General features: G+C 68.1%; 56 protein-coding genes (1 of these 56 cut by a window edge). 19 read left to right on the top strand and 37 right to left on the bottom strand.

The features are described 5' to 3' along the window. Positions 1–167 carry the 5' end (the start) of a S41 family peptidase gene (locus I7X39_RS08675; RefSeq protein WP_198110679.1) on the bottom strand. It extends 1,297 nt beyond the left edge of the window, so 167 of the gene's 1,464 nt are visible here — the first part of the coding sequence; its start codon is at positions 165–167; its stop codon lies beyond the left edge, outside the window. Positions 168–336: 169 nt separating this feature from the next. On the opposite strand from I7X39_RS08675, the gene I7X39_RS08670 reads away from it, so the two are divergent. The 3 genes from I7X39_RS08670 (at position 337) to I7X39_RS08660 (ending at position 3,074) form a co-directional block, all read left to right on the top strand. Beyond that, positions 337–1,071: a glutathione S-transferase family protein gene (locus tag I7X39_RS08670; RefSeq protein WP_198110678.1), complete on the top strand. Its 735-nt coding sequence runs from the start codon at positions 337–339 to the stop codon at positions 1,069–1,071. A gap of 242 nt (positions 1,072–1,313) precedes the next feature. After that, positions 1,314–1,952, top strand: coding sequence for a class I SAM-dependent methyltransferase (locus tag I7X39_RS08665; RefSeq protein ID WP_198110676.1), 639 nt, complete (start codon positions 1,314–1,316; stop codon positions 1,950–1,952). Between the two features lie 12 nt (positions 1,953–1,964). Next, on the top strand, positions 1,965–3,074 hold the full coding sequence (locus I7X39_RS08660) for a dienelactone hydrolase family protein (RefSeq protein ID WP_198110674.1): 1,110 nt from the start codon (positions 1,965–1,967) through the stop codon (positions 3,072–3,074). A 31-nt stretch (positions 3,075–3,105) separates the two neighbouring features. On the opposite strand, the gene I7X39_RS08655 is transcribed toward I7X39_RS08660, so the two are convergent. Further along, positions 3,106–3,912: a hypothetical protein gene (locus tag I7X39_RS08655; protein WP_198110672.1), complete on the bottom strand. Its 807-nt coding sequence runs from the start codon at positions 3,910–3,912 to the stop codon at positions 3,106–3,108. Between the two features lie 285 nt (positions 3,913–4,197). Here I7X39_RS08655 and I7X39_RS08650 point away from each other — a divergent pair, with 285 nt between their 5' ends. Next, complete coding sequence (locus I7X39_RS08650) at positions 4,198–5,127, top strand: M14 family metallopeptidase (protein WP_198110671.1); 930 nt, start codon at positions 4,198–4,200, stop codon at positions 5,125–5,127. A gap of 31 nt (positions 5,128–5,158) precedes the next feature. Here I7X39_RS08650 and I7X39_RS08645 read toward each other — a convergent pair whose 3' ends face one another. Both I7X39_RS08645 and I7X39_RS08640 read right to left on the bottom strand, forming a co-directional pair. Next, complete coding sequence (locus I7X39_RS08645) at positions 5,159–6,319, bottom strand: hypothetical protein (RefSeq protein ID WP_198110669.1); 1,161 nt, start codon at positions 6,317–6,319, stop codon at positions 5,159–5,161. Between the two features lie 299 nt (positions 6,320–6,618). Next, the gene (locus I7X39_RS08640) at positions 6,619–7,215 is read right to left on the bottom strand and encodes a flavodoxin family protein (RefSeq protein WP_198110667.1); all 597 of its coding nucleotides are present in this window, start codon (positions 7,213–7,215) and stop codon (positions 6,619–6,621) included. A gap of 57 nt (positions 7,216–7,272) precedes the next feature. Between I7X39_RS08640 and I7X39_RS08635 the strand changes: the two genes are divergently transcribed. Further along, positions 7,273–8,043, top strand: a complete 771-nt coding sequence (locus I7X39_RS08635; RefSeq protein ID WP_198110665.1) for a helix-turn-helix transcriptional regulator — start codon at positions 7,273–7,275, stop codon at positions 8,041–8,043. Positions 8,044–8,094: 51 nt separating this feature from the next. Here I7X39_RS08635 and I7X39_RS08630 read toward each other — a convergent pair whose 3' ends face one another. Beyond that, on the bottom strand, positions 8,095–8,370 hold the full coding sequence (locus I7X39_RS08630; protein WP_198110663.1) for a hypothetical protein: 276 nt from the start codon (positions 8,368–8,370) through the stop codon (positions 8,095–8,097). A 276-nt stretch (positions 8,371–8,646) separates the two neighbouring features. Between I7X39_RS08630 and I7X39_RS08625 the strand changes: the two genes are divergently transcribed. Both I7X39_RS08625 and I7X39_RS08620 read left to right on the top strand, forming a co-directional pair. After that, a complete protein-coding gene (locus I7X39_RS08625) occupies positions 8,647–10,704 on the top strand; it encodes an NHL repeat-containing protein (protein WP_198110661.1) in 2,058 nt (685 codons plus the stop codon). A 64-nt stretch (positions 10,705–10,768) separates the two neighbouring features. Beyond that, a complete protein-coding gene (locus I7X39_RS08620; RefSeq protein WP_198110659.1) occupies positions 10,769–11,230 on the top strand; it encodes an STY0301 family protein in 462 nt (153 codons plus the stop codon). A gap of 13 nt (positions 11,231–11,243) precedes the next feature. Here I7X39_RS08620 and I7X39_RS08615 read toward each other — a convergent pair whose 3' ends face one another. Then, complete coding sequence (locus I7X39_RS08615; RefSeq protein ID WP_198110657.1) at positions 11,244–12,917, bottom strand: tetratricopeptide repeat protein; 1,674 nt, start codon at positions 12,915–12,917, stop codon at positions 11,244–11,246. A 329-nt stretch (positions 12,918–13,246) separates the two neighbouring features. Here I7X39_RS08615 and I7X39_RS08610 point away from each other — a divergent pair, with 329 nt between their 5' ends. Continuing rightward, positions 13,247–14,119, top strand: coding sequence for a hypothetical protein (locus tag I7X39_RS08610; RefSeq protein ID WP_198110655.1), 873 nt, complete (start codon positions 13,247–13,249; stop codon positions 14,117–14,119). 115 nt (positions 14,120–14,234) lie between these two features. On the opposite strand, the gene I7X39_RS08605 is transcribed toward I7X39_RS08610, so the two are convergent. From I7X39_RS08605 to I7X39_RS08595, 3 genes are all read right to left on the bottom strand, one after another. Continuing rightward, positions 14,235–14,966, bottom strand: a complete 732-nt coding sequence (locus I7X39_RS08605; RefSeq protein WP_198110653.1) for a hypothetical protein — start codon at positions 14,964–14,966, stop codon at positions 14,235–14,237. A gap of 48 nt (positions 14,967–15,014) precedes the next feature. Beyond that, entirely contained in the window at positions 15,015–15,326 is a 312-nt protein-coding gene (locus I7X39_RS08600) for a hypothetical protein (protein WP_198110651.1), read from the bottom strand. 111 nt (positions 15,327–15,437) lie between these two features. Further along, complete coding sequence (locus tag I7X39_RS08595) at positions 15,438–15,956, bottom strand: hypothetical protein (RefSeq protein ID WP_198110649.1); 519 nt, start codon at positions 15,954–15,956, stop codon at positions 15,438–15,440. 82 nt (positions 15,957–16,038) lie between these two features. On the opposite strand from I7X39_RS08595, the gene udk reads away from it, so the two are divergent. The 4 genes from udk (at position 16,039) to I7X39_RS08580 (ending at position 19,763) form a co-directional block, all read left to right on the top strand. Next, a complete protein-coding gene (gene udk, locus I7X39_RS08590) occupies positions 16,039–16,680 on the top strand; it encodes a uridine kinase (RefSeq protein WP_198110647.1) in 642 nt (213 codons plus the stop codon). A 207-nt stretch (positions 16,681–16,887) separates the two neighbouring features. Next, positions 16,888–19,386: a DUF4214 domain-containing protein gene (locus I7X39_RS08585; protein WP_198110644.1), complete on the top strand. Its 2,499-nt coding sequence runs from the start codon at positions 16,888–16,890 to the stop codon at positions 19,384–19,386. Then, positions 19,383–19,481 (top strand): hypothetical protein, encoded by a 99-nt coding sequence (locus tag I7X39_RS23190; RefSeq protein WP_310739900.1) that lies wholly within the window; start codon positions 19,383–19,385, stop codon positions 19,479–19,481. The genes I7X39_RS08585 and I7X39_RS23190 overlap by 4 nt, the downstream gene beginning before the upstream one ends. Continuing rightward, positions 19,482–19,763 carry a nucleoside/nucleotide kinase family protein gene (locus tag I7X39_RS08580; protein ID WP_232351837.1) on the top strand — a complete coding sequence of 94 codons (282 nt, stop codon included), beginning with the start codon at positions 19,482–19,484 and terminating at the stop codon, positions 19,761–19,763. It begins immediately after the preceding gene. Between the two features lie 26 nt (positions 19,764–19,789). On the opposite strand, the gene I7X39_RS08575 is transcribed toward I7X39_RS08580, so the two are convergent. Next, positions 19,790–20,953, bottom strand: coding sequence for a M48 family metalloprotease (locus I7X39_RS08575; RefSeq protein ID WP_198110642.1), 1,164 nt, complete (start codon positions 20,951–20,953; stop codon positions 19,790–19,792). A gap of 333 nt (positions 20,954–21,286) precedes the next feature. On the opposite strand from I7X39_RS08575, the gene I7X39_RS08570 reads away from it, so the two are divergent. Beyond that, positions 21,287–22,522: a saccharopine dehydrogenase family protein gene (locus I7X39_RS08570; protein ID WP_198110640.1), complete on the top strand. Its 1,236-nt coding sequence runs from the start codon at positions 21,287–21,289 to the stop codon at positions 22,520–22,522. A gap of 72 nt (positions 22,523–22,594) precedes the next feature. Here I7X39_RS08570 and I7X39_RS08565 read toward each other — a convergent pair whose 3' ends face one another. Together I7X39_RS08565 and I7X39_RS08560 are read right to left on the bottom strand one after the other, a co-directional pair. Then, complete coding sequence (locus I7X39_RS08565) at positions 22,595–23,536, bottom strand: hypothetical protein (protein WP_198110638.1); 942 nt, start codon at positions 23,534–23,536, stop codon at positions 22,595–22,597. Between the two features lie 180 nt (positions 23,537–23,716). Further along, positions 23,717–24,307: an NYN domain-containing protein gene (locus I7X39_RS08560; RefSeq protein ID WP_232351836.1), complete on the bottom strand. Its 591-nt coding sequence runs from the start codon at positions 24,305–24,307 to the stop codon at positions 23,717–23,719. A gap of 303 nt (positions 24,308–24,610) precedes the next feature. On the opposite strand from I7X39_RS08560, the gene I7X39_RS08555 reads away from it, so the two are divergent. Beyond that, positions 24,611–26,059 carry a hypothetical protein gene (locus I7X39_RS08555; protein WP_198110636.1) on the top strand — a complete coding sequence of 483 codons (1,449 nt, stop codon included), beginning with the start codon at positions 24,611–24,613 and terminating at the stop codon, positions 26,057–26,059. 683 nt (positions 26,060–26,742) lie between these two features. Here I7X39_RS08555 and I7X39_RS08550 read toward each other — a convergent pair. The 10 genes from I7X39_RS08550 to I7X39_RS08505 form a co-directional block, all read right to left on the bottom strand. Continuing rightward, complete coding sequence (locus I7X39_RS08550) at positions 26,743–27,351, bottom strand: ORF6N domain-containing protein (RefSeq protein WP_198110634.1); 609 nt, start codon at positions 27,349–27,351, stop codon at positions 26,743–26,745. Beyond that, entirely contained in the window at positions 27,348–27,638 is a 291-nt protein-coding gene (locus I7X39_RS23805) for an addiction module protein (RefSeq protein ID WP_198110973.1), read from the bottom strand. Before I7X39_RS23805 ends, I7X39_RS08550 begins: the two co-directional genes overlap by 4 nt. Then, positions 27,635–32,704, bottom strand: coding sequence for a DNA repair ATPase (locus I7X39_RS08540; protein ID WP_198110632.1), 5,070 nt, complete (start codon positions 32,702–32,704; stop codon positions 27,635–27,637). Before I7X39_RS08540 ends, I7X39_RS23805 begins: the two co-directional genes overlap by 4 nt. A 144-nt stretch (positions 32,705–32,848) precedes the next feature. Beyond that, positions 32,849–33,391 carry a TFIIB-type zinc ribbon-containing protein gene (locus I7X39_RS08535; RefSeq protein WP_198110630.1) on the bottom strand — a complete coding sequence of 181 codons (543 nt, stop codon included), beginning with the start codon at positions 33,389–33,391 and terminating at the stop codon, positions 32,849–32,851. Between the two features lie 9 nt (positions 33,392–33,400). After that, a complete protein-coding gene (locus I7X39_RS08530) occupies positions 33,401–35,602 on the bottom strand; it encodes a flotillin family protein (RefSeq protein WP_198110628.1) in 2,202 nt (733 codons plus the stop codon). Between the two features lie 28 nt (positions 35,603–35,630). Then, the gene (locus I7X39_RS08525; RefSeq protein ID WP_198110626.1) at positions 35,631–36,248 is read right to left on the bottom strand and encodes a ubiquinone biosynthesis protein; all 618 of its coding nucleotides are present in this window, start codon (positions 36,246–36,248) and stop codon (positions 35,631–35,633) included. Continuing rightward, the gene (locus tag I7X39_RS08520) at positions 36,248–36,613 is read right to left on the bottom strand and encodes a hypothetical protein (RefSeq protein WP_198110624.1); all 366 of its coding nucleotides are present in this window, start codon (positions 36,611–36,613) and stop codon (positions 36,248–36,250) included. The genes I7X39_RS08525 and I7X39_RS08520 overlap by 1 nt, the downstream gene beginning before the upstream one ends. Further along, entirely contained in the window at positions 36,613–37,278 is a 666-nt protein-coding gene (locus I7X39_RS08515; RefSeq protein ID WP_198110622.1) for a PspA/IM30 family protein, read from the bottom strand. The genes I7X39_RS08520 and I7X39_RS08515 overlap by 1 nt, the downstream gene beginning before the upstream one ends. Before the next feature lie 2 nt (positions 37,279–37,280). Then, a complete protein-coding gene (locus I7X39_RS08510) occupies positions 37,281–37,712 on the bottom strand; it encodes a DUF2170 family protein (RefSeq protein ID WP_310739899.1) in 432 nt (143 codons plus the stop codon). An 80-nt stretch (positions 37,713–37,792) separates the two neighbouring features. Beyond that, a complete protein-coding gene (locus I7X39_RS08505; RefSeq protein WP_198110618.1) occupies positions 37,793–38,434 on the bottom strand; it encodes a hypothetical protein in 642 nt (213 codons plus the stop codon). Between the two features lie 231 nt (positions 38,435–38,665). Here I7X39_RS08505 and I7X39_RS08500 point away from each other — a divergent pair, with 231 nt between their 5' ends. Further along, positions 38,666–39,019, top strand: a complete 354-nt coding sequence (locus I7X39_RS08500) for a hypothetical protein (protein ID WP_198110616.1) — start codon at positions 38,666–38,668, stop codon at positions 39,017–39,019. 29 nt (positions 39,020–39,048) lie between these two features. On the opposite strand, the gene I7X39_RS08495 is transcribed toward I7X39_RS08500, so the two are convergent. The 4 genes from I7X39_RS08495 to I7X39_RS08480 are packed head-to-tail and all read right to left on the bottom strand — an operon-like array spanning position 39,049 to position 42,803. Next, on the bottom strand, positions 39,049–39,900 hold the full coding sequence (locus I7X39_RS08495; RefSeq protein WP_198110614.1) for an alpha/beta fold hydrolase: 852 nt from the start codon (positions 39,898–39,900) through the stop codon (positions 39,049–39,051). Between the two features lie 26 nt (positions 39,901–39,926). Then, positions 39,927–40,925 carry a cytochrome d ubiquinol oxidase subunit II gene (locus I7X39_RS08490; protein ID WP_198110612.1) on the bottom strand — a complete coding sequence of 333 codons (999 nt, stop codon included), beginning with the start codon at positions 40,923–40,925 and terminating at the stop codon, positions 39,927–39,929. Further along, positions 40,922–42,259, bottom strand: coding sequence for a cytochrome ubiquinol oxidase subunit I (locus I7X39_RS08485; RefSeq protein ID WP_198110610.1), 1,338 nt, complete (start codon positions 42,257–42,259; stop codon positions 40,922–40,924). Before I7X39_RS08485 ends, I7X39_RS08490 begins: the two co-directional genes overlap by 4 nt. Next, a complete protein-coding gene (locus I7X39_RS08480; protein ID WP_198110608.1) occupies positions 42,252–42,803 on the bottom strand; it encodes a GbsR/MarR family transcriptional regulator in 552 nt (183 codons plus the stop codon). Before I7X39_RS08480 ends, I7X39_RS08485 begins: the two co-directional genes overlap by 8 nt. A 167-nt stretch (positions 42,804–42,970) precedes the next feature. Here I7X39_RS08480 and I7X39_RS08475 point away from each other — a divergent pair, with 167 nt between their 5' ends. Next, positions 42,971–43,543: a DUF4124 domain-containing protein gene (locus I7X39_RS08475; RefSeq protein ID WP_198110606.1), complete on the top strand. Its 573-nt coding sequence runs from the start codon at positions 42,971–42,973 to the stop codon at positions 43,541–43,543. 13 nt (positions 43,544–43,556) lie between these two features. On the opposite strand, the gene I7X39_RS08470 is transcribed toward I7X39_RS08475, so the two are convergent. The 5 genes from I7X39_RS08470 to I7X39_RS08450 form a co-directional block, all read right to left on the bottom strand. Continuing rightward, entirely contained in the window at positions 43,557–44,036 is a 480-nt protein-coding gene (locus tag I7X39_RS08470; RefSeq protein WP_198110604.1) for a VOC family protein, read from the bottom strand. 30 nt (positions 44,037–44,066) lie between these two features. Continuing rightward, entirely contained in the window at positions 44,067–44,522 is a 456-nt protein-coding gene (locus I7X39_RS08465; RefSeq protein ID WP_198110602.1) for a GNAT family N-acetyltransferase, read from the bottom strand. 106 nt (positions 44,523–44,628) lie between these two features. Beyond that, a complete protein-coding gene (locus tag I7X39_RS08460) occupies positions 44,629–45,417 on the bottom strand; it encodes a YwqG family protein (protein ID WP_198110600.1) in 789 nt (262 codons plus the stop codon). 184 nt (positions 45,418–45,601) lie between these two features. Then, positions 45,602–46,012 carry a DoxX family protein gene (locus tag I7X39_RS08455; RefSeq protein ID WP_198110598.1) on the bottom strand — a complete coding sequence of 137 codons (411 nt, stop codon included), beginning with the start codon at positions 46,010–46,012 and terminating at the stop codon, positions 45,602–45,604. A gap of 59 nt (positions 46,013–46,071) precedes the next feature. Continuing rightward, positions 46,072–46,446 (bottom strand): phosphopantetheine adenylyltransferase, encoded by a 375-nt coding sequence (locus I7X39_RS08450; protein WP_198110596.1) that lies wholly within the window; start codon positions 46,444–46,446, stop codon positions 46,072–46,074. Between the two features lie 120 nt (positions 46,447–46,566). Here I7X39_RS08450 and I7X39_RS08445 point away from each other — a divergent pair, with 120 nt between their 5' ends. Together I7X39_RS08445 and I7X39_RS08440 are read left to right on the top strand one after the other, a co-directional pair. Next, positions 46,567–48,078, top strand: a complete 1,512-nt coding sequence (locus I7X39_RS08445; protein ID WP_198110594.1) for a caspase family protein — start codon at positions 46,567–46,569, stop codon at positions 48,076–48,078. A 55-nt stretch (positions 48,079–48,133) separates the two neighbouring features. Next, positions 48,134–48,409 carry a DUF2164 domain-containing protein gene (locus I7X39_RS08440; protein WP_198110592.1) on the top strand — a complete coding sequence of 92 codons (276 nt, stop codon included), beginning with the start codon at positions 48,134–48,136 and terminating at the stop codon, positions 48,407–48,409. A 336-nt stretch (positions 48,410–48,745) separates the two neighbouring features. Here the strand turns inward: I7X39_RS08440 and I7X39_RS08435 are convergent, their stop codons facing one another. Genes I7X39_RS08435 through I7X39_RS08415 form a run of 5 tightly spaced genes read right to left on the bottom strand, consistent with a single transcriptional unit; the run spans position 48,746 to position 52,783 of the window. Then, entirely contained in the window at positions 48,746–49,270 is a 525-nt protein-coding gene (locus I7X39_RS08435; RefSeq protein ID WP_198110590.1) for a GNAT family N-acetyltransferase, read from the bottom strand. Continuing rightward, positions 49,267–50,253, bottom strand: coding sequence for an alpha-ketoacid dehydrogenase subunit beta (locus I7X39_RS08430; RefSeq protein WP_198110588.1), 987 nt, complete (start codon positions 50,251–50,253; stop codon positions 49,267–49,269). Before I7X39_RS08430 ends, I7X39_RS08435 begins: the two co-directional genes overlap by 4 nt. A gap of 10 nt (positions 50,254–50,263) precedes the next feature. Then, positions 50,264–51,244, bottom strand: coding sequence for a thiamine pyrophosphate-dependent dehydrogenase E1 component subunit alpha (locus I7X39_RS08425; protein ID WP_198110586.1), 981 nt, complete (start codon positions 51,242–51,244; stop codon positions 50,264–50,266). Between the two features lie 11 nt (positions 51,245–51,255). Further along, entirely contained in the window at positions 51,256–52,077 is an 822-nt protein-coding gene (locus I7X39_RS08420; protein ID WP_198110584.1) for a M13 family metallopeptidase, read from the bottom strand. Positions 52,078–52,087: 10 nt separating this feature from the next. Continuing rightward, a complete protein-coding gene (locus I7X39_RS08415) occupies positions 52,088–52,783 on the bottom strand; it encodes a hemerythrin domain-containing protein (protein WP_198110582.1) in 696 nt (231 codons plus the stop codon). Positions 52,784–52,974: 191 nt separating this feature from the next. On the opposite strand from I7X39_RS08415, the gene I7X39_RS08410 reads away from it, so the two are divergent. Beyond that, positions 52,975–53,856, top strand: a complete 882-nt coding sequence (locus tag I7X39_RS08410; protein ID WP_198110573.1) for a c-type cytochrome — start codon at positions 52,975–52,977, stop codon at positions 53,854–53,856. 169 nt (positions 53,857–54,025) lie between these two features. Here the strand turns inward: I7X39_RS08410 and I7X39_RS08405 are convergent. Next, positions 54,026–54,388: integrase core domain-containing protein (locus I7X39_RS08405; protein WP_198110571.1), on the bottom strand; the 363-nt coding region annotated here is incomplete at its 5' end.

Genomic DNA, 54,388 nt, shown 5'->3' with positions numbered 1-54,388 from the left:
AGGATGTGCGCATGCCCGAGCACCGCTCCGGCATGCCGCTCGGCAATCGCCTGGGCCGCGAAATCCAGATCGATGCGCGCCTGTTCGCGCCAGTCGGGCTCGGCGGCCGTGGCGTGGAGGGCAAGCCCGAGCAGGGCCAGGGTGGCGAGGGGTTTGGCAAGCAGCATGGCGGAAAGGGGTCGGAAGCCGAGCCGGCATCGTCGGCGCAAACGCCCGGACGGGCCCTGGACTTGCGATGAAGTGCAGGGAGCAGGGATTGAAGGGCGCCCGATTCGGGACACTGCGCCCCGGCTCGCAGCACGCGCGTCCACCAGAACACATCCAACGGGAGCTCTCTTGATCGTCTACAAATTCGGCTACCCCGCCGGCCACGGCACGCCCGACATCAGCCCCTTCGTCATCAAGCTCGAAACCTGGCTGCGCCTGTCCGGCATCCCCTACGAGGGCCGCACCGGCGACCGCAGCGTGATGCCCAAGGCCAAGCTGCCGGTGGCGCAGATCGACGGGCGCCTGATCCCGGATTCCACTGCCATCGTGGCGCACCTGCAGGCCCATGATGCCCGCGCCCTGCGCGACGAGCACCTCAGCCCCGCCCAGCAGGCGCAAAGCCTGGCCGTCCAGGCCCTTTTGGAAGACCGCCTGTACTGGGTCGGGCTCTACCTGCGCTGGTGCGTGCCGGCGAATGTCGAGCGCTACAAGCCGCTGCTGATCGACTACGCGCTGCGCGCCGTGCCGGACTGGCAGCGCCCGCTCGTCAAGGCCCTGGCCACGCCGATCGTCAGCGGCCTGGCCAAGCGCATGCGTCAGCAGGCCTGGCAGCAGGGCATCGGGCGGCACGGTCCGGACGAGGTGGTGGCCCAGGGCCTGCAGGGCTGGCAGGCGCTGAGCACCCTGCTGGGCGATCAGCCCTATCTGTTCGGCGACCAGCCCAGCTGCGTGGACGCCACCTTGTTCGCCTGGATCCACACGCTCGCGCGCCACCCCTTCCAGAGCCCGGTGCAGGACTATGTGCAGGCCCAGCCGAACCTGATGGGCTTCCACGACCGCATCTGGGCCCGGCACTGGGCTTGAAGAGTGGCAGGCGCTCACGCCCTCGACCCGCTCACGCCCAGAACTCCCGCAGGCCGATGGCGCAGCATCTCGGCGGAGTTGGTCACGCACGCCGCCAGCGCACCAGCCAGTCGGTCGGAGCCCTTGATGGCGTTCTGCGGGGCGGTGCTCAAGATGCGGAGCGTTGTGCCCCGACCTCGATAATTTCACTGGAGCCGGGCCGCATCATCAGGGTCCTGCACTTCCCCGGAGCGCTCTCATCCATGATCGGTCGCCTTGTGCGCCGGCTGGCTGGCCCCTTTGAGCCAGCCCTGGCATCTGCCTACCGCGGCTTCTTCTTCAACATTGAAGCGTTTGCGGACCGTATCGCGGCCCTGGGTCGTCCTCAGCAAGTGGTTGAGATCGGATGCGGCGAGGGCGCTTTGGCCTGCGCGCTCCTTCCCAGGCTTCCTGCGGCACGCTATGTCGGGATCGACATTTCGCCGCGCGTGGGCCGCCTCTTTCAGGGCTCAACGGAGCGCGCGCAGTTCATCCATGGCGACGCCACACAGTTGCTTTCGCATCTCAGAGCACGAGCCGACCTGGTGCTGGTGTGCGACGTGATGCACCATGCCGACGAGGCGGCACGCGAAGCTCTATGGAGCGTCGCAGCCCAGTTGGTGGAACCACTTCAAGGACGGCTGGTGTTGAAGGAGTGGGTGCGCAACCGCACACCGATCTACCACCTCGGCTACCTCAGCGATCGCTACATCACCGGTGACCGGGTTCGGTACCAGACCCGTGACCACTGGCTGCGTGAGGCCACCCAGCGCGGCTGGGGCTTGCGTGACGAATGGAGCTTGAAGCCCTGGACAGCGAACCATGCCCTGGTGCTGGCACCCCCTTCGGCACAGGCCGTCTGAGCCTCGATCCCCATGCGCCACCTCGTTCTCTGCCTGGCCCTATCCAGCCTGGCCGCCCACGGCGCGGAGCCGCTGCTCGCGCATCCGCCCGGTCCTTACCCGGTCGGCTTTCGTGTCATCCAGCAGGCCCAGGGTCGCCAGCCGGCGCAGGTCTTGCAGTGGTACCCGGCCGGTGCGCCGGGCTCGACGCTGCGCTATGCCGATTACCTGGCCACCCGCCTCACCGCCCTGCGGCAGGATCGCTCTCCCGACGAATTGCAGGCCCTGCGCGGCCAGCAGGCGAGCCGGCTCGGCCAGCGCCTGGGCAGCGCCACGGCGCAGGCGCTGCTGGAGGCACCGATGCGCGCCACCCTGCACGCAGCGCCCGCGGGCGCGGCATTTCCCGTCATCGTCTACGCACCCGGCGTGGGCGGGCCGGCAGACGAGAACGCCGAGCTGCTCGAAGACCTGGCCAGCCACGGCTATGTGGTGCTGTCCAGCATCGGCATGGGGGCCGACGGCAAGGACGTAGAGGAAAGCCTGGCCGGCGTCGAACCCCAGGTGGCGGACATCCGCGCCTTGATCCGCCTGGCCGAATCGGACCCACAGGCCGACGCGCGGCGCCTGGCCCTGCTGGGCTGGAGCTGGGGCGGCATGACGCAGCTGTTCGCGGCGACGCAGGAGGCCCGGGTGCAGGCCCTCGTCAGCCTGGACGGCACCCGCGAGCCCGAGCTCACGCGACAGATCGACGTGACACGGCTGATCGCCCCTTGGCTCTATGTCTCGCGCACGCCGGACACGATTTCCGAGATCAACCGCCGCGGCATCGACACCCGCTTCAGCCTGCTCAACGAGGCCCGGCACAGCCCCGTCACCCAGCTCATCGTCTACCCCATGCGGCACGAGGACTTCGTCTCGCGGCGCCTGCGCGAGGCGCCGCCGACCGCCTACGACGAGTACAGCCAGGCCGAGGTGCGGCAGGCCTTCGGCATGGTGGCGCTGTACGTACGTCACTTCCTCGACGCGCACCTCAAGCAGGCCCCCGAGAGCCGCGCCTTCCTGGCGCGCAAGCCGGTGGAGAACGGCGCGGTGCCGCACACCTTGCGGCTGGACGCCAGCGGCAGCCTCGCGCCACGACCCTGAGGTCGCACAAGCTGGCCTCAACGCCCGGCCGCTACTTGCAGTGCACGCCTGCGGTTGCCGTCACCTGCCTCCCTTCCAGGTCGACTTGCGCCATCACCTGGATGTAGCGCCCCGTGCCAATCACGATGGGCCGCTCGCATCGCTGAGCCGCATCCAGGCCCGTCACTGTGGAGGCCACTAAGGCCCAGGCTTGGCCGTCGAATCGGACGCGTGTGCCTGCGGGCCAGTGCACCTCCCCCACGGCCTGTCCGGCCAGGATGCAGTGGCTCAGTCCATAGCTCGATTGGATGAACTGCAGCCCAACCTGTTCCTCGGTGCCGCACAGCCAGCCGTCGATGAGTTGCGCTCGGCTCAGCTGAACCTGCAAACGGCTCTCGCTGGCCGTGCTGGCCAGCCTCAAGCCGAGAATCTTCAGGCCACTGAAGTCCCGCTCCGTCTGAGCCCAAGCCCCCACCAGGCGCCGCCCATACGAGCCGTCATGGGCGTACTCCAGGCGGCTGCCCGCCGGGAACTCAAGATCCAGCAGCGTCTGCGGCGCGGTCGACCGCTCCACGACCTCAGGCGCGCGCGGCCGCTGCTCAAAGGCTGCGAACGCCCCTGCGCCCAGCAGCGCCCAGGCCGGCATCGTCCACACCAGCACCGCCACAAGCACCCGCAGCGCGGTGCCACGGCCCCTTAGGGAGCGGTAGACGAGCCAAGGCACGAGCGTCCAGGCCAGCAGGCCCAGCAGACCAATGGCGACCAGGGTGTAAATGAAGCCGTCGCCGATGTTGCCCATGTCCGCCCAGGCCTGGCCGGGGAGCAGCAGGCCGGTTGCCAGACCGAGCCAGCGGGTCAACGGGTGACATCGCGGGCCGGCGGGCTGCGCAGCCCGCGGCTCCAGGTGGTCCGTTTGGATTGCCACTCGCATCGCCTAGCCGCCTGAGTCCGCTGCTGCTGCCGACATGGCCAAGCCAAACTGGCACATGCCCCACGCGAGCCTGAAGCCTTGTCGTCCCACTGTGTTCTCCCTGATACGAAGGTGCGACCTTATCGAGCTTCAGACCGCCCGCGTGAGCAGCTGTTTCAACCCGACGGCGTGCGCAGGAAGAATGCAGGCCCGCCCAAGGCTCCAGCACCCTCCATGCATCCCACCACCCCCTATCCCATCGGCACCCCCGGCCGGCCCTGGGGCGCCGCCGAACGCGCCGCCTGGCTGGCGCGCCAGACCGTGCAGCGAAGCTACGCCGACGAGGTGCTGGCGCCGCTGCAGGCGCAAGGCCCCGCAGGCGCTGAATGCGTTCAGTACGGCGAGCTGGACTACACGGCGCTGGGCGCTGGGCGCTACCCGCTGATGGCGGTGCGCAGCCGAGATTGGCGCGCCGGGCGGCCTACGGTGCTGGTGACCGGCGGCGTGCACGGCTACGAGACCAGCGGCGTGCAGGGTGCGCTGCTGTGGCTGCGGCGCGATTTCGAGCGCTACGCCAAGGATGTCAATGTGCTGATGCTGCCCGCCATCAGCCCCTGGGCCTACGAGACCATCAACCGCTGGAACCCGCTGGCGCTGGACCCGAACCGCCTGTTCCGGCCCGACAGCCCCGCGCTGGAAGCGCGCCTGGCCTGGGCCTGCGTGGCCGCACAGGCGCCGCAGGTAGACCTGCATGTGGACCTGCACGAGACCACCGACAGCGACAACAGCGAGTTCGGCCCGGCCCGCGCGGCGCGCGATGGCAAGGCCTCTGAATGGCATGAGGTGCCCGACGGCTTCTACCTGGTGGCCGACAGCGCCCGCCCCGAACCGGACTTTCAGCGCGCGCTGATCGAGGCGGTGGCGCGCGTCACCCCCATCGCCGCAGCCGACCCGCAGGGTTGCCTCATCGGCACGCCGGTGCAGCAGCCCGGCGTCATCCACTACGACATGGGCCCGCTGGGCCTGTGCGGCGGCATGACGGCCGCGCGCCTGCACACCACCACCGAGGTCTACCCCGACAGCCCGCGCACCACACCGGCGCAGTGCAACGAGGCCCAGGCCGTCACCGTCAGCCGCGCGATCGACTACCTGCTGGGCGCCTGAGCGGGTCCGAAGGGCATGGGGCGCCCTCTGGCTAAAGCGCCTGCCCGTTGAGCGTGCCGCTCTTGAGCTCTTGCGTCACGGTGCCGTCCGCATCGGTGGACACCGTGCGCACCGGGATGCCCTTGCCCACCAGCAGCCAACTCAACGTGCTTTCGCCGGGGCTGGTGGGGTCGCTCTGGCGGTAGCGACAGGTGTCATAGCGGCGCCCCTGCACGGTAACCATCTCGCGACCCTCATACACATGGGTTTCGTTCTCGGTCTCGGTGTCCGTGGTGGTCGGCAGGGGCATCCCTGAAATGACCGTCGTGGTGGTCAATTCAGAGACCAGGCGACGAGTGAGTGACTGGCCGACGCTGAGCGTGGCCTCGCTGTTCAGGTAGGCCGGCTGGTACACCTGGCGCGCGTTCACCGTGTAAAGGCCTTGAGCGGAGCGGCTCTCGATGGCGGTCTCCCCGCCCAGCAACAGCATCAGCTCATTCGCTGCAGCCTGGGCGTAGTGCTTGCTGCGATAGCGGGTGGTGCTGGTCTGGCCGCCCTGCGTGATCGTGAACTCGGTATTCATCGCCGTCTGCACCGCGCTCTGGCCCGCAAAGGTCGCGTTCTGCTCGACCAGGGACTCCACCTTCATCTCGCCCGTGGCCTCACCGTCCTTGCCGGTGCCCGCATGGCTGTAGACAAGGCTGTAGTGGCTGCCCAAAGCCAGGGCCTGGGATGCCGGCCTGAAGCACTCATTCAGCGGCCCGAGTGGGTCATTGGAATAGCAGCTGCCAGGGTAGAGCGTGCAGTTGTCGGCCTGGATCTGGGCCGTGTAGTCGGACAGCCGACCGAACCCCTGCAGGGCACCGTTGGTGAAGGCCCCAAGGCCATAGACACGACCGTCTTCGGTGAGGCCCAGATAGGTACCGCCGGGATAGGCGCGCACGGTGTAGGCAACGCCCTCATGGATCAGGCTGAAGTTCTGCGACCCCTTGGGGAACAGGTTGGGGTACTTGTATTCGGCCCAGTCGAACAACTCTTTGGCGCCGATGGAGCTCAAAGAGCGCGACGCCGTGGACGCCTCGGAGCGAGCCTGCGCCGCATGCATGCGAGTCACGAATGCGGATGCAACCGGGATATCAGTGGAATTCCCGCCGCCGCAGGCGCTGAGGCCCAAGACCAGTGTCAGGAGAGAGGAGGGGAAGAGGAATCGCATCAAGACTTCAAGCAAAAAGGAAAGCGCCGATCAGACGGCGCCGCGGCACCTTAGCACCACGCCCTCTGGGGAGACTGGTGTCCGCAGCCGCCCTGACGCCTTTGAATACTCCAAGTCTGCTGTCCAAGTGAGCGCGCTGACCAGTTGGATCCAGTGCAACGGACTGCGTACGCGCCGCGGGACCTGGCGATTCGGCGTGGCGCGAATGCTCCGATCGTCGCGAACGCCAAGCTCGGTTGCATACGGCAAGGTGGTTTTGCGCCCGCAAATCCCGCAACAAGCCACGGTGCCTGGACACACTACTCGGGCGGCTGAAAAAGCCGTGCCGCCGCCGCCAGCTGGGCGGGCCGCGCCAATGCATCGCCCGGGCGGTTGCCGTAGGCCACCAGCGCGCCATGGAAGCGCATGCCCATGTAGCTCGCGCCCAGGCGCAGAGTCTGGAGCAGGGGCTCGGCCAGCGCCGGGTCGTCGTCGCTCAGGCAGGTGATGACGGACAGGGTCTTGCCCGCCATGCGGGCACGGAATTCCGCCCCCGGCACGCGTAGCCAGGCGCTCCAGTAATCCAGGTAGCGCTTGGCATCGGCCGGCAGGCTGTACCAGTAGACCGGCACCACGAACACCAGGTGGTCGGCCGCCAGGGTGTGCGCCAGCAGCTCGGCCTCGGGCCCGCGCGGCGGCGCGAACACCGCACCGGGTTCGTGGCGGCGGTCCTCGAAGGGCGGCAGGGGGTGCTCACGCAGCGACAACCACTGCACGGGGGTGGCTGCGGGCAGGTGCGCGGCCGCGTGGCGTGCCAGCCGTTCGGCATTGCCACCCTGGCGGGCACTACCCAGGATGAAGAGATGGCGCGGCGCTGCAGGGGTGATGGGGGTCCAGACAGGCGGCTCGGAGTTCATGAGGCCTATTCTTCAAAGCCCCGCCCCACCGCGCTATCAAATTCCTGCTCGCCCTCCATGCCCCCCAACCGCGCCGCCCACCCCACCCGGCCCCGCGTCAGCGAGTGGCACTGCCCCGGGCAGCAAAGCGGCTGGCAGGAGGAGCAGCCGGCGCTGGCCTTGATCGAGCTGCCCAGCACGGGCATGGATCTACGTCGCCTGCGCGGGCAGGAGCTGGTGGCCCGCGCCGGCACCGCGCTGCTGCACGGCGCGCACGAGGTGTACGGCTACGCCTCGCCCACCGCGCGCCCGCGCCGCGCCACCACGATCGGGCTGGACGACGCCTTGCTGGACGAACTCGGCCCCTCGTTCCGGCCGGGTGCCGTGCACACCTCGGCGCGCAGCGCGCTGCTGCAGTGGCGGCTGCGCCAGGCCCCGACTGACACCTTGGACCGCGACGAGCTGGCGCTGATGCTGGTGGAGAGCGTGCTGGGCGACGCCGGCCCCGCGCGGCCCGCGGGCCCGCCCCCCAGCCCCGCCTGGCAGCGCCTGGCCCGCGCCCTGGACGAACGCCTGGCCACAGGCTTCGGCGAGGCCTTGAGCCTGGAGCGCCTGGCGCAGGACTGCGGCGCCTCGCCCTTCCACGCCAGCCGCGTGTACCGGCGCGTCACCGGCAGCAGCCTGCACCGCCAGCTCAACCGCCTGCGCCTGCGCGAGGCGCTGTTCCGCCTGCCGGATCTGCGCGGCCGGCTGACAGAACTGGCCCTGGACCTGGGCTTCTCGTCACACAGCCATTTCAGCAGCGCGTTCCGGGCGGAGTACGGGCGGACGCCTTCAGCGCTGGGCTGAGGCGGCGGCGGATCTGACACTGCACGAGCGCCACCCGGGCGCCAGCCCCCTTCATTGATTGGCAATGATCTTGGCCATCGCCGCGTAGGTCTCGCACTCCGGCACGCCGCGCGCGCGGTTGCCCTTCACCAGCTTCTCCACGCGCTCGATCAGTTCGCGCGCGCCCTGCTTCTCCTTGTCGGTCTTGAGCGGCGTGGCCTTCATGGTGTCCAGCATGCCGTCGATCAGGCTGCGGCATTGCGCCTCGGTGGGGCCCTTGGACTGGGCGCCGGCCGAAGCGGCCAGCACGCTCAGGCAGAGGCCGGCGACGAAGTACTTTCCTTGCATGGGAGACCCTCTTGGAAGTGGTGCGGCCATGATTCACGAGGCGGCGCCTCAGCGGGGCGCCGGTGCGCCGGTGGGCGATCCAAAAAACATCCAATTCGAGGTCTTGCGGGCTGGGCGTCCATGCCCACCCCATCACTTCCGACATGGACAGCCCCGCCAGGCCCCCCGCACCCAGGGGTCTCTGGTCCTTCTTGAGCCCCGCAATGGCCCGTTTGGCCGATGCCGGCGGCACGCCGGATTCCTAGAGTGCCAGGCATCGTCACCAAGGACTTTGCAATGCACTCCCGACTGGGCCGCTGGGCCACCACCACGCTGCTGGCCGCCACCATGGCGGCCACCCTGAGCGCCTGCGGCGGCGGCGACGAGCACGCCGAACTCAGCCTGGCGGCCGCCGCGCCCACCGCCCAGGCCGCCGCCAGCGCCCTGGCCACCGCCGGTGGCACCCGCCGCCAAGCGCTGGCCGCCAGCGCCACCGAAGCCCCGCCCAGCCTCGTGCTCCACGACCCGCTGGCCGCTGCCAATCAGCTGATGGACTTCGCCGTCGCCAACTTCCCGCAGTACTTCGCGGGGCCGGCTGCCACCAACTGGTTATCGCCCTTCGCCTTCCGCCATTACCCCAGCACGGGCGTCTACCTGGGCGTCGTGCTCCAAGACGGCCCCTACGTGCGCAATGGCGTCTACGTGATGGGCGGTGCCTTCGGCAACAACCCGGTGCATGTGGGCGCGGTGAGCGACTTCATCAGCCCCAATGCCGCCGGCGCCCGCAGCACCCCCGCGGTCGACAAGCTGCAGCTGGTGCAGGGCAGCAGCACCAAGCTGCGCGTCAACGTCGAACGCCTGAACGGCTTCAGCGGCCCGGTGCAGCTGTCGCTGTCCGGCCTGCCGGAGGGCGTCAGCGCGGCGCCGGTCACCGTGGCGGCGGGCGCAAGCGAGGTTGAGCTCACCCTGGTCGCGCAGGCCTCAGCCGCGCACACCCTGCCCACGGCCATCCAGCTGACGGCCCGCGCGAGCTTCGGCGGACCGGTCACCGCCGGCACGAGCCCGGCAGCAGGCGCGCTCGAGGCCGCAGCCAGCGCCCCGCTCACCCTCACCGTGCGCGGCGTGGCCGGCGCGGTGGACACCTCCTTCGGCGGCGGCACGCAGATCACCCCAGTGGCCAGCAGCGAGGACTACGCGCATGCCGTGGCCGTGCAGGCGGACGGCAAGATCCTCACCGCCGGCACCACCGCCATCAGCGCCGGCACCGTGGTCGCCCTCACCCGCCATCTGCGCGACGGCGGCCTCGACCCCAGCTTCGGCAACGGCGGCAAGGTCATCACTCAGGTCGGCGCGCGCGGCGACAGCGCGCGTGCGGTGGCCGTGCAGGCCGACGGCAAGATCGTCGTCGCCGGCTGGACGGACGCCACCGGCATCGACGCCAACTTCCTGGTGCTGCGCTACCGCCCTGACGGCACGCTCGACCCGAGCTTTGCCGACGGCGGCCGCTTCATCTTGCCCATCGGCACCGGCAATGGCACCGACCGCGCCTACGCCGTCGCCATTCAGGCGGACGGCAAGATCGTCGCCGCCGGGACCACGCTCACCAGCACCAGCACCACCGGCCAGGATTTCGCGCTCATCCGTCTGAACGCCGACGGCACGCTCGACGCCGGCTTCGGCAACGGCGGCAAGGTGGTCACGCCCATGACGGCCAACAGCGGCGGCGACCTCGTCTACGCCCTGGCCCTGCCGGTGATTGATGGCCAGCAGCGCATCCTGGCCGTGGGCGGCGAGGGCGACTTCCAGGCCGCGCGCTACCTGCCCAACGGCACGCTGGACGCCAGCTTCGGCAACGGCGGCAAGGTGGTCGGCCTGTTCGGCCGCAACATCGGCGCGGCGCGCTCGGTGGCGCTGCTGCCCGGCGGGCAGATGGTGCTGGCCGGCGGCATCTATAACGACTTCGCCGCCGCCCAGCTCACTCCCGCCGGCACGCTCGACGCCAGCTTCGGCCAGGGCGGCCTCGTCACCGTGCCGGTGAACCCGGCCAACTGGGACAACGCCACCGCCGTGGCGCGCCAGGCCGACGGCAAGCTGCTGCTGGGTGGCTGGAGCTACCGCGACAACAGCTCCGCCGGCGACTTCGTGGCCGTGCGCCTGCTGCCCAGCGGCGCGCTCGACACCTCCTTCGGCGAAGCCGGCATCGCCCTGCGCCCCGTGGCCGCCGGCACCCGCGCCGACAACGCCCGCGGCATGGTGCTGCAGAGCGACGAGCGCGTGCCCACGGTGCGCGCCATCCTGGGCGGCGAGGTGAGCAGCAGCAACAACGACTTCGGGCTGCTGCGCCTGTGGTTGTGAGCTGGCAGACCCTGGCTGGCTAGAGTGCCCGCACCTGCACTCGCACCCTCACTTCATGCCTGACATGGCCCGCCCCGACCCCTGCATCACCCCGACCCGCGACGGCCGGCGGCCCTCTGGGGTCAGGGCGAGCCTCAGCCCGCTTTGGAGCGGGGCGGTCACCCTGTTGGCCCTGGCCGCACCGCTGCTGGCGCGGGCCGACCCAAGCCCCTGGGTATCCGTCTGCCCCAGCCAGCCTGCAAGCGCCCTGCGCCAGGTGACCGTGTTCGACGGCCCACCGGAAGAGCTGGCCTCGCTGGTGCCCGAACCCGATGCGCAGGGCCGCGACAGCTGGCCGTTGGCCTACGTCTACCAGGCCGGCCGCCAGGTCTGGGTGCACTGCCAGTACCAGGACCAGACACGGCGCGTGCTGCAACTGCCCGAGCCCGTGCGGCACTGCCACTTCCTGCCCAAGCGGCGCGGCCAGGCCGAGGCCCAGCTGCGCTGCACGCCGGCGGTGGCGGTGGTGGAGCGCAAGGCCGGCTGAGCCCTGGTGGGCCTCAGGCCGCGCCGGGCTTGCGCATGCGTTCCAGCACCTGCAGGTACTGCTGCGCCTCGGCCACCACGGCGTGCTCGGGGAAGCGCGCGAGCAGCCCTTGCAGCAGGCGTGCGGCACGGTCGTGGTCGCGCCCGTGCTCGCTCATCAGGCGAGCGCCCAGAAAGTAGACGCGCGGCGCTTCGGGGTGCTGGGGCCAGCGCTTGTCGAAGCCTTTGAGCAGCTGCGTGGCGCTGCTTGCGTCGCCCTTCGCGAGGGCGGCCTCGGCGGCGGCTGCCGTGCCCACCCCGTCGGGCAGCTCGACCGACGGATCGAGCTTGCGCAAATCTTGCAGGGCCGCCAGCAGGTCCTTGCCGCGTTCCGCCCGCGCCAAGGCGCGCAGCAGTTGCGGCCCATGGGCCAGGATGGCCTCGCGCTGCCCCTGGCGCTGCAGCAGCGCGTGCAGGCGCAGGTTCAGCGGCGCGTCCAAGCGGTCGTAGCGCATTTCGTCGCGCACCACATCAATCGCAGCGTCGATCTTTCCGTCGGCCAGCAGCTCGTGCACGCGGCGTTCGAAGGGGTCGGTCGGCTGCTGGGCACGCAGCGCGCGTTCGGTGCTGCCGGCGCGGGCAATGGCTTCCACGCCACCGGCGCGCTGCTGGGTCTCGAAGTCAAACTCCACTTCGTGGCCCAGCGCCTCGTGATGGCGGTACAGCGCATAGCCCATCAGCGCGCACAGCACCCAGAACAGATAGGTGGCCAGCGTCAGCTCGATGGGAAAGGCCACCGCTGTCGGCCAGCCGGTGCCCATCACCAGCACCGCGTGGCGCACGCCGGCAATCAACAGGAACAGGCCCCAGAGCGTGAAGTACTCGGCCCCCATGGCGCCCACGAAGCGGGCGACGTTCAGCGGGTTCAGGCTTTGAAAGAACGCATCCTCGGTGGCGATGACCAGCGCCGCCGCCGGCAGCAGCAGGCTCGTGAGCGCGGCCACCAGCCAGTACCAGGCCGGTAGCAGCGAAAACCAGGCCGCGGCAAAGGTCTGGGGGCGGGCGGCCTGCACCATCTCCTCCCGGCTGGGCAGGGCATGCGCCGTGAACTCGCTTTCCAGATCGGCAGGGCCCAGCTCCACTGCCGACTCGCCTTCGGCGCCGTCTTCTCCCTCTGCCGGCGCGGCCGCCAGCTGCCGCGCGCGTTGACGCTCGCGTTCAGCCACCGCGGCCGCACGTGCCGCGGCCAGTGCCTCGTGCTCGCGGCGCAAGACCTGCAGGGACTCGGCGTTCTGCGCCTCGTAGATGCGCACCAGCGCGTCCTGCGTCTTGGTGTCATTGGCGATACGACGATCGAGCACCAGATTGCCCAGCAGGCCGCCGAGCACGATGAACAGCGTCAGCACCAGCGCCAACTTGCCCGGGCGGCGGTCGCTGCCGCCCCAGACCGAGAAGTTCGGTGATTCCCCCTCGAACCGCCCCCGCGACAGCAGCTCCAGCATGTTGAAGCCGTAGCGCAGGCCCAGAAAGATCAGGATGCCCTTGAACACCAGCCCAAAGGCGCCCAGCACCAGGCTGGCCAGAACGGCGGCGAGGGCCAGACTGCCCAGGAACACCAAGGGGCCGAAGCGCAACGGCAGGCGCAGACAGAACGGCAGCATCTGCCAGACCGTTGCGGGCTGTGGCGAGGCCGCAGCGACCCTGGCCATGGATGGGTGGGACATGGGGCTCCTTCCTGATGGGGCAAGTGCACTCGCCCTCTGATCGCGATGCGTTCGATGGGATGCGGCGCCGCGAGGCCCGCAACTCCGGCTACTTCGGCCATTCCGCGGCCCATCCGGATTCCACTCTGGAGTCAAGCGGGCCGGGGCGCGACTCTATCGGGGGCTGGCCGGCAGCCGCCTGCTCCGCTGCCCAGGGCCGACCCGCAGCCGTGCGACCTTATGCCGCCTTCCCGCCCCTGCGCGCGCTGCCAACCCCTGGCCCACGCGCAAGCAGAACTAAGCTGGCAGCCCTCGCCCAGCCTGCCGCCTGCGTCATGGACTTGCCCTTCTCGCTGCCCACCCTGTCTCTGCTCCTGCTGCTGCCGGTCCTGGCCCTGCTGCTGCGCAGCGCCTGGGTGCTGAGCCGGCGCTTCGACAGCCGCCTGCTGCGCGTGCAGCCGCAGCCGCTTTGGCAAGGCGCCGCCACCCAGGCCGACCCCGCCCTGCTCGCCGCGCTGCAGCACTGGTGCCAGGAAGGCGCCGGCCCGGCCAACCGCCCCTGGTGGCGCCCTTGGGGAGCGACGGCCTTGCAGCGGCCGCTGGCCGTGGGCCTCTGGCTGGACCCGGAAGCCCGCCATGCCGCCACGCTGGAGGCCGCCTGCCGCAGCCTGGACGGCGCGCCGCGGCTGCAAGCGCTCAGTGGCGCAGCCGGTCTGGGGCTGCGCCTGCGCGTCAAGCTGAACGACCTGTGCTGGTGGCGCAGCCACCAGGCCGACGACCCCTGGGACTGCGGTTACCTCAACTACAGCTCCGAGCACCGCGCCCTGCTGCGCGCGTTCCAGCCGCGCCGTGCCACGCTGATCGTGTTCGACCCGCTGCTGTCCGTCGCCCTACCCGAGCTCGTGGCCGTGCTGCTGGAACAGGCCCCGCGCACCCAGGCGCTGCGCCTGCTGGTGCAGGGCCCGATGGAATGGGAAGCCCCGCTGGTGCGCGCCTGCCAGGCCGCCGGCCTACCCTTGCAGGTGTTCTGGCCCGGTCCCACCGACTCGCAACCCGAGACCTTCACCGACCCGGCGCAGCTGCTGGACGACGACGCCGACTACGAGGCCCGCGCGCGCGGCTTTGCGCCGACCGTGCCGGCAGGGTTCGACGAGACCGCGCCCGGCTCGGGCCCGGGGTTTGCGCCGACGCAGCCGGCGGAGCTCTGAGTGGCCCCAGCAGTGCGGAGAATTCAAGTAGCGCCCAGGCCATGAGCCTGTGAGGCTCAGAGGCTGAGCTTGACGAAGCGCGTCAGCGAAATCTCGGCCCGGTGTTCCAGCGGGTTCAACGCTTCGTTCCACAAGGCCGCAGCGGCCGCCAGGTCCATTCGGCCTGAGCATTCCGAATCAGCTTGACGGACCAGCGCTCCAGCGGCTGCTGAGCGCAGGCCGCCCGCGCCTGCAACTCGCCTTTTGCCGACCAGCTGACGCCATCCAGGTAGTAGCGTGCGCGCAAGGGCTCCTGGGGGTCGGGCACGTAGCTGGCACCGGCCCAGGCTTCACGGCCATCGCGGTGGTAGACCTTCCAGACCTCGGCGTCCATGCCGTTGTGCTGCTCCACCGCGAAGTAGGCGCGGCCATCGGGGGCGAAGAGGACGCGCTCACCCCCTGGCGTCACGGCCGCCGTCTCTTCATCGATCAGCAGCCCATGGGAATGTTCATCCTCTTCCAACCCGAGCAGGATGAAGCCTCCACGCCGATCAAGGAATCGGTAGCGGGTGCCTGCCAAAGGTTCGTCGTATGGCGGCCGGTCGTCGAAAACCAATGCCTTGCGGGGCAGGCTGATCCGCAAGCGCGTGGGACTGACACGCTCAATCCGGCCTTGCCCAAGCTGCCGGATGGTGCTCACCTCGTCATGGTGTGCGCCCTGCAGCTCCAGGCCTTGGGCGGACGCACTCGCGGTCCAAGCCAAGGCCCCCCACAGCGCGAGGGTCAGACTCAAGTTCTTTGAGCTCGCCCCAGCCTGCTGCGCGTTCGATGGGCTCAGGCACCTGTAGCTGCAGGGCTTCGAACTCACCACTTGTGTCCTTCGCCGAACGCCCTCGAACCCAGCGTGCGGGGCGCCTCAGCCCGGCGCGCGCGTGAACAGCTTGGCGGCGCGGCCCTTGAGTTCCAGCAGCTCGCTGGCGGTGATGGAGTAGCGGCCACTGACGGCATCGGCCTCGACGCGGAACTCCACCTCGCGCGTGCCGTTGCTCAGGATGCCCACGGTGAACTCGTAGTCCTCTTGCGCAGCGGGCACGCCCTGGGTGGCCACGTCGTAGTCCTCGTAGCGCACGTTGCGGATCTCGCCGCAGGCCAGGTCCAGCTCGCCGGTGGCGCGCACCTCGCCGTCGCTGAGTTCGTCAATGATTTGGATGGGGAGCTTCAGGTCCATGGCCGTACGTCGATTGCTTGAAGGGAAAGGGGGCCAAGACTTGGCGGGCGCGCATTGTCGGGGCAGCGCCGTCTGGGAGCGCCTGCGCCCCCAGCGGGGCACGGCTGCGGATCAGGACCCAGCGCCGGCCGCGGCCGGGGGCGCTGCCGGCACGCGATCCAGGCGATGGTGCTCGCGCATCTCGATGGCCGTCTTCAGCAGGCCGATCATGCCCAGGCCGAAGGCCACCAGGCCCAAGGCCAGCTGGCTCACCACCGTGTCTTTGGCGAGCGAGGCCCCCACCAGGCCCAGCGCGATCGGCACGAAGGCCTCCAGGGCCAGGACCCAGAGCAGCACCCGGCCCTTGGCCGGATCCATCCAGACGCGTCGCGAGATCTTGTTCTGCGTCTTGCTCGGGTCCTGCAACGACGAAAGGCCGATGGCCACGCCGCCGTAGAGCAGCACCAGGTTCAGCAGATCGAACACCGGCCCCCAGCCCGCGGTGCGGAAGGCGGTCAGCGCGATCACGGCTTGAACCATGTAGACCGTCGTCACCAGCAGGGCGGGGTACTGCGCATAGCTCAGCCACTGGAACACTTGCCGCGCCTCGATACCGCGGACAGCAGACGACGGGATTTCAGCTGGGTTCATGACGGCGTGATCGGGTGGAGGGCGGCGGCAGTGTGCCAGCCGGCAAAATTCGCCGGCTTCCCCCACCCCGCGCCGGACCCCCATGCCCAAGAACCCCCACAAACCTTTCGTCATCGGTGTCGCCGGGGGCAGCGGCAGCGGCAAGTCCACGGTGACTCGCCAGGTGCTGGCCGCCATCGGGCCGGAGAAAGTGGCGGTGGTGATGCAGGACGACTACTACCGCGACCAATCCCACATGCCGCCGGAAGACCGGCGCAAGCAGAACTACGACCACCCGGATGCCTTCGACTGGCCGCTGATGGCCCAGCATCTGGCCGCACTGCGCAAGGGCGAGGCCATCGAGATGCCCGTGTACGACTTCGCGGCCGACAACCGCTCGCACGAGACCATCACCGTCAAGCCGGCGCCCATCATCGTGGTCGAGGGCCTGTTCGCGCTGTACGACACCAAGCTGCGCAACATGATGTCGCTGAAGATCTACGTGGACACGGCCTCGGACGTGCGCTTCATCCGCCGGCTGCAGCGCGACATTTCCGAGCGCGGCCGCAGCACCGAATCGGTGGTGAATCAGTACCTGGAAACCGTGCGCCCGATGCACAAGCAGTTCATTGAACCGACCAAGCGCAACGCCGACGTGATCCTGCCGCACGGCGCCAACGGCCCGGCGGTGGACATCATCACCACCAAGGTGATGAGTTTGTTGCGGGAGATGGGGCAGGGCTGAGCCTGCCGCGCTTGACGCTCTGACATCGGGGCGGCTCAGGGCTGGGGACAGATTCCCCTATGGAAGTCAGTCTTCGGCAGGACAGTCGCCGAAGTCCGCCCCAAGCTATGGGCCTGACACCAGCGCTTCCCACGCCCAGCGGGCATGGCGCATCGCACTCGGCCCCCCTCACGTAGCATCCGCCGCCTTTTCGGGGAGGGACAACTCATGAGCACCGTTCAGGGCCAGATGGATGGCGATGGAGACGCCGACGCCTTCAGCGTCTTTCTGCAGGCAGGCCAGCGCTACCGTTTCACTGTCAAGACGCCTTCAGGAGCCTCGAGCTTTGGCAGCGAACTCAAGCTTCAAAGCGGCGAAGGCAAGGTCCTTTTTTCCACTGCCAGCTCCGTTTCTCAAGGCGCGGAGCTCGTGGGTTCGCCTGAAACTACGGGCTGGTATCAGCTTGTCCTGACCGGTCACTCGGGCTTGAACCATTCGGTTCAGTACGAGATTGAGGCCGCACCGTTGCCGGTCGATGACCATTCCGATCGCGTCACTCGGACCGAGAAGCTGCTGGTGGGCCAAACACTTCCCGGCCAACTGGAGACACGCGGCGACGTGGACAGCTTCTCTCTGGACTTGAACTCTGGCCAGCGTTATCAGTTCCAGCTGGATCTGACGGGTGCTTCAAACGCCGCGTCGGGAATTGTTGTCAAACTCTACCGAGGTTTTGACGAGAGGGATGCGACCCTTATCAATGAGTGGCAGTCCAATAGCGATGGCCTGATAGATTTTGATTTCTCCACACCGTCGGGCAGCTCCTACTTTGTGACCGTTGGGGCAACACCGTCAGGCAAGGCAGCCACTCAAGAATATTCCGCAACAAACTATCGTCTTGGCCTTACTCAGTACAGCTTTGCTGCCGAAGACGATTACCCGAATTTCCCACTTGCACCGAGCGATCTCAGATTAGTGCAATCACTGCAAGCCCAGTTCCCAATAGCACCACTCGATCTAAGCAATCCTCAGGATGTGGATTGGGTTCCGGTCTATTTGGTTGCCGGCACCCCGATCAACATTACTGTGCTGAAGAAGGGCTTGCCATCGGAATCCAAGGTCAGCATCCATGATGCCCAAGGGATCGAATTTGTCCGGGGCGTTGGCGAAGTGCTATTCATCCCTCCGACAACCGGTAGTTATTGGCTTCGAGCGGCCCCCGAGGCAAACAGCTCTGCATTGCCATCGGACTATGAGGCGCGTCTGAGGTCGCCCTATCCTGAAAGCGATCAGAACAACGGCCCGCAGAATGCCTTGTTCATGCCGGTTGGGCGCTTGGAACAATCAACTCTATACGGCGCCGGCGATACTGATTGGTACCGGTTCTCGGTCTCGACAATATATGAGCGTTCCTTATTCCGGGTGGAAGTGGGTAGCGGCTCGCGCCCCTTGCTTCAGCTTCTCAAAGACCGGGGCACATTTGAAGGATTCAGCGAAGGCTCGATTGACAGCTGGTTCCAGCAAGATCCGGACAACCCCAAGGCCTACATTTTTAGCTTTACCCCAAGTACCAGTGGTCTTCAGCATCTAATCATTGGCGCCAACGACCATCCCGTGGATCGTAGCTCGCGCGGCTACACCATTCAGCGCATTCGGATTGAACAGGATGATCACGGAGAAACTTCGAACAGCTCAACACCAGTCAATCTGAATCAGGTACTCCAGCACGAATTGACGCTGGGTGATATTGACCTATTTCGACTGAATCTCGAAGCAGGCAAGCGGTACCAGATTGAACACAAAGGCGGCCGCGACGGAGTTGCCGACAGTCTGCACCTGTTGGACGACAAGTTGCACCCCACGGGTTTTGAGATGCCACCTACGGGCGTGCTGGAGGTTGAGCCAGGCCGGAGCGGAAGTTATTACCTCAAGAGCATGGGCTTGGGCACCTACACACTGAGCGTCACCGAAATCCGCCCTGATGATCACCCTGGGGGAGGTTCCCAGCTTGCCTCGCTAGGCCCCCTGCCAGGTCTGAACTTCCAGGGACTCTTGGTCAGGGGCGGCCCGGGCGCCGACATCTTGCGGGGTGGGGCCGAAGCCGACTGGCTATTCGGTGGTGATGGCGCCGACCGCATTGAGGGCGGGCCGGGCGCCGATGTCATTGATGGCGGGAATGGAATAGACCGAGCCCTGTATTCCTACAGCCTTGCGCAGCATCGAGTGCAAATCTCGGCGCAGCAGGTGGTCGTCGAAGGATCTGGCGCCGAAAGCCAGGGAGATCTCTTGCAGCAGGTTGAGCGCTTGGTGTTCAGCCAGGGTCCGGCGCTGGCACTTGATTTGGAAGGTCATGCCGGTCAAGTGGCCCGGCTGATCGGTGCGCTGTTTGGCAAAGCCACCTTGACCGATGCGTCACTGGTTGGCCTTGGCTTGCGATACCTCGATGGCGGCATGGCCTTTGGAGAGTTGGTCGCAGCGGCCGTGGCTTCGGACTTGTTTGCCGAGCGCGCCGGATCGCACGGACACGCTGATTTCGTCCGGACGGTCTACCAGAACGTGGTCGGGCAAGCCCCATCGGAAGCGACCCTGGCTGAGTTCGTCGGTCAACTGGATCGCGGGGAGACCAGTCAGGCGGTACTGGCTCGAATGGCCTGTGAACTTCCAATGACCGCGCAGCAAATCGACCTCGTGGGCTTGGCGGGCAGCGGACTGCCCTATTTGGAAGGGTGAACTCCGCACGCCGGCTATACGTGGACACGGCCTCGGACATGCGCTTCATCCGCCGCCTGCAGCACGACATTTCCGAGCGCGGCCGCAGCACATAGGTGGTCAATCAGTACCTGGAAACCGTGTGCCCGATGCACAAGCAGTTCATCGAACCGACCGAGCGCAACGCCGACGTGATCCTGCCGCACGGCGCCAACGGCCCGGCGGTGGACATCATCACCCCCCAGGTGATGCGCTTGTTGCGGGAGGTGGGACTGAGTTTCACGCGCCCGGCGCCAAGGGGCCCTCGCGAGGGCCGGATTGAAGTCTTGCTATTGAAGTCAGGGAGTAAGACCCGACCCAGAAGCGGCAGGGTGGTTGCGTGCTTCTGGCAATCCTGAGCGGCGTGGGGCACGATCGGCGCGCGTCAAGGATTCGACTGCGCCTTGATGCGGGTCTGTTCGTTGCCCAGGTGATCGAGGAAGGCCCGAAACGCTGCTTCGGAAATGCCTTGCGGCTTCAGCGTCCAGCGACCTTCCGCCTGGCGATTCGCGTGCAGCGATCGCACGGCTTCCAGCCTCTGTTCAGCCACGGGCCGCAAGTTGGCGTAGGTCGGACGGAACATGCCACCTGGCTCCGCCGCTTGAACCCGCGCCAGAAACTCGAGGTATTCCTGGGGCCCCAGCCCGAAGGGCTCCAGCAGCATCACCGTCAGACGATCGGCCTCGATCAAGCTCTCCAGCGTCGGCGCGCCGAGTCCCAGCTCGCGATTCCATTGCGAGTTGCCGCCCAACAAGGGCCAAGCTCCTGATTTCCAGTTGGTTGGCTTGTTGGGATCCGTCAGGGCCAGCAGCACCTGAGCCGCCTCGTGGGCCAGCACCATCGTGAGTTCGTCTGCGCTCAGTTGCTCCAGAAGAGGATGGGTGACCAGAATGAGATCAGACCGAGCAGCCGCATAGGCGGTCTCGCTGTTCACCACGCCAAAGCGCATCGCGCAGATCGGAATCGGCTCAATGTCGAGCTTCAGGGTCTGGCCTTGACGAATCAGCTGGAGGGTTCGTGAGGGTTGGCTCCGAGCCCATTCATTGGCTCGACGCAAACGTTCCTGGGTGTCGGCATGGAACTCGCCTTCCAAGGGCCGACGGATCAAGAGTTCGGCTTCGGACGCGTCGGCGGCCAAGATGCGGTCACCCGCCTTCAGACCACCGGGCAGCTTGAACGAACCGCTTCGCTGGTCCACCAACACAATCAACTCGCCTGGCTTGGCTTCGAAGTGCCGATTCAGGATCTCAGCCAGAGCCCGGTCCGTGGAGAACGCCCAGCGTTCAGGCTTTCGCACCAAGATGAGTTGCTGGACCCAATCCCATTGCGGCTCTGCGCTGCACAGCGGTGCCGCGATACGGCGAAGCTCAAAGATGCGCGACACCGCCACGATCGTGTTGTCGTTGCGCGCCCGCTGTCTTGCCGTGGCAGTCCCCGCATCTCCAGCCGTGGCGGCAAAGCCTGGCTGAATCAAGGCCATACCGATCAGCAGCCCGCACCAGTGCTTGATGACGGCCTGGGGCGTGCATCGCGGCGCATGCAATTTCATGAACATTGGTGCTACCAAGGGAGGTGAGGTGGGGCGCTGGCGGAGCAGGCGAGCCTATCGCAGGGCCATGCCCCCCCAATGGCTTGCTGAAGGGCAATGATCGGCAGCGCAGGAGTCACCCACCCCAGGCCGGGCGCCAAATAGGCAATGACCTGCCCGGCCAAGCCTGTGGCAGCGAGAGCCCGCGCGTGACGCTCTTGCCATTGAAAGCAAAAGGCAAGATCTGCCACTGAAGCCTCTGGCGCAAGGCTGAACCTCAGCCGCCCACCGCTGCGGCGCCTTCCACGCGGCGGGCTCCCGCGCCACCCGCCCCTCAGCCAAGCAGGACACCCCATGAACCCCGACTTCGACCTGATCGTCTTCGGCGCCACCGGATTCACCGGCCGCCTGGTGGCCGAATACCTGCAGGCCCGCGGCGCCACCCGCTGGGCCATCGCGGGCCGCAACGCCGCCAAGCTGGCCGCCGTGCGCGACGAGCTGGGCCTGCCCAAGGACCTGCCCCTGCTCCAGGCCGATGCCGGCGATGCGGCCGCGCTGCGGGCCCTGGTGGCGCGCACGCGGGTCGTCATCAGCACCGTCGGTCCGTATCAGCTGCATGGCGAGCCCTTGGTCACCGCCTGCGCCGAGGCCGGCACCGACTACGTGGACCTCTGCGGCGAGCCGCTGTGGATGGCCCGGATGATCGACAAGCTCACGCCGCTGGCGCAGCAAAGCGGCGCGCGCATCGTGTTCTCGTGCGGCTTCGACTCCATCCCCTTCGACCTCGGCGTGGTCTATCTGCAGGCCCAGGCGCAGGAGCGCTTGGGCGCCCCCTTGCGCGAGGTGCGCGCCCGCATGGCGCGCATGAAGGGCGCGGCCTCAGGCGGCACGCTGGCCAGCATGATGGAGACCTTCGAGGCCATCCGCCGCGAACCCGCGCTGGGCCAGACGATGAGCGACCCCTTTGCCCTGACGCCCGGGTTCAAGGGCCCCACGCAGCCCGATGACCAGGGCGCCGCCCTGGACGATTGGGCGGACCTCTGGGCCGGGCCCTTCGTGATGGCCGCCATCAACACCAAGAACGTGCACCGCAGCAACGCCCTGCGCGGCCACCCCTGGGGCCGGGACTTCGTGTACAGCGAAAAGATGCTCACCGGCCGCCCCGGCACGCCCGACAAGGGCGCCAAGAAGGCCCAGGCGCTGGCCCGCATGACCCGCTGGCAGAACCGCGTGCTGGGCTTCGGCCCCGCGCGCGCCCTGCTGCGCCGCTTCGTGCTGACGCAACCGGGCGACGGCCCCAACAAGGCCGCCCGCGAGGCCGGCCACTACGAGGTGTGGTTCAGCGGCAAGAGCGCCTCCGGCGAGCTGCTGCGGGCCATCGTCAAAGGCGACCGCGACCCCGGCTACGGCTCCACCTGCAAGCTCATCAGCGAAGCCGCGCTGTGCCTGGTGGAGGACATCCCCCGCAGCGCCACGCCCGGTGGCGTCTGGACCCCCGGCAGCGCCATGGGCCTGGCGCTGGTGCGGCGGCTGCATGAGCGGGCGGGGCTGACGTTTGAGATGGCCGCGCAGAGCCGACGAAACCCCTGAGCCGATAGGCGGGGAGAGGTGAAGGGCAATGACCTGCCCTTGCCGGGCATTCAGCCCGGCCTGCGCCGCTGCTCAGTCCGCCGGCACCGAAGCCACCAGAGCCGACGCCAGCGCTTCCACGCTGCGGCCCTGCTGGCGGCCCTGGAACCACAAGGACTCCAGACGCTGCGGCAGCCCCGGCCAGGCCCGTGCAAACACGCCCTGCAGCTCCCCATAGGGCACATAGCCTGGCAGCCCCGCCTGGGCCAACGCCTCACGCACCACCGCGCCCACGATGAAGAACTGCACGCCGTGCCATTGGTTCTTCACGTCGTGCCCGCCCTGATCCCGAAAAGCGGCATTGACCGCCTCAAACACCCGATCCGCCGGCCCCGTGTGCGTTGCCTCGTGATACAGCACCTCCAAGGCGTGCAGGCCTGCATGCGCGGGTAGCCCGGTCGCAATGACGGCATGGGCGGGCGCCTGGGTGGTGTAGGCCCCTTCGAACGTCCCGGTGCGGACCACCAGATCCACCCGGATCGGCTCGGCCGGAAATCCCTGCCCCAGTTGGAATTCAAGCCCGCTCGCGATGGCGGCACCATGGCGCCGCTGCAGCGCTTCCAGGCCCGCCTGCCAGCGCGCATTCCGCGCCCGGTCCAGCGGCCAGGATTCCTCGGCATAGAGCGATGCGGCAAGGCCCAAGGCCTGCTCAAGCTCTTTGGGCAGGCCCAAGCCCTGCGGCGTGCGAACCGCATCCGGCGCGCGTCGAAGGCTCTGTTTGATGGCGTCCATCTGCTCGTCAAACAGCGGGTGGCGCTGCAGGTACTCGCGCCGGTACAGCGCCAAGGCCGGCTCCCACGCCTGACGTTCGGCCTCGGTCAGCTGCGCGGGCCTGCGTGCGCCGCTGTAGAGCCGGTGGTGCAGGTTCAGCAGAAAGTGGTTGTGGAACTCAAAGCGTGGTGCGTCAGCCGCCACACTGGTACTCAGGCCGGCCAGCAGCCAGGGCCCCAGGCTGCGGAACAAAAATTCCCTCATCTCACTCCAGTCGCTTGGCCCGCACGGGCCTGGTGCTCGCGGTCCAACATGGACATCACGATAAGCGAGTCTGCCGTTAGCCCCATCCAGCGTGACCCACCTGGCGGGAGCGTGGCAAGAGGGCCTTCAACTTGAACCCCTTCAAGCGAGGGACCTGCCCCGGCATCCTCAGAAGCTGGGCTATGGGGCCTTGCCTGTGGCCCCGCCGCCCTCGGCATCAGAAGATGACGCTGACGCAGCCGCCTCTGCCCCCACCAGGCTCTCGTAGTACCTGAACTCGTGGCAGCTTCGGGCCCAGTGCCTGTTGGTGTTCGGCCGCGTGCCCACACCAATCAGCCGGCGCCCGGCGGCCTTGATCTTCTGGGCGAGCGGCATGAAGTCGCTGTCGCCGCCAATGACGATGACGGTGCCGATATGCGCGAAGCGGGCGAGGTCCTCGGTGGCGTCCAGGCACAGCCGGATGTCGGCGCCATTCTTGGTAGCCGCACCCGGCGGGAAGAGCTGGATCAGCTCGATGGCGTTTTGCAGCAAAGCATCGCGATAGCGGCTGAAGTACTGCCAGTTGCCGAACGCCCGGTTGATGGCGATGGGGCCGAAGGCGCTGGCCAGATCGACCAGCGCCTGCACATCGACCAGCGGCTCCTGCGGCCTGAAGCGGATGTCGGGGTTGGCGTAAGCGCCCTCGCCCTGCTTGGCCTCCAAGAGGCCGGCGTGCAGGTTCTCGAAGTCCCAGTAGAGGGCGACCGAGCGGCCGGTGTCGTCGTGGATCAAGCGGGGCTCCCAGCCTGGTGTTTGAACCATGCTACGGCGTTCGGGCTGGCAAGCATTAATCGGGGCACGGAGGCCCACTGGGGCCTTTGGTTCGAAGGGGTTCGATTTAAGGCCTTTCCCCGAAGCCGCGAAAGGCAACGCCCCGAAGCGAGCAGATGGCCCTTCGTCCTCCTCATTAATGAGGAGTTAGCGCAAACCCTATGGTGCTGCCCATCTTCCCGGTGAACAGTTGCCGAGAGTCGACTAGCACACTGAGCAAAACATAGGCCTCAACTGAGTTGAATTACTAAACCGGAGAACTGCATGCGCTCTTATTCAGCAACAATTGGGTGTTTCACCTTTATGTTCATTCTGGGCTCTGGCAATGCCGCAGCCGCTCCGCTTTTCAGCAAGGGCACTGCAGTTGCCGGCGTAATTGCGTATCAGGACGACACTGACAAGAATCAGTTCCACTACCAGCCTGGTCGCATTGACCTTGCCCTCGGTGTAAATCTCAAGGCGTTTAAGGCCCAGTATTGGGGAATCGGCCCGACTCATTGGGCACAAGATTCATCAGGTGCAATTTACTCAATTGTTGGCGCCATTGTCTCTGGCTCGGCCAATATTGACATAACGGCAAAACAAAGAACAGAGCTCACTGCAGAAATCAAAAAGGCATATGGGGTAGCCAACCCAAAACTACTTCCACTTTCGCTGAAGAACGTTACCGTTACTCCTGTACTTGATAGCGAGACGTTGTCGCTTGGCAAGAAGGATGTTACGGTCGTGTTTCCATCAATAATCAATTTCACATCTGATTTTGCCTACTCCATTGGCACCGGGAATTCGCTTTTCGCACAAGTGGTCGGAGCTCGACAGTCTTCCAATTTCGACATTCAACCCAATCCCACTTTTGCCGTAAATTTTGTAGGTGAGACGGAATTTGTCGGCGACCCATGGACCGCAAAGATATCATGTGACCTATCGCAGGTTTGGTCCCAAATTCGCTCGAAATTTAGCGCCTCTGCGTCGCTTGGCTGGTTCAAGGTCGGCTCACTCAACTATTCAAAGGTTCAGCAGGAATTGGAAAAATCCAAGGCCTGCACTTTTGATATGAAGGAAGGGTCGCTTGACAACGAAAAATATGGCCGTCAAGTGTTTGATATGGTCAAAAAAATATATGAGGCCGTCAACAAACTAGCGGTCGAAGGGGATGGATTCTTTCGATTTGAACCGAATCCGGACGCCGGCGATCCCGGCGGCGGTGGAGCCAGCGCTACATGGCCTTGGAGTGTTAGTGTGAATGCAGGATACAGCAGTGCACACTTCAAGCAAACAATTGAGTACAAAGACACGGTTTCCTATACGGGGCGCTTCAATTACCGGATTCCGGCCTCGATGGTGCTTGCTGTTAGCTGCAATAGTGCTACCAAATCAATGTTCTCTGATTTGAGCAATGCCAGCGAAGCGTGCATTACTCAGCAAAAGATCGACACCTTTAATGCGCGCATGGCCTGCGAGGCAAAAGCCAAACAGCCCAAGCTTCTGAAGTTGGAAGAAAAGCTTGCTCTCGGTGAAATTAATACAGCGCAGTACGATCGACTCTTGGCACTCTACAATCGAACGTCATTCTGCGAAACATTTAGCCCAGCGGCTGCGGAAATGGGCAAGGTTCTACCTGCATTTTCAGGCGAGCGGTTTGCCCGCATTCAAAGTCTGACCGACGCTGAATTGAATCGCCTTGAGGCAGAGGCACTGGGAATTCGTAAATAAACGCCACTCACCATGAGGCAATGCTAGGGACATGAGCGGCCTGCAACGAACCAAGCATGCACTGTCGGTGGGCGTTCTATTTTTGCTCGTTGGCTGCTGCGCATTGCAGGCTAATCGAATTCAGCCAATTCGAGACCGCAATAGCACATATGTATTAGTCGGAATTGGCACAGTTCCTAAGTGTTGCATATTGCCACAGAGACAAGACTTGTCTTGGACGATTCGGGCAGGCGAAACAGTTCCAATTTGGCTGAGGTCTGTATATTTCGACGACGTGCGTAAGGCCAATCCTGGCGGCGAAGTCATGCTGGATATTGTGGATTCATTTGGAGCAATTGATCACGGAGCCATAGTAGCGCCGTCAGTCGTTGCCATCGGAACCGACGGATTCTCTACCGTATCTGTTTCTGTGAAGGCCAATAGTATTGGTGTATTTCGAGTTCGCGCGACGTACGCGGACAGACAATCAATAGCGACTTCGTTGAGCGCTTTCATTGTTGTCTCAAATTAATTCCCCCGGGGCGCACCAGGGACGGGGTCTTTCAATTTGCACTCACCGATGAAAGATGCAAGAACCCGAGGCGCGTCCCAGAGGCGTCCTAAAGGCCGCATACCGGGGGCACGGATACCCGGGGGCAGGCCTTCAATCAGCAGGGGTTCCGACACATGGCCCGGCCGCCCGCTCATAGCCGCCCCTTGGCCTTGCCCCGATTCGACTCGTCGGGTTGCACGAACCCGATAGGCCGCTTGGGCGGCGTAGGGGGCTCCACGGGCGTCATCAATTGCCGCAAGGTATCGAACACCTGCTTCAACTGCGCCCGGGTATTGCGCCCCAGCAGTTCGTGGTCCAGCGCCAGCGAAGCCGTCTTGTCCTCCAGTTCACTCAGGCGCTGGGCCAGGTCGGCATGGGTGGCCGCCAAGGCACGTACGCGCACGAAGGTGCGCATGATCTCGATGTTGACCGCGATCGCGCGCGGGCTGTTCAGCACCGAGGACAACATGGCGACGTCTTGCTCCGTGAAGGCGAGAGGCGGGGTGCGCCGACCGCCATGGCGCACAGCGGGAAGAGCGGCACTTGAGATCACAGTCTGTGATCTCAAGTCGGCAAACTCCTCGGCGCTGAGGGTGAACATGAAGTCCTCGGGAAAGCGCGCAAGGTTTCTCTTGACGGCTTGCACAAGTGCCCGGGTTTCGACGCCGTAGAGCTGAGCAAGGTCGGCGTCGAGCAGGACCCGCTGGCCGCGCAGGGTCAGGATGCGGCTCTGGATCAGGGGCTGCAGCGCTTGGCTCATCGCGAAGCCGCCTCGGTCGTGGAAAGCCCCAGTGCGACGCGGACCGCCTCCCAAGGCACAACTCGAGTGGGCTCTCTTTCATGGGCCGCGAGTCGCCGCTGCAGCTCGGCCCGCTGCCCGCACTGAGCAGCGGTGCAGGCCGCCGCTGCTGCTGCTGGGCCTCCTTGGCAATGACCCGTCCAATGTTTGAAGCCGGCACTTCTCGCTCCTCCCTGGTGCCTGCCCTTTCGTTGAGGGCATGACGCTCCGCGTTGTAGCGCAGGGGGCGCCTTCTGCCATCGGCTCAGACCCCATCCTCCAGAGGATCGCCCTCCACCCCACGCGCCAACCGCTCCACCTGCTCATGCAGCGACTGATCCAGCTCCAGCCGCTTCTCGGTCGCCGAGACCAAGGGCATCAGGATCTTGCGGTAGGTGATGGAGAGCTGCAGCAGAGCCTCGGCCATCTTCATGCCCTCGGTCATGGGCGGGTTCAGGTGCAGGTCCTTGACCGCGCCGGCCACGTCGAGCAAGGACGCGGCGATGCGCGTGTGGCCGTCCTGCCCGGCGCCGCCTAGCTTGCGGCGCTTGACGTATTCCTCGCAGATGGCAGCCCAGCGCGTGCGCTCCTCGTCGGTGGGGGAGCCGAGCAGGTGGGCGAGCTTGAGCAGGTTTTCTTCGGCCCCGCTGGTGAGCGTTTGGGCCTCGCCGCGGTAGTGGTCGCGCAGCAGCGCATCCAGCTCCTCGTCGCGCATCAGGGCGGTGATCTTGGCCGTCAGCTTGCCCATATTGCGGTAGCTGCCCTGCAGCTTGAAGGGCGGCTCGCTGCGGTAGGCGTCGGCCTGGGCGGCGCTCTCGATGTAGGCGAGGTTGACCTTGAGCAGCAGGTCGCGCGCCTTGAAGAGGCGCTGCATCAGCTCGCGCAGCTCGTCCAGTTCGGCCGCGCTGTAGGGGTGGGCGAAGTCGGTGGCGGGCACCTCCTGGCCTTGCGCCAGGCGCACCAACTTGTGCACGTCGGCGGGGTCGCGGCTGGCCAGGGGTTGCAGGGCCGGGTTGGCGGTGAGCGCGTTCTCGATGTAGCTGAGCGCGAACAGCTGCTCGCGGCCTGACAGCACGTCGCCAAGGTTGTAGATGTCGGCCCGGTTGGCCAGCATGTCGGGGATCTTGAAGACCTCGCCGCTCTCGGTATACGGGTTGCCGGCCATGACGATGGCGAAGCGTTTGCCGCGCAGGTCGTACGAGCGCGGCTGGCCGTTCCACACGCCTTCCATGCGGCGCGTGCCGTCGGCCAGGGCGATGAACTTCTGCAGGAACTCGGGGTGGGTGTGCTGGATGTCGTCCAGGTACAGCATCACGTTGTTGCCCATGGCCAGGCCGAGGTTGAGCTTTTCCAGCTCCTGGCGCGCGGCGCTGTGCGTGGCCGCACTCGGGTCGACGGATGTGATGTCGTGGCCGAGCGCCGGGCAGTTGATGCGCACGAAGATCAGGCCGAGGCGTTCGGCCAGGTACTCCATCAAGGTGGTCTTGCCGTAGCCGGGCGGCGAGATGAGCAGCAGCAGGCCCATGCGGTCGGTGCGGGCGCCTTCGCCGGCGGTGCCGAGCTGCTTGGCCAGGTTGTCGCCCACCAGGGGCAGGTAGACCTCGTCGATCAGGCGGTTGCGCACGAAGCTGGAGAGCGGCTTGGCCTGGAACTGCTCCAGGCGCAGGCGCTGCTTTTCCTGTTGAACGAGTTCCAGCCGGCGCGCCTGCAAGGCCTGGAAGGCCGGCAGCACCACGGCTTGGTGGTGGGCAAAGCGGCGCCAGAACTCGTTCAGGTTCAGCAGCAGCTGGCCTTGCTGAATGCGCGGGTGTTCGCTGAGCAGGCCGCTCACCGCATGCTCCAGCTCCACGCCCAGGCGTTCGCGCGGCAGCTTGGGGATGGCCAGGCTGCTCGCGGCATCGTCCAGCCACTGCAGCAGCTGCGGGTGCTGGGCCTGGGCGAAGGCCTGCAGCCAGGCCCGCGCCTGCTGCCAGCGCTCGGTCGGGCTGGCGGCTTCCAGGTCGTGGCGCAAGGGGCCGGCCTGGCCGCTGCGCTCCAGCGCGCGCCAGAGTTGGTCCACCAATTCGCCGGCGCCATTGGCCAGCGGCCAGGCGGGGTGTGCGGCAGCGAGCTGGCGCGCCAGGTAGGCGGCGGCGCGGGGGGCGTGTTCGGCCTGGTCGGGCGCGAAGGCGGCGAGCTGCGGGGCCAGCTCGGCTTCCAGCTGGGCTTGCGGCTCGGCGGCCTTGAAGAGGGCGCGCATCTGCGCGGCGGCGCGGGCGCGGCGTTGCAGCGCGGCCTGGGCCGGCTCGTCAAGCGCGCCGGCCCAGAAGCGCATGGCCAGGGCGCGGGCGGCGGGCTCGAAGGCGAGCAGGCCGGCGCTGTCCTGCATCACCAGCAGGGGGCCGAGCAGACGCGCCGCGTCTTCGTCGTGCACGCCCTTCTGGTAGCCCTCCTGGTAGCGCGGGGCGGCGAAGCGGCGGACGGCTTCGAGCAGGGCCGCGTGGCCGTCCGGGCCGGCGAGGGCGTGCCCCAAGAGCTCCGGCAGGGCATCGCCTTCCTCACCGGCCAGCGCGGCCTGCAGCACGCAGCCGGCCAGGTATTCGGCACGGCTCAGCTCGGCGGTTTCGCTCACCAGGGCCTGCTGCCAGTAGGGGGCCAGGGCGTTCAGGCGCTCGTCCTGCACGGGGGCGAAATAGTCGGTGCCGGTGAGGTGGAAGCTCAGCGCTTCGTTGCGCGGCACCAGGGTCAGTTCCAGCGCCTGGTGGTTGACGCTGAAGGCATGGCGGCCGAGCTTGAGCGCCTTGCCGCCGTCGCTGGCCAGGTCCTTCTGGTCGCGCACCACGCGCAGGGCGTTGTCGCGTGCGGTCTTGAGGCGGGTGTCCAGCTCATCGGCGGCCACGGCGGCGCCCAAGTCGCGCAGGTCCTTGATGAGGCTGCGCAGCTTGCCCACCAGGGGGTCGGCGGCGAACAGGCTGTGCACGGCCGCCAGATCGGCCAGATTGGCCAGGCGGCGCGGCAGGCCGTCGAGGATGCGACCGGCCGCGTCGGTGATGGCCTGGGCGCGACGCTGGCGCGCGTCCACCAGGGTTTGGCGGCGCGCGGCAAAGGCCTCGACCACAGCCTCGCGCTTGGTGGTGATGTCGAGCAGGAACTCGTCGTGCTCGGCAAAGCGGCCTTCCAGCTCTTCCAGCTGGGCCAGCAGCCGGGTCAGGGCCTCGTCGCAGGCCTCGGGCGTGTCGGCAAAGGACACCGCGTTGTCCACCGCCTGGCCGAACAGCTTGAACTGGGCGCCAAACTCGGCCGTGGCCTCGGCCGCGCCCATGCTTTTGCGGCGCTGGCGCGCTTCGGCGCGCAGGCGGTTGATGTCGGCGTAGAGGGCCGAGATGCGGTCGAGGATCTGGGTGCGCGTCACCGCGTCGCCGCCCGGCAGGCTGCCGAGCTGCTCGGTCAGCAGGTCCAGGCCGGCAGCCTGTTCGTCCAGGGTGGCGAGCAGGGCGGCGATCTGCGTGGTGGTGCTGGCCTGGGGCAGTTCGGCGGCCAGGTTGGTGAGCGCCGCGCGCTGGCTGTCGAAGGCCTTGTCGCCGGCCAGGAAGGCGAGGGCCTTTTCGCCCACGCGCTGCTGTTCGGTGGCCAGGGCCTCGTCCCAGGCCTGCACGCGTGCCAGATCGGCGTAGCGCAGCTCCTTCAGCAGTTGCAGCTGGCCGCGGCGTTCCCGCAGGCGCGCCAGCGCCTGGATGAAGTCGTCCGGCTGCTTCCACAGGGTGCTGGCGATGACCGTGAGCAGTTCGCGCTGCTGGCCTTCGGCCTGGGCAAAGGCCTTGGCGGTGTCCTGGCGGATGGCCTCGACCTTCTCGAATTCGGTGAGGGTGGCGCGGGCGCCGTCCTGGATGGCCTTGAGCGCCTGCAGCAGGCCGCCGGCTTCCGTCTCATCCAGCCAGAAATAGGCATCGACGACGCGGCCGCATTGGCGCAGCAGGTCTTCGTAGGCGGTGCGGGTGGGCGGCTGGTCGGCCAGCGCGCGGGCGATGCCATTCAGCTCGGCAATGCCGCGCACCAGCTCGGCGTTGCCGATGCGGCCGAAGAAGCCCTCGGCCTTCGGTTGCGCCAGCGCATGCTCTTCGCTGAAGAAGGGCGTTTGCCACAGCTGCATGGGGTGCACGCGCGTGGGCTCGGCGCCTTCGGTCAGGAAGACGAGCACGCGGCCATCGGGGAAGCGTGCATAACCGTTGGCCAGCAGGGGCGTGGCCAGGGCCTTGTTGATGAGGTTGTAGGTGAAGAGCGCGTAATGCCCGCTTGTCGGTTCGTAGAAGACGAACAGCACGTCCTCGCCATTGGGCGAGCGCACCATGCGCTTGAAGCGCAGGCCGGCGGTGATGGCCTCGGGTAGGTCGAAGCGCTTGGTCTCGCCGTTCTGCAGGTAGCAGCCGCCGGGGAAGAGGATGCCGTGGTCCTCGGGCAGCTGCACGCAGGAAGAGCCGATGGCGTCGATGCGCTCGACCGCGCGGGTGCGCGTGTTGAACACCAGGTAGCGCGTGACCGTCTCGCGGTAGGGCTTGATGCGCAGCAGGATCAAGGCGCCGAGCCGGGCGTAGGCGATCTCGGCATCGGCCAGGCTCTGGTTCCTGTCTTCCACCGGCTCGCTGTAGATGCCCAGCCCGCTCTCGGTGTTGTTCTCCACCTTGACGGTGAGGTCGCCGCCGGTGGTCTCGACGAACACGGTGTCGAGGATGTTGACGTGCGGGTGGCGGCCGGCCACCTGGTGCTCGCGCGCGGTGGGCGTCCATTCGAAGTCGTGCGTGGGCGGCAGCTGCATGTCGCGCTCGCCGCGGTTGTCGATGTACTTCAGGCTGCCATCGCGCTCGATCTGCCAGCGGAACACGCGCAGGTCGTGCAGCTGCTGGCCGATCTGGAAGGCGGCGAGCAGCTTGTCCGCGGTGACGCGCAGCTGGATCAGCGTGGCGTTCTTGTAATAGGCGTAGAGCTCGCGGAAGTCCTGCGTGAAGCGGGCTTCGTCCAGGAAGCTGCCGGCCAGCGGCAGGGCTTCGAGCTCATCGCCCGCGCCCAGCCGATAGAGCGCGAACACATCGGCGACCGAGGTTTCCTTGCGCAGGCCGATGAAGACGTTGAAGCCGAACAGCAGCTGCTCGCCAATGCGCACGAGGTCGCGCGCATGGCAGTTGTTCTCGGTGCGGGCGCGGGTGCGCAGCAGCAGGGCCAGCTCGCTGCGGCCGAAGGCCTGCAGGCGCGCGTCGTTCAGCGCGCAGGTTTGCGCGGCCAGCGCCTCGCCTTGGGTGGCGAGGCGTTTTTTGAGCAGCTCGAAGCTGGCGCTGTCGGCGGCATCGGGCATGGTGGTCATGTGGAATTCCGGTGGCAACTCAATGCGACAACAGCAGCAGCGCCAGATTGATCAAGGGGCCACCGCGGAACCGGCTTTGCCGGGCCGCCAGTGGCGCCCCCTTGAGGGGGAAGCGCCAAAGGCGCTTCGGGGGTGGGTCACGTCCTACCAGCCATTGCGGAGGAGGTTCAAGAGTTCATCGCGGTCGGAACGGCCGTCGAGCCAGACGCGCATGCGCTGCAGCTCGCGCAGGGTGTCTAGCCCCAGCCGCTCGGCCAGTTCGGCCTCGCGGCGTTCGCGCAGCTCGTCCTCCTGGGCCAGGCGCTGGCCGGCGTCGGAGAGCAGGGCCTGCAGGTGCAGCGCGTGGCCGGCGGCGGCCAGGGCGTCCCATTCGCCGCGGTCCAGCCAGACGAGCTGGCAGGCGGCGCAACGGTCGATGCGGAAGCCCTGCTCGGTGCCCGAGCGCAGGCGCTGCATCAGGCGGGTGCAGTTGGGGCAGCGGCGCACGCCCTGGCCGTCGTGCAAGGCGGTCTCGGCCGTGACGGTGAGCGGCACGGCCACGGCCTGCTCGGCCCAGCGGCGGTAGTCCTGCAGGTCCAGCAGCGCGCCGCCGGATTCCTTGCACAGCCAGGCCAGCAGGCCGGGCGCCAGCTCACCGCGCTGCAGCGTCTGTTGCGGCGCGCAGGGGCTCATCAGGGGCGTGTACATGGCCGGTCCTCAGTTCTTCAAGCCGTTGAGCAGCGTGGCCAGCGCGGCCTTCTGCGGCTCCGTCCCATCCTTGGCCACCTTGGCCAGCAGATTGGCCACGGTCAGGTTCTGCAGTTCGCCGCTCGCACCGCCGAGCGCGCCCACCAGGCCCTTCAAGTCGCCCACCAGATCGCGCTCGCCGGTCAGGTGGTCCTTCAGGCCCACCTGCAGGGTGCGGCTGTTCTGGATCACGCCGTCGATGCCCTTGCCGATGGAGAGCGCGCGCACGAAGCGGTCGAAATAGTCGCCCTCGCCGCCGACGATGTCGATGTTCGCCTTCGAGAGCGCGCCACCCAGCACCTCGGCCTGCTCGCGGGCGATCGAGGTCTGGGCGTCGATGCCCTTCATGGTTTCGGTGTGCTGCTTCTCCAGCGCCATGCGGAACTCTTCGTGCTGGCGGGTGTCCGGGCTCATGGCCTTCATGGCGTCGAACTTCTCGCGCAGGCCCTTGGCCTCGGCCTGGAAGCGCAGCTCGATGTTGCGGGCCTCGGCTTCGCCCACCTTGATCAGCGCGTCCGATTCGGCGGCGCGCACATGCACGTCGGCGAGGCCGAGCTTTTCCTTGCCCTCGGCCTCGGCGAGCAGCTTGGCCTGCACGGCTTGCGCCTCGGCCAGGCCGAGCTTGCCCTTGCCCTCGGCTTCGGCCGTCATCTTGGCCTGCACCACCTGCGCCTCGGCCTGGCCGGCCTTGAGCGTGGCCTCGGCCTCGGCGGTGCGCACCTGCACTTCCGACAGACCGATCTTCTGCTTGCCCGCGGCCTCGGCCTCCATCTGCGCCAGCTTGGCCTCGGCACCCACCTTGGCCACCTTGGCCTGGGCAAAGCCGGGCGCGGCGGTGATGGCCTCCAGGCCCTCGGCCTCGCGCTTCTTGGCCTCGGCTTCGCGCTCGGCCACCTTCAGCTTGGCATCGGCGAGCGTCAGTTCCTCGGCGGCCTTGTGGCGGGCGCGGCGCTCCTGCGCTTCGGCGGCCTTCACCTCCAGCAGCAGCTTCTCTTCGGCCTGGCCTTCGGCCATCACCACGGTGGCCTTCTTGTTGCGCTCGGCCTCGGCCACGGTGCGCAGTTCCTTGATGGCCTCTTCCTGCTCGGCCACGGTGCGCTCCACCACGATGCGCTCGCGCACCACGTCGGCAATCGCCTTCTTCTGCACCTCCACCGCGCGGTCCTTGTCGATGCGCTGCAGGGTCACTTCCTTCTCGCGGTCCACCACCTCCAGCTCGCGGGCGCGGGTGACCTTCTCTTCTTCGATGGCCACCGCACGCTTGCGGTTGTTCTCGGCCACCTCTTTCTCGCGCAGCACGTTCTCCTGCTGCACGGCGAGCTGCTGTTCGGCCTGCAGGCGGGCCAGTTCGGCCTTGGTGCGCTCCTCGGCCTGGATCTTCTGCGTCTCGGCTTCCTCGCGCGCCTTCACGCTGGCGATCTCGCGGCTCTGCTTGGCCTGGGCATCGGCGGCCTGGCGCTCCAGCTCCAGCATGGTCTCCTGGGTCTCGACGTCCTTCTTCTTGATCTGCATCTCGCCGTTGCGGCGCAGCTCGTTGGTGCGCACGTGCTCCACGGCGGTGAGCTCGGTGATCTTCTTGATGCCCTGGGCGTCGAGGATGTTGTTGCTGTCGAGCTTCTGGATGGGCGTCTGCTCCAGGTAGTCGATGGCGGCGTCTTCGAGCACGTAGCCGCTCAGGTCGTCACCGATCTGGCGCAGGATCTCGTCGCGGAAGCGGTCGCGCGCCTGGTAGAGGTCGACGAAGTCGAGCGCCTTGCCGGCCGTCTTCAGGGCCTCGGAGAACTTGGCGGAGAACAGCTCTTCCAGGGTTTCCTGGCTGCTGGCGCGCGCGCAGCCGATCGCCTGCGCGACCTTGAGCACGTCGTCGGCCGTCTTGTTCACGCGCACGAAGAACTTGACCTTGATGTCGGCGCGGATGTTGTCCTTGCAGATCAGGCCCTCGTTCCCGCTGCGGTCGATCTCGATGGTCTTGAGCGAGATGTCCATCAGCTCGGCGCGGTGAATGATCGGGTAGACCATGCGCCCGGTGAAGGTGACCTCGGGCTCGGCGCGCAGGGTGTTGACGATCAGCGCATAGCCCTGGTCGATCTTCAGATAGAACTTGGCGAACAGCGCCACCATGCCGAGCAGCAGGACGGCGAGGATGACGACAGCAACGATCAGGGGCTCCATGGCTCTCCTCCGGGGGTGATTGGGGTTCTTAGACGGGTTCGATGCGATAGCGGCCGCGGGCCGCGTCGTATTCGGCGATGCGGGCGGTGGAGCCCCGCTTGAAATCGTTCGGGCTGGCAGCCCACACGCGCACGTTCAGGCTGGCGCCCGCCTGCTTGATCTCGGCCTGGCCGAGCTTTTCGTCCACGCTGCCGGTGAGCACCGTGCAGGGCTGGCCCACCAGGTCGGCGTTCAGCTGGGCCTGGTGCGTCTTGAAGAGCGGGCGCAGCGGGCGGATGAGCCGGCTGGTGAGCAGCACGCCCCAGGCCAGCGCAAGCAGCAGCACGCCGGTGCCGGCGCCGATCTGCATCAGCAGCCCCGGCTCGGTGGGCAGCACCCACATGGCGGCCAGGCAGCAGAAGGTCCAGGCCAGCAGCACCACCAGGCTGGCGGCGATGGAGAAGGGCACGCCACCCAGGCCCAGGCCCACCAGCAGCGCGGCCGCGCCGCTGAGTTCGCCGGCGTCCACATCGGCCTGCCATTCCAGGCCATCGGTTTCAAAGTCCGCCAGGCCCACCAGGGCCAGCAGCCAGTACACCAGCACCACGGCCAGCAGGGCGCTCAGCAAACCCGTCGGGTAGCTCAGCGCAGCGTCGATGAATCCCATCAGCTCTTCCCCTTCTGGCGCAGCGCGGCCTTGCGCGGCAGCGCCGGGTGTTGTTCGGCAAAGGTGATCAGCTCGGCCGTCACCTGCTCCTTGATGGCGAGGCGGTCCTCCGGGTCCAGACCATAGCGCTCGGCCAGCAGCGCGTAATCCTCGCTTCCGAGGGTGACGGTCAGGCGCGGGCGCTTGGGGCGCTCGGCCGTGGGCAGCTGCAGCAGGCGGCGGATCTGGTCCGAGGGCGAGACCTCGTTCAGAAAGGCCGCGGTGCGCACCGCGTCCATCACGCTGAGCTCGACATCAAAGGCGACCTGCACGGCTTTCAAGGCCTCGTCCGTGCTTTTCCAGCGGGCGGGTTTGCGGATGGCCATCAGCGCAGGTCCTGACTGCGCGCGCGCAGGCGCTCGAGCAGGCGGCGGCGCGGCTCGGTGGCGGGGTCGGGCATCAGGCCGGCCTCCACCAGCTGGCGCTCCAGCGCGTCTTCGCCAGCCATCTGGGCGGCGGCGGCGCTGCGGTCGGCCTCGGCCTGGCGGCGCTCGCGCAGGCGGCGCAGCGCCGCACCGTCGGCCAGCTGATCGGCCACCGTGCGGGTGGTGCGCGCCACCGCGGCGCGCGTCTCGGCCATCTGCAGCTCGCGCTCGAACTCGCGCAGGCGCGCCTCGGCGGCCTGGATCTGCGTGCGCAGCTGCTGGGCCTGGGTGCCCAGCAGCTCCAGCTGCTGCAGGCGAGCCTGGGCATCGGCCTGCTGGGCCAGGATGCGGTCGGCCAGCGCCTCGGCCAGGTCCTCGCGCCCCTGGGCCAAGGCCTTGGTGGCCAGATCTTCCAGGCGCGCCGTTTCCTGCGCACCCTGCTCCTGCTCGCGGCCCAGGCGCAGCTGCTGCGTCAGCAGCGTCTCCAGGTGCTGGCGCGCGTCGCGCAGATCGGCCTGGGCGGACTGCAGGCGCTGCGCGTCCAGCTCGGGGCCGAGCAGGGTCTCGCCCAGTTCCTGCACGCTGGCGCGCAGGCTGGTCAGCATGTGGCGGATGGCGTTGGGCATGGTCACTCCTCGATCAGGAACTCGGCCAGCGCATCCAGCGCGTCGAGTGCGTTGTCACTCAGCACGGCCAGCTCCTTGGCCACGTCCTGCACCGCGGCCTCGCGGCGCAGCGCGCCGATCAGCACATAGCGCTCACCGACGCGGCCGAAGTCCGACAGCGGCACCGACGGGTTCAGGTCCAGCAGGGTCTCCAGCAGCTCGGTGCGGCGCTCGGGCCGCACCTGGGCTTCGTCCCAGAGGTAGCAGATGCAGAGGATCTGGTGCTCGGAGCCGGTGAGGAAGATCGGCAGCTCCTCGCGCCCTTCGATGCTGACCTGCAGCACCGTCACCGCGCCGGGAATCGGCTGCAGCTGCACAGCCAGGCCGCCAAGCTGCTCGCTCAGCAGCCCGTCCAGGCCCTTCAGCACATCCATCAAAGGGGTTGCCAGGCTCACCGTGTTCTCCAGACATAACATGTCGGCGCACGATAGCGGCTTGACATTTCATGTCAAGTCGTTCTTTGTGAGGAGCTGTATCAGCGGCAGCTGGCGTAGGGCGCGCGCTCGCCCGGCAGGCGGTCGCAGACCTTCAGCGGCGCCAGCTGTTGGAAGCGCGCGGCCCATTGCTCCATGGCCAGCACCGGTGCCTGCTCCAGCGCCGCCGCGCGCTCGGTCCACTGCAACGTGAAGTACAGCTCGGCGCGCTTGATGCTGACCACCAGCACCTGCTCGCCGCGGCGCTGCGCCCCTTCGCCCAGCGCACCGCAGCCCAGCACGGCGGCATGCAGGGGGTGGCCCTCGGGCAAGGCGGCGTCGGCCAGGGTGCGGGTGGCGAAGCTGCGCGGGCAAGCCTGCTGGTAGGCCGCCGCCAGGCCGCGCACCAGCGCCCCGGGCGAGGCCTCCAGGCCGTCGGGGCTGCCGCGGTGCACCAGCACGGTCAGCATCTGCGTCCAGTTGCCGCGGTCCTCACCCTCGGGCAGGGCCTCGCGCAGGTAGAGCCCGCCCTGCTGCTGCTCGCCCAGCAACACAAAGCCGGCGGGCTGCTGGAACACGAGCAGCTGGCCGTGCAGCGGGATGACGGTGCGGCTGCCGGGCTCCGCCCACGAGGGCGCGCTGCTGCCGGCGCAGGCCAGCAGAGCCAGCAAAGCCAGTGGGCGAAACCGAAGCGCCAGGGACATGGGGCGTTGCATGCAGTTGGGGGCGGGCTGCAGTGTGACGCGAACGGGTGACCCGCCCCAGGCCCCGCGCCGAGACGGGGCGCAGCGGCCCAATTCAAGGCAGCACGGCAGGCTTGTGGCACCGAAGCGGGGCCAAAACGCGGCCCGTGCACGCAGCCCGGCCTGGCACGCCGCTTGCGCTATCCGGATAGCCGGGGCGACGGGCCCCGGGCACACAAAGGAGTTCACACCATGAAGACCTTGACCCTGGCGCAGCCCCTGACCGTGGTGGCCCTGGTTCTGAATCTGGCCCACGCACCCGCCCAGGCGGCGGTGGCGGAAGGCACACCGCCGGCCACCGCCGCCGCCGTGCGCGCGCTGTGGGACGCCGAAGGCGAGTACGAGCTGCAGGACGGGCGTTCGCTCTCCCTGCATGTGCGCGGCCAGCGCGTCAGCGTGGCCGTCGGCTTCCAGCCCGAGGAGCGCTGGCAGCTCGTCAGCCCCGAGCTGATCGTCAGCCCCGATGGCCTGCAGCGCCTGCACCTGCACCGCAATGCGGCGGGCCGCGTGGAGCGGGTGAGCCTGGAGCAGCGGCGCGCGCGCTGAGCGGCGCGTCCTCTCGCCCTATCGCCTTCTCAGTCCGCGCGCGCCGGCAGGCGCTGCAGCAGCGTCTGGATCTCCTCGATCACCAGCCAGGGGTCCTGCTCGTCGAACAGGTGCGAGGCGTAGTGCATGCGGCGCTGGCGCGTGTCACTCGACTCCTGCGCGAGCCGGGCCTGCGCCACGTCCCAGCTGGCGTTGTAGGCGTCGACGTCGGCGTAGCTGAAGCGCGCCTGGCGCAGCTGGGTGTGCGGGATGCCGCGGCTCAGCACCGTGATCGGCAGCGGCAGCGGGCGGCGGCGCGCCTGCAGGCTCTGCACCGCCTCGGCGAAGTCTTCGTGCGCGTGCACGTCGCGCTCCCAGCGAATGATGTTCTGCATCAGCTGCCAGCCCGCCGGGCTGAGGGCCTGCTGCAGGCCCGACCACCAGGATTCATGCACGGCGTCCACGAACACGATGCCGCGCACCTGCTCGGGGTGGTCGAGCGCGAAGGAGCGCGCCACCAGGCCGCCGAAGGAATGGGCCACCAGCACCATGGGCCCCCAGTTCAGCGCCTGGGCCAGGCCGGCCAGTTCATCGCTCAGGGCCTGCAGCGGGCGCGCCGCCGGCAGGGGGCTGCTCTGGCCCACGCCGGCGCGGTCGTACAGGCACAGGCGCACGCCCTCGACGGGGAAGTGGCGGTAGGTGTTGCGGAAGGTGGCGCGCACGTCCAGGCCCATGCCGGCCACCAGCACCACGGTTTGCGGGCCGCTGCCGCGGCATTCCCAGGACAGTTCGTGCGCGCCGACGCGCTGGCGCGCCTCGGTGCGCGCCGGCTCGACGGCCTGGGCCAAGGGGGCGAGGGCGAGGGTGAGCAGCAGGCCGAAGGTCGGGTGGAGAAGCTTCATGGGTCAGGTCCTTGGGAAGGGGGGGCTCAGCCGTAGTGCAGTTCGGTCGCCTTGCCCCAGAACACCCGGTAGGCGAACACCGTGTAGCCCACGATGGCCGGCACGGTGATGGCGCAACCGATGCCGATGACGATCAGCGAATCGACATGGCTGGCGGCTTGCCAGAGCGTGAGTCGGTCCATCACCACATAGGGGTAGAGGCTGTAGGCCAGGCCCAGGCTGGCCAGCACGAAGAGCAGCACGCTGAGCGCGAAGGGCAGCCAGCACAGGCGGCCCAGCACGCGGTCGCTCTTCAGCACCGCGCGCTGCGCGCCCAGTGCCAGCAGGGTGCACAGCGGGATCGGCAGCAGGGCGATGAACTCGGGCAGCGCGAACCAGCGCTCGCGCACGGTGGCGCTGACGATGGGCGTGGCGATGGAGATCAGCCCGATGCCCAGCAGCACCGGCCACCAGGCCTGGCGCGCCCACAGGCGTGCGCGCTGCTGCAGCGGCCCTTCGGTCTTCATCAGCAGCCAGCTCGCGCCCAGCATCACGTAGGCGGCGGGCAGGGCCAGGCCGATGAGCAGCGCGAAGCCCTGCGCCGCCCCGCCTTCGGCAAAGCCGGTGATGTAGCGCCCGAGCATCCAACCCTGGGCCGCGGCGGCCAGGCCCGAGCCGGCGACGAAGGCGGCGTTCCACCAGCCCTTGTGGTGCGCCTCGGCCTTGCTGCGGAAGTCGAAGGCGACACCGCGCAACGTGAGGCCGATCAGCATGACGGCCACCGGCAGGTACAGCGCCGTGAGCACCAGGCCATGGGCCTTGGGGAAAGCGATCAGCAAGACCCCCACGCCCAGCACCAGCCAGGTCTCGTTGGCGTCCCAAAAGGGGCCGATGGAGGCCACCATCAGGTCCTTGTCGGCCTCGCTGCCGGCGCGCGGCAGCAGCAGGCCCACACCCAGGTCGTAGCCATCGAGCACCACATAGGCCAGCATGGCCAGGCCCATCAGGGCCAGGAAGACTGGCGGCAGCCAGTGCGCGGCGTTCATGCGTTCACTCCCAGCAGTTTTTCGACCGGCGTGCGCGCGAGGTGGCGCATCACCCGGAAGTAGGCATAGAGCAGGCCGGCATACATCAGCAGATAGGCCGTGAGGGTGAGGCCGATGTGGCTGCTGGGTGTGCTGGAGGCCAGGTCCGCGGTGCGCAGCAGGCCGTACACGAGGAAGGGCTGGCGGCCGATCTCGGTGACGTACCAGCCGGCCAGCGTGGCGAGCCAGCCGGAGACGGACATCCAAGCCAGGCCGTGCAGCAGCGCGCGCGGCAGCCCTTCCGGGCGCCAGCCGGCGCGGCGCAGCAGGAACACGCCGAGCCAGCTGCTCGCCAGCATCAGGAGGCCCGTGCCCACCATCAGGCGAAAGCCCCAGAACACCGGTGCCACCGGCGGGTGCGCGTTCGGGAACTCGTTCAGGCCTTTGATCTCGCCCTCGGCCTCATGCGTGAGGATCAGGCTGGCCAGCTTGGGCACGCCGATCTCGAAGCGGTTGCGGCGCTCGGCCTCATCGGGCCAGGCAAACAGCAGCATCGGCGCGCCACGCTCGGTTTCCCACACGCCCTCCATCGCGGCGATCTTGGCCGGCTGGTGCTTGAGCGTGTTCAGGCCGTGCAGATCGCCCACGAAGATCTGCAGCGGGATCAAGAGCGCACCCAGCGTCAGCCCGGTGCGCAGCACCTTGGCGGTGCTGGGGTTCGCGTGGCCGCGCAGCTGCTGCCAGGCCGAGACGCCGGCGAGCAGGAAGGCGCCGGTGAGCCCCGAGGCCAGCAGCATGTGCGTGAACCGGTACGGAAAGCTCGGGTTGAAGACCACCGCGGCCCAGCTCTCGACGAAGAACTCGCCGCCCTCAATGCGAAAGCCCGTGGGCGTCTGCATCCAGCTGTTCAGGCTCAGGATCCAGAAGGCCGAGAAGCTGGTGCCCAGGGCCACCAGCAGGGTGGCGAGCAGGTGCACGCGCTCCGATACGCGGCCATGGCCGAACAGCATCACGCCCAGGAAGCTGGCTTCGAGGAAAAAGGCCGTCAGCACCTCGTAGCCCAAGAGCGGCCCGGCGATGTTGCCGACCTTCTCCATGAAGCCCGGCCAGTTGGTGCCGAACTGGAAGCTCATGGTGATGCCGCTGACCACGCCGAGCGCGAAGCTGAGCGCGAAGACCTTGGTCCAGAGCCGGTAGGCGGCCAGCCAGGCGCTGTCTTGCGTGCGCAGCCAGCGCCAGCGGAAGAACAGCAGCACCCAGGCCAGGGCGATGGTCAGCGTGGGGAACAGGATGTGGAAGCTGATGTTGGCGGCGAACTGGGCGCGCGCCAGCAGGAGCGCGGTCGGATCAGGCATCACTGCGCTCCCGCACCTTGATGGCACCCGTCGCTTCGAGCAGCTTCTGCACCTTGGCGCCCATCTTCATCAGCTTGGCCAGGGTGTCGGGCTCCAGGCGCTGCACGTCGTCGAACCAAGTCGTCATCAGCTCGATCAGGTCGTGCATGCCGCGCATGCGCTCCTGCGCGATGCGGTCGGATTCGCTGGCGGGCTCTTCGAGCAGGGCGTTGCGCAGCATCGAGAGCGTGGGCTCGATCTCGCGCCGGCGGCGTTCCTCGGCCAGGGTGCGGAAGACCTCCCAGGCGTCGCTGGGGGCCTCGAAGTACTCGCGCCGGTCGCCCGGCAGGTGGCGCAGCTTCACCAGGCGCCAGGCCTGCAACTCTTTGAGGCCCATGCTGACGTTGCTGCGGCTGAACTCCAGCGCCGCGGCGATGTCGTCGGCATTCAGTGGCTCGGGGCTGACGAAGATCAGCGCATAGATCTGCCCCACCGTGCGGTTGATGCCCCAGCGGCTGCCCATCTCGCCGAAATGGCCCACGAAGGCACGTACCAAGGGAGTCATCACATTGCCCGTCACGAGTGTTTGATGGGCGTCAGCGTATCTGCAATTTTCAGGAATTACTGAAAATTCAACATTTACCCCCTGGCTCGCATGGGGCTTTGCCCGGTCATCCCAATCGGGCCCGCGGCGTTGCCGGCTTCCCAACCAGAACCGAACAGGGAGCCGTCATGCGCCACCCCACCCTGCTTGCGCTGCTGCTGCTGGCCAGCGCCTGCGCCCAGGCCCAGTACCAATGCCGGCAGCCCGATGGCGCCACGCGCTTCCAGCAAACGCCCTGTGCCTCCGGCGAGGCCGAGACGGCGCTGAAGCTGCCGGCCCGCAGCGCCGCGCCCCCGCCCGGCACCGAGGCCCGCCGGGCCCAGCTCGACGAGCTGGACCGCCGCGTGGCGGTGCGCAAAGCCATCGAGGCGGGCCAGCCCCTGGTCAGCATGAGCCTGGCCGAGCTGGACCTGGCGCTGGGCCGCGCCGAGGAGGTGCAGTCCGGTCAGCAGGTCGGGGGGCACTACGAGCACCGCTTCTACAGCCGCAACGGCCGCCAGTACGCCGTCACCACGCAGAACGGCGTGGTCACCGCGGTGCAAGAACGCGCCCTGCCGCCCACCGAACGCGCCAAGCCTTGCGCCAGCGCGCGCGAGATCCGCGACCTGGAAATCGAGATCAGCAAGATCGCCAACCGCGACAACGCGCGCCTGCAAGCCGATCTGCAGCGCCGCCTGGCGGAGGCGCGCGCCTGCCGCTGACTGAGAGAGACCGTCAGCCGCGCCGTGCGGCCTCGATGGCGGCGATGTCGATCTTGCCCATCGTCATCATGGCCTCGAAGCAGCGCTTGGCTACCGCGGGGTCGGGGTCGGCCAGGGCGTCCATCAGCGCGCGCGGCGTGATCTGCCAGGACAGGCCCCAGCGGTCCTGGCACCAGCCGCAGGCGCTGGGCGCACCGCCGTGGTCAATGATGGCGTGCCAGAGCCGGTCGGTCTCGGCCTGGTCGGCGGTGGAGACCTGGAACGAGAAGGCCATGCCATGCGGCACGCCCGGCCCGCCGTTCATGCCGATGCAGGGGATGCCCATCAACCTGAACTCGACCAGCAGCACGTCGCCGGCCTGGCCGGCCGGGTAGTCGCCCGGCGCGCGCAGGATGCGGCCCACGGCGCTGTCGGGAAAGGTCGCGGCATAGAAGCGCGCGGCCTCCTCAGCGTCGCCGTCGTACCAAAGGCAGATGGTGTTCTTGCTCGGCATCGCGGTCTCCTCGGCGGGGTGGGTGGGGGCTCAGCCCAGGCGGCGGTTGTAAGCCCAAAACACCTCGTCGCGCACCCAGCCGAGCGACTCGTAGAGCGACTGCGCGACCTGGTTGGTCTTGGCTGTCGTCAGGTCCATGCGGCGCTTGCCGTCCTGCACGGCGCGCGCCTCGGCCGCCAGCAGCAGGGCGCGGCCCACGCCGCCGCCGCGCGCCGCGGGGCCCACGAACAGGTCGTACAGCACATAGATGGGCGCCGCCTCCACCGAGCAGAAGCTGGGGTAGAGCTGGCAGAAGCCCAAGCCCTGCCCTTGCGCGTCCTCCGCCAGCAGGATCACCGACTCCTGGCGCTGCAGGCGCTCGGCGATGAAGCGCGTCGCCAGGGCCGCATCGGGCACCTGCTCGTAGAACTGGCGGTAGGCGTCGAACAGGGGGGCGATCTGGTCGAGGTCGGCCAGGGTGGCGGGGCGGATCTGAAAGGGGGTCACGGCGGATCGGCGAATCGGCGGGCGCGGAACGGGGGCGCATTGAACCGCAGGCTGTTGGCGTTCTCGCTCACGGCGCGGCCGTGCGCGGCAGGTCCTGACGGTGGCTTCAGGAACATTGCAGAACGAGCCAGGGGTTCTGGAAGTTGCCGGCAGCGGCCTCGTCGGCTCGAACCCAAAAGAAGAGCGTGCCGCAGTCTCCCCACATCACGCCGGAGTCGTCATCGGTGTCGAGCTGAAGAAGCAGGCGCCAGTCCTTTGCACCGTCTTCAAGAAGCTTGGCGCGTGGATCGGTGTAGCCCGTGCTGTCTCCGCAATACAAGCCATGGCTGACCAGCTGGCATTCCAGCTCCATGCAGTCGCCCTGCACAGGTGCTGGAAAACCCGCCACCTGATGTTTCGGCAAGCCCTGATAGGGCGAGTCCAGCTGGTCCCAGTACTGATGGTGCTCGTCCCGAGCGAGTTGGAGTGCCTCGACCTGCGGGCGCTCGGTCGAAGGGAAGACCGCGATCTTTCGAAACTGAACATTCATCCGCGGGAAGGTCTCGTCATCGCCGTCATCCGCCGAGGGTGCGAGCGCTTGCTGCAGATCAGCGACATGCAGCACTGCGCAACTGCCCTGGTCCTTGGGATCGAAACCCCAGGGCTGTTCCTCTACGTCGTAAAAGAAGAGCAGCGCCCCGGTAGACGGCAGCCAGTCGATCGGGTGCACGCGTTGAAGTTCAGGCAGGGAAAGGCGGGCCAGAAACCCGAGTTTCCGACCCTTCCACTCAGGCCAACTCAAGCTCGCAGGCAAGCGCGGCGATCCACCAAGATGGGACTTCGAAGGCTCGCCTGCGGCGACCAGATGGAGGGCCGGGATGGCCAATGAGTCAGTGAGTGCGTTGATGCTTCGCATGAGGTGACATGTTCACTTGAGCCTGCTGTCTTCACGTCCTTAGCCTGCCGCCAGACACCAGCCCGTTCGGCGGAGCAATGCGAAGCCGGCGAAGTTGGCCCTCTTCTCGGATGGCTGTGGTGATGGCAGGTCTCAATGGCTGCCGTGGGCGAGCCTCATTCAATCACTGCCTCGTTGCGGATGCTCATTGCCGGCCAGCCGATAACCCTGGCAGCCTGGCCCACGCGGTCGCCAGCAATCCGACGATCAGCAGCACCGAGTACTCGGCGCCATTGCGCCCGGCGCCGACGACGAACCAGCCGAAGGGCGCATGCACCATCGCGATGCCCACCGCATAGACCAGGGCGAACAGCAGGCACAGCGGCATCACCGCCCAGCGTCCCCAGGCCAGCAGCGGCGCGCCCAGCACTTCCAGCGCGGTGATGCCGATGGCCACGGCCGCGCCGAGCGGGATGCCCTGGCTGTCCAGCCAGGCACCGAAGGGCGCATAGCCGCCGCTCCAGGCCCGGTAGGCGCCGTGGATGAAGATCAGCAGGGCCAGGGTCAGGCGCAGAGCCGTCAGGGCCTGGGCTTCTCGAACGCGTTGCTCGGGCATGGCGCCTCCCGGATGAAGAAGGCGCGCAGGCTAGGGGCTGGCGGCCCCCCTGCCGTCCGTCATTGCGGGTTGACCCGGCCCAGCAGCGGCGCCAACAGCAGCAGGGCCAGCGCGCCGGCGTCGATCCAGAGCACACGCTGCAAAGCCGTGTTGGCGCCGCCCACGGCCAGGGTCAACAGGATGAAGCCGGCCATGCTCAGGCCGGCCATCAGCAGGGCCGGCCCCTGCCAGGCGGGGCGGAAGGCGGCCGCGCACAGGAAGGCACCGAGCAGCCCGAACAGCAACGCGCGATGGCGCAGCAGGATCTGCAGATTGGGCTCCTCGGCCGGCAGGCCGTAGAGGCGCTGCAGGGCCTCGGGGCCGAGCAGGCCGGCCAGGGGCAGCAGGTGGATCAGGCCGGCGAGCAGCAGGGCGGCGGGGACGAGGTGACGCATGGCGCGCATGCTCGCGGCCGGGCCGCGGCGCGGCAATGACCTGACGGGTCATGAAGGCCGACTTCAGGCTGGTACTTGACCCGGTGGTGGATGCGCGCACGCGCGCTGCACACTGGGCCGATGAACCATTCCCTGCTTTCGCGTCGGCAATGGCTGGCGTTGGCCGCCGTGCCCCCGCTGAGCGCAGCGGCCGCCGCCGCGGAGCCCAGACTGGCCCTGGTCCTCAGCCTGCAGGCCTATGCGCAGGAACTTGGGCCCCTGGAGGCCACGCATCGGGACGCCGAGCTGGTGGGGCAGGCCCTGCAGGAGCTGAACTTCAAGGTGCTTGCGCACCAGGATCTCTCGCTGCGGCAGCTGGAGGCGGTGACGGCATCCTGGCTCGATGCGCTGAAGGCCGCCGGCCCGGCGGCCGTCGGCTTCCTCTACTTTTCGGGCCACTGCTGGGCCGATGCGCGCGCCAAAAGAAACTACCTGGTGGCCAACGAGACGCTGCCGCAGGCGCGCGAGATCCTGCGCAAGGAGGGCCTCGGTCCGGCCCATCTGCACAGCATCCAGGCCGCCCTGCCGCGCGTCGGCCTGCCGCTGCGCCGGGTCACCCATGCCTTGAACGCCCTGCGCAACCAGGCGAACTTCGTCGTCATCGACTCGCATCTGGACGCGCCCGAGCCGGAGCTGCTCGCCGGCCCCGCAGGCACACGGGAGATCGCAACCAATGCCATGCTGGTGGCGCGCGGGCGCCCGGGTGTGCCGGCCCATGACGACAACGCCTTTTCCAGCGCCCTCGCGGATGCCCTGCGCAGCCCGGGGCTGGAGGCCCAGGCCGTCTTCAAGCAGGTGCAGATGCGCGTGGCCGAAAGCACCAAGGGGCGCCAGCTGCCCTGGATCGAGGATCGCCTGGTGCGTCCGTACGCGTTCCGGCCCGGGCGCGCCGAGCCGGCGGTGGGCAGCACCGGGCGGCGCGTGGCCCTGGTGATCGGCAATGCGCACTACCGCCATGCGGGCCTGCTGTTCAACCCCGGGAACGATGCCCGGGCCATTGCCAAGGCGCTGCGCGGCATGGGGTTTGCCGCTGTGCATGAGCACATGAACCTGGAGCGTCAGGCATTTCGGACCGCGCTAAGCCAGTTCCAGGCCCAGGCCAGTGAGGCCGAGCTGGCCTTGATCTATTACGCCGGGCATGGGCTGGAGAGTGCGGGGCGGAACTTTCTCGTCCCCATCGATGCCCAGGTGCTCAGCGACGAGCAGCTGGAGGAAGAGACCATCCCCGTCGCGCAGGTGCTGGACCATCTGGCGGGCGTCAAGCAGGCACGCATCCTGATCCTGGACGCCTGCCGGGAGAACCCGTTTCCGGGCGCTCAAGGCAGCCGGTCTTCCGCAGGGCTGGCCGAGATGGAGGCACGCCCGGGCACCCTGATCGCGCTGGCGGCCGACCCCGGCCAACCCAGCTACGACGGTGAGGGCGAGCACAGCCCCTATGCCGAAGCGCTGCTGAAGCACCTGGGTGAACGGCAGCTCGATGCACGCCTGATGTTCGGGCGCGTGTACGAAAGCCTCAACGCGCGCATGCAGGGCAGGCAGGAGGCCTGGATCCAGGCCAAGCTCAGTGGCCGGCCGGTCTACCTGAACCCGTGAACGGCTGAACCCACGCGCGCACGGGGCAGCCGGCCCAGCCGGCATCATGCGCACCATGCCCATCGAACTGCCCAAAGAACTGCGCGACCAGGCGGTGCGCTCGATCGAGCGCTACTTCCAGGAGGAGCGCGAGGAACGCATCGGCAATCTGGCCGCGGCGTCGCTGCTGAACTTCTTTCTGCAGGAGATTGGCCCGACGGTCTACAACCGCGCGGTGGCCGATGTGCAGGAGCGCCTGCAGGCCCGCGTGGCGGAGCTGGACCTGGAGGTGCATGAGGAGGAGTTCGGGTACTGGCGCCAGGCGGGGGTGGCGCGGTCGCCGCGGCGGTAAGCGGCCGGCTGTTGGCTGTTGGCTGTTGGCTGTTGAGGCTGCTGCCCCTATGCGCTGCCGAGAAGCGCAGCTTGGCTGGGCCGCGTGCACCAGCACGCGTTCCCATCTGACTCGGCCCAACTGTCTGAGCGGAGTGAGCGAAGCGAACGCAGCGAGTTTTGGGCCGGCCCAGCCAAGCGAGCATCGCAGGGGACCCCGGCCATCGGCCGGGGCTGCGCATCGGGGTCGCCTTTCTCTTGGTTCCTTTTCTTTGGCGAAGCAAAGAAAAGGAACTCGGGTGCAGGGGTGAAGCCCCTGCGGGCTGCAACGAGTCGCGCCCCTTCTCAAACAGGCAGATCAGCCCACCCACTCCGCATAAACGCAGTACGGCCCGTCCTCGCCCACCTCCCGCTCGCGCAACCGCAACCCCGCCCGCTCCAGCAAGGCGATGCAAGCCACGTTCCCCAGATCCACGCTCGCCCGCACCCGCCAGCCCAACCCCTGCGCCTGCTGCCGCAAGGCCTGCACCACCGCCAGGCCCAGGCCCTGGCGCCAATGCTCGGTCGCGATCAGCACACCGAGCTCGCATTCGCCCTGCGCGTCCGGCGCCAGCAGCCAGGCGTGGCCGGCGTAGCGGTCGGCGCGTTCCACCGCCCAGGCTTGCAGGCGCGCGCCGCGCAAGGCGGCGAAGCGCTCGCGCGCCTGCGCCTCGCTCAGCGGGCCGCCCACAAAGCGGCGCACCACCGGGTCGGCATTCAAGGCCGCGAAGGCCTCGAAGTCGACCTCGCGGTACGGCCGCAGAAAGCACTGGCTGAGCGGGGCAGGCTCCGCCCCACGCCAGCGCCAGGCGCTGCGGCCCAGTTCGGACAGGCGCGCGATCACAGCACTGCCACGCCCTCACACAGGCGCAGCGCGGTGCTGCGCACCGCGGCGGCGCTGGGCACGAAGGCGGCTTCCAGGCTGTGGGCGGCGGGCGTGGGCACATCCGGGCTGGTGATGCGGCGGGCCGGGGCGCGCAGGTGCTCGAAGCCCTCTTCGGCCACGCGGGCGATGACCTCGGCGCCAATGCCGCACATCGGCCCGGCCTCGTGCACCACCACCAGGCGGCCGGTCTTGCGCACCGAGTTCAGCACCGTGCGGCTGTCCAGGGGCTTGAGGCTGCGCAGGTCGATCACCTCGGCGCTCACGCCATCGGCCTCCAACTGCTTGGCGGCGTCCAGGCAGGTGGCCACGGTCTTGCCGTAGCTCACCAGCGTGATGTCGCGGCCCACGCGCAGGGTGCTGGCGCGGCCCAACGGCACCAGGGTCTGCTCGGGTTCGGCGGGCACGGCGCCGGGCACGTAGCCGAGCGGCATGTCCAGGAACATCAGCACCGGGTTGTCGTCGCGGATGGCGGCCTTGAGCAGGCCCTTGGCGTCGGCAGGGTTGGAGGGGAAAGCGATCTTCAGGCCCGGCACATGGGCAAACCAGGCCTCCAGGTTATGGCTGTGCTGGGCGCCCACACCCCAGCCCGCACCGGTCTGCGCCAGCACCACGAGCGGGAAGTTGAACTGCCCGCCGGAGAGGTAGCGCAGCTTGCCGGCGCTGTTGACGAGCGCGTCCATCGCGTAGGTCAGGAAGGGCGCGTAGAGCAGGTCGATGACGGGGCGCAGGCCGCTGGCGGCAGCACCCACCGCCGTGCCGGCAATGATGGCCTCGGCCAGCGGGGTGTTGCGGACGCGCTCGGGGCCGAAGGCCTGCAGCAGGTCGGGGCGGGTGGTGGCCACGCCCTCGCCGAACATCAGCACGCGGCTGTCACGCGCCATCTCTTCGTGCAGGGCCTGGGTGATGGCCTCGTTCTGGGTCAGGGTCAGAAGTTGGGACATGGAAGGCTCCTCAGGCGTAGACATCGGTGAGCAAGGCGCCGGGGGCGGGCGCGGGGGCGGCGCTGGCTTCCTCGTGCGCCAGGCGGATCTGTTCGGTGGCCAGCTGGCGCAGCATCTGCAGGCCCTCGGCGTCCAGGTCGCCGCGCATCTGCAACGCGTCGGCCAGCTGGGTGATCGGGTCCAGCGCCTGCCAGTGGGCGCGCTCGGCGGGGTCGATGTGGGCGCCGTTGTCGCCCGAGTAGTGGCCGCGCTGGCGGTAGGTCCAGGTCTCCAGCAGATAGGGCTGGCCGGTGGCCTCGATGTAGGCGCGTGCGGCCTCGGCGGCGGCGCGCACGGCACGCACGTCATTGCCGTCCACCGTCTGGTGGGCGATGCCGTAGCGCTCGGCCCAGGGGGCGATGTGCTCGCCCACCATGGTCTCGCGGCGCGGCACGAAGGCCTGCCACTGGTTGTTCTCGCACACATAGAGCAGCGGCAGCTGCCAGACGGCGGCGAGGTTCAGCGATTCATGAAAGATGCCCTCGGTGGCCGCACCGTCGCCGAACAGGCAGGCCACGACGCCGGGGCGGCGCGCCATCTTGCGTGCCAGCGCCACGCCGGTGGCCATGCTGAGCTGGCCGCCCACGATGGTGGACGTGAGCACCACGCCGAGCTCCTTGGCGGAGATGTGCAGCGAGCCGCTCTTGCCCCCGCAGTAGCCGGTGGCCTTGCCATACAGCTCGCCGAGCAGGCGCGCCGGGTCGGCGCCGCGCGCCAGCAGGTGGCCGGCGCTGCGGTGGGCGGTGAGGATTTCATCGTCGGGCTGCAGCGCCGCCATCAGGCCCACGGCCGAGGCTTCCTGGCCCTGCGAGGAGCAGACCATGGGCGCGGGGCCGCGCGCGGCCAGCTCGGCCAGGTGCTCCTCGTAGGCGCGGATGAGCAGCATGCGGGCCAGCAGGTCGAGGTCGCTCTGAGGGTCGCTGGGGGAATCGAAGTGCGTGTCGGCTTTCATTCAGGGGCTCCTTAGATGCCGCGGCGCAGGGCCGGCAGTCGGGGTTTGGAGGGGTGCGAGACCACGGTGGGGCCAGGCTGCTGCAGGGCGTGCATGCGTTCGTCCCAGCGGCCCAGCGCGGCATGCACCTGCTGGGTCAGGCGCTGGCCATCGGTATGGCCCTGGCGCTCGGCCGCCTGGCTGAGCTGGGCCACGCTGTGCAGGCGCAGGTAGAGCTTCCAGTCGGCCAGGGGTACGTCGGCCAGCAGGCGCGAAAGGCCGGCCAGGCTGGCCGGCTGGGCCAGGTGCAGAGAAGCATCGGCCGGCACGCGCGCGGCGGCCAGGAAGACCGGCCAGTTGAAGCCGGCGGGCAGCTCTGAGCGGCTGGCCAGCGGCTTGCCGCCGTCCTGCTGCACCCAGCGTGCGGCCAGGCGGCGTTCCAGGCTGAGCAGGCGGTTGGCGGCGTCCAGCGGGTCGGGCTCGCCGGCCTGCAGGGCCAGGCGCTGCAGGCCCAGGCGGTAGCTGCCCAGGTTGGCCTCGCTGTAGCGCAGCGCATCGCCCAGGCCCAGGCCCCCGCGCTGCAGCTCCAGCCGCGGTGCACCACCATGGCCGTCCACCAGCACCAGGCGCACCGGGGTGTCCAGCAGGCCCTGGGCGCTGCCCAGCCAGGCGGCCAGGTGTTCATGGGTCTGGATGGCCTGGATGCCGTGGAACCACAGCGGCCAGGGGGCGGGGGCCGCGGGGGCGGAGAGGCTGGCGAGGGCCGGTGCGCCGGCCGCCGGCAGCGGCAGGCAGGCACCGACCACCTGGAGCAGCCAGGACACGAGCAAGGGACGCAGACGAAGCGACGACATGGAGAACCTTTCAGGCACTGACCGGTGTGACATGGGCCGGCAGGGGAACGACCGCAGGCGCGCCGACGGCGGCGCACAACTTGGACCAGCCGTGGGCATCGAGATGCGGCTGCACGTGCTCCAGCACCACCTGGCGCACCGGCGGGGGCATGCCGCCGAGCAGGCCGGCACGCTCGGCCGGGCTCAGCGCCGGCACCATCCAGCGCAGCGTGCGCAGCATCTCGTCGGCCGGGATGGAGGCCAGCAGGCGCTGGTGCAGGGCTTCGAGCTCGGCGTCGCTGTACAGCTCCCAGAGCAGGGCGTTGTGGCGGGTTTCCTCTTCCAGCATGTGCTCGAAGTTCTCGGCCACGAAGCGGCTCAGGCGGCGGTACAGATGCAGGGCGGCGGCGGCGCTGGGTTGCTGGGCCAGGGCCTGGCCTTCCGCCTGCAGGCCGGCAATGGCGTCCACATGCCCCTCGTGCTCGGCGCCGATGCGGGCGCTGGCGCCGGGGCGGCGCGCCTCCAGCGCGGTGTGCACGAACTCGTTCTCGTGGCGCAGATGGCTTTCGCACTCCTGCAGCAGCTCCTGCAGTTGGGCCAGCACCTGGCTGCGCTCGGCGGCGCAGTCCACGTCCAGGCGGCCCAGGCGCGTCAGCGTGTCGGCCATGAACAGGCGCAGGGCCTTGTGGATGGGGGCGTACAGGTCGAGGCGTTGGGCGGTGGTCATGGCGGCGTCGGGTTGTGGGTTTGGAATGGACGCCAGTGTTCCCAGTCATCCGCCCGCGCACATCGCCCGTATGGGCCAGTGGGCCGCCCGCCAGCGGGCCATTGGAGGTCGCCCGCATTGGCCCGTTCGGCCCATGACAAATTGATACGCGGGCGCGAGACTGCCGGCCCATCGAACAAAGGAGAGCCCCCATGCGTCCCTGGATCCGCCGCCTCACCCTCGGGGCCCTGGCCACCGCCGCCCTGCTGGCCACGGCCGGCGCCGGCGCCGTCTGGATGGGCCATCGCAAGATGGACCGCCAGATCAGCACCCCCAGCAGCGCCCCCTGGGCCGTGCCCAGCAGCGCCGAAGCCCTGGCGCGCGGCGCCTACCTGTACGCCTCGCGCGGCTGTGCCGACTGCCATGGCAAGGACGGCGGCGGCAAGGTCTTCATCCAGGACGGCGACAGCCTGCTGGTGAAGGCGCCCAACATCAGCCCCGGCACCGGCTCGGTGGCGGCGCGCTACACGCCGCAGGACTGGACCCGCCTGCTGCGCCACGGCGTCAAGCCCAACGGCCGCCCCGCCTTCATCATGCCCAGCGAGGACTACGCCCGCTGGACGCAGGAAGACCTGGCCGCCCTGGTGGCCCATGTGCGCCAGCTGCCGCCCGTGGCCGGCGAGGGCCTGGTGGCGAAGCTGCCGCCGCCGATGGTGGGCGCCTACGGGGTGGGCCTGATCCAGGACGCAGCCGAGAAGATCGCCGCCCGCCCCGCGCCACCCTCGCAGCCCGTGCCGGCCAGCGTGAGCGTGGAGCACGGTGCCTACGTGGCGCAGATGTGCGCGGGCTGCCATGGCCCCGAACTGAAGGGCGGTCGCATTCCCGGTGGCCCACCGGACTGGCCCGCCGCCGCCGCGCTCTCGGGCCCCCAGAGCGTGATCAGCCGCTACCCCGACGCCGCCAGCTTCCAGCAGATGCTGAAGAGCGGCCGCCGGCCCGATGGCAGCGCCATCCAGGTGATGCCGTTCGAGTCGCTGCGCGAACTCAACGACGTGGACGCGCAGGCGCTGCATCTGTACCTGAAGCAGCTCTGAGCGCTTAAGGGGAAAGCCAAGGGCCTTGGCGTTGAAGCGTGCTTGGAGGCGCTTGTGAGAGCCCGCAGGGGTCTTCAACCCCTGCACCCCGACCCGCCTTTCTTTGCTGCGCTGTTCGGAGTCAGGACATGGGTAACAGGTGTGCCGGGACATGGGTAACACCTTGAACTCAAGTGTCGGGCGCGAAATTGCGCAGGTCGATCTGCATGAACCTCTGGTGGCAGAAGTACACGTCATGCACGCCATCGGTGTCGACGCACGCTCGCAGCCCGATGGAAAGGCGGTGCAGTGCTTTGGAGGTTCGGATGCGCCGTCCCTTGAAATGGATGAAGCCATTCCAGCCCACCTTCACCACTTCATCGGTGCTGGGGTACTCGAAGGGGGCAGGGGTTTCGCGGTAGGGCAGTGGGCTGGGCTGGTAGCTGCCCACGGGTGGCCTCATGGCCAGCGCCTCATGTGGCCGCTCGCAGTTGTAGATGGCACGCCAGGTATCGAAGGCCCGCTGTGCAGCGGCCACATCTCCGAAGTTGCG

Source organism: Inhella proteolytica (genome assembly GCF_016093275.1).
In the GTDB taxonomy this organism is placed as follows: Bacteria; Pseudomonadota; Gammaproteobacteria; order Burkholderiales; family Burkholderiaceae_C; genus Inhella; species Inhella proteolytica.
The sequence above is the reverse complement of the archived record's forward strand: the minus strand, read 5'-3'. Positions and strand labels throughout refer to the sequence as shown.

Bases quoted from the DNA above. Each gene is read 5' to 3' on its own strand.
- I7X39_RS08665 (WP_198110676.1), top strand. From the start codon at position 1,314: ATGATCGGTCGCCTTGTGCGCCGGCTGGCTGGCCCCTTTGAGCCAGCC.
- I7X39_RS08660 (WP_198110674.1), top strand. From the start codon at position 1,965: ATGCGCCACCTCGTTCTCTGCCTGGCCCTATCCAGCCTGGCCGCCCAC.
- I7X39_RS08650 (WP_198110671.1), top strand. From the start codon at position 4,198: ATGCATCCCACCACCCCCTATCCCATCGGCACCCCCGGCCGGCCCTGG.
- I7X39_RS08645 (WP_198110669.1), bottom strand. From the start codon at position 6,319: ATGCGATTCCTCTTCCCCTCCTCTCTCCTGACACTGGTCTTGGGCCTC.
- I7X39_RS08640 (WP_198110667.1), bottom strand. From the start codon at position 7,215: ATGAACTCCGAGCCGCCTGTCTGGACCCCCATCACCCCTGCAGCGCCG.
- I7X39_RS08635 (WP_198110665.1), top strand. From the start codon at position 7,273: ATGCCCCCCAACCGCGCCGCCCACCCCACCCGGCCCCGCGTCAGCGAG.
- I7X39_RS08630 (WP_198110663.1), bottom strand. From the start codon at position 8,370: ATGCAAGGAAAGTACTTCGTCGCCGGCCTCTGCCTGAGCGTGCTGGCC.
- I7X39_RS08625 (WP_198110661.1), top strand. From the start codon at position 8,647: ATGCACTCCCGACTGGGCCGCTGGGCCACCACCACGCTGCTGGCCGCC.
- I7X39_RS08620 (WP_198110659.1), top strand. From the start codon at position 10,769: ATGGCCCGCCCCGACCCCTGCATCACCCCGACCCGCGACGGCCGGCGG.
- I7X39_RS08615 (WP_198110657.1), bottom strand. From the start codon at position 12,917: ATGGCCAGGGTCGCTGCGGCCTCGCCACAGCCCGCAACGGTCTGGCAG.
- I7X39_RS08610 (WP_198110655.1), top strand. From the start codon at position 13,247: ATGGACTTGCCCTTCTCGCTGCCCACCCTGTCTCTGCTCCTGCTGCTG.
- I7X39_RS08600 (WP_198110651.1), bottom strand. From the start codon at position 15,326: ATGGACCTGAAGCTCCCCATCCAAATCATTGACGAACTCAGCGACGGC.
- I7X39_RS08595 (WP_198110649.1), bottom strand. From the start codon at position 15,956: ATGAACCCAGCTGAAATCCCGTCGTCTGCTGTCCGCGGTATCGAGGCG.
- udk (WP_198110647.1), top strand. From the start codon at position 16,039: ATGCCCAAGAACCCCCACAAACCTTTCGTCATCGGTGTCGCCGGGGGC.
- I7X39_RS08585 (WP_198110644.1), top strand. From the start codon at position 16,888: ATGAGCACCGTTCAGGGCCAGATGGATGGCGATGGAGACGCCGACGCC.
- I7X39_RS08575 (WP_198110642.1), bottom strand. From the start codon at position 20,953: ATGAAATTGCATGCGCCGCGATGCACGCCCCAGGCCGTCATCAAGCAC.
- I7X39_RS08570 (WP_198110640.1), top strand. From the start codon at position 21,287: ATGAACCCCGACTTCGACCTGATCGTCTTCGGCGCCACCGGATTCACC.
- I7X39_RS08565 (WP_198110638.1), bottom strand. From the start codon at position 23,536: ATGAGGGAATTTTTGTTCCGCAGCCTGGGGCCCTGGCTGCTGGCCGGC.
- I7X39_RS08555 (WP_198110636.1), top strand. From the start codon at position 24,611: ATGCGCTCTTATTCAGCAACAATTGGGTGTTTCACCTTTATGTTCATT.
- I7X39_RS08550 (WP_198110634.1), bottom strand. From the start codon at position 27,351: ATGAGCCAAGCGCTGCAGCCCCTGATCCAGAGCCGCATCCTGACCCTG.
- I7X39_RS08540 (WP_198110632.1), bottom strand. From the start codon at position 32,704: ATGACCACCATGCCCGATGCCGCCGACAGCGCCAGCTTCGAGCTGCTC.
- I7X39_RS08535 (WP_198110630.1), bottom strand. From the start codon at position 33,391: ATGTACACGCCCCTGATGAGCCCCTGCGCGCCGCAACAGACGCTGCAG.
- I7X39_RS08530 (WP_198110628.1), bottom strand. From the start codon at position 35,602: ATGGAGCCCCTGATCGTTGCTGTCGTCATCCTCGCCGTCCTGCTGCTC.
- I7X39_RS08525 (WP_198110626.1), bottom strand. From the start codon at position 36,248: ATGGGATTCATCGACGCTGCGCTGAGCTACCCGACGGGTTTGCTGAGC.
- I7X39_RS08520 (WP_198110624.1), bottom strand. From the start codon at position 36,613: ATGGCCATCCGCAAACCCGCCCGCTGGAAAAGCACGGACGAGGCCTTG.
- I7X39_RS08515 (WP_198110622.1), bottom strand. From the start codon at position 37,278: ATGCCCAACGCCATCCGCCACATGCTGACCAGCCTGCGCGCCAGCGTG.
- I7X39_RS08505 (WP_198110618.1), bottom strand. From the start codon at position 38,434: ATGTCCCTGGCGCTTCGGTTTCGCCCACTGGCTTTGCTGGCTCTGCTG.
- I7X39_RS08500 (WP_198110616.1), top strand. From the start codon at position 38,666: ATGAAGACCTTGACCCTGGCGCAGCCCCTGACCGTGGTGGCCCTGGTT.
- I7X39_RS08495 (WP_198110614.1), bottom strand. From the start codon at position 39,900: ATGAAGCTTCTCCACCCGACCTTCGGCCTGCTGCTCACCCTCGCCCTC.
- I7X39_RS08490 (WP_198110612.1), bottom strand. From the start codon at position 40,925: ATGAACGCCGCGCACTGGCTGCCGCCAGTCTTCCTGGCCCTGATGGGC.
- I7X39_RS08485 (WP_198110610.1), bottom strand. From the start codon at position 42,259: ATGCCTGATCCGACCGCGCTCCTGCTGGCGCGCGCCCAGTTCGCCGCC.
- I7X39_RS08480 (WP_198110608.1), bottom strand. From the start codon at position 42,803: ATGACTCCCTTGGTACGTGCCTTCGTGGGCCATTTCGGCGAGATGGGC.
- I7X39_RS08475 (WP_198110606.1), top strand. From the start codon at position 42,971: ATGCGCCACCCCACCCTGCTTGCGCTGCTGCTGCTGGCCAGCGCCTGC.
- I7X39_RS08470 (WP_198110604.1), bottom strand. From the start codon at position 44,036: ATGCCGAGCAAGAACACCATCTGCCTTTGGTACGACGGCGACGCTGAG.
- I7X39_RS08460 (WP_198110600.1), bottom strand. From the start codon at position 45,417: ATGCGAAGCATCAACGCACTCACTGACTCATTGGCCATCCCGGCCCTC.
- I7X39_RS08455 (WP_198110598.1), bottom strand. From the start codon at position 46,012: ATGCCCGAGCAACGCGTTCGAGAAGCCCAGGCCCTGACGGCTCTGCGC.
- I7X39_RS08450 (WP_198110596.1), bottom strand. From the start codon at position 46,446: ATGCGTCACCTCGTCCCCGCCGCCCTGCTGCTCGCCGGCCTGATCCAC.
- I7X39_RS08445 (WP_198110594.1), top strand. From the start codon at position 46,567: ATGAACCATTCCCTGCTTTCGCGTCGGCAATGGCTGGCGTTGGCCGCC.
- I7X39_RS08440 (WP_198110592.1), top strand. From the start codon at position 48,134: ATGCCCATCGAACTGCCCAAAGAACTGCGCGACCAGGCGGTGCGCTCG.
- I7X39_RS08430 (WP_198110588.1), bottom strand. From the start codon at position 50,253: ATGTCCCAACTTCTGACCCTGACCCAGAACGAGGCCATCACCCAGGCC.
- I7X39_RS08425 (WP_198110586.1), bottom strand. From the start codon at position 51,244: ATGAAAGCCGACACGCACTTCGATTCCCCCAGCGACCCTCAGAGCGAC.
- I7X39_RS08420 (WP_198110584.1), bottom strand. From the start codon at position 52,077: ATGTCGTCGCTTCGTCTGCGTCCCTTGCTCGTGTCCTGGCTGCTCCAG.
- I7X39_RS08415 (WP_198110582.1), bottom strand. From the start codon at position 52,783: ATGACCACCGCCCAACGCCTCGACCTGTACGCCCCCATCCACAAGGCC.
- I7X39_RS08410 (WP_198110573.1), top strand. From the start codon at position 52,975: ATGCGTCCCTGGATCCGCCGCCTCACCCTCGGGGCCCTGGCCACCGCC.